General features: G+C 68.8%; 50 protein-coding genes and 1 riboswitch (1 of these 51 cut by a window edge). Of the genes, 27 read left to right on the plus strand and 23 right to left on the minus strand.

The window, feature by feature from the left end:
• Positions 1–55, plus strand: the final stretch of a protein-coding gene (locus AB0L70_RS13040; protein WP_363683290.1) for a right-handed parallel beta-helix repeat-containing protein. 1,481 nt of this gene lie to the left of the window's left edge; the window shows 55 of its 1,536 coding nt (coding positions 1,482–1,536); the start codon falls outside the window, past its left edge; it ends in the stop codon at positions 53–55.
• Here the strand turns inward: AB0L70_RS13040 and AB0L70_RS13045 are convergent.
• A complete protein-coding gene (locus tag AB0L70_RS13045) occupies positions 41–1,330 on the minus strand; it encodes a hypothetical protein (protein WP_363683292.1) in 1,290 nt (429 codons plus the stop codon). The two genes, AB0L70_RS13040 and AB0L70_RS13045, sit on opposite strands and share 15 nt — an antisense overlap.
• 5 nt (positions 1,331–1,335) lie before the next feature.
• Complete coding sequence (locus AB0L70_RS13050) at positions 1,336–2,955, minus strand: Wzz/FepE/Etk N-terminal domain-containing protein (RefSeq protein WP_363683294.1); 1,620 nt, start codon at positions 2,953–2,955, stop codon at positions 1,336–1,338.
• A 135-nt stretch (positions 2,956–3,090) separates the two neighbouring features.
• Between AB0L70_RS13050 and AB0L70_RS13055 the strand changes: the two genes are divergently transcribed.
• The 3 genes from AB0L70_RS13055 (at position 3,091) to AB0L70_RS13065 (ending at position 8,575) form a co-directional block, all read left to right on the plus strand.
• On the plus strand, positions 3,091–5,310 hold the full coding sequence (locus tag AB0L70_RS13055; protein WP_363683296.1) for a LamG-like jellyroll fold domain-containing protein: 2,220 nt from the start codon (positions 3,091–3,093) through the stop codon (positions 5,308–5,310).
• 139 nt (positions 5,311–5,449) lie between these two features.
• Positions 5,450–6,976 carry a fibronectin type III domain-containing protein gene (locus tag AB0L70_RS13060; protein WP_363683298.1) on the plus strand — a complete coding sequence of 509 codons (1,527 nt, stop codon included), beginning with the start codon at positions 5,450–5,452 and terminating at the stop codon, positions 6,974–6,976.
• A gap of 99 nt (positions 6,977–7,075) precedes the next feature.
• Entirely contained in the window at positions 7,076–8,575 is a 1,500-nt protein-coding gene (locus tag AB0L70_RS13065; RefSeq protein ID WP_363683300.1) for a fibronectin type III domain-containing protein, read from the plus strand.
• On the opposite strand, the gene AB0L70_RS13070 is transcribed toward AB0L70_RS13065, so the two are convergent.
• The 5 genes from AB0L70_RS13070 to AB0L70_RS13090 are packed head-to-tail and all read right to left on the minus strand — an operon-like array spanning position 8,562 to position 14,031.
• On the minus strand, positions 8,562–9,836 hold the full coding sequence (locus tag AB0L70_RS13070; protein ID WP_363683302.1) for a hypothetical protein: 1,275 nt from the start codon (positions 9,834–9,836) through the stop codon (positions 8,562–8,564). The genes AB0L70_RS13065 and AB0L70_RS13070 overlap by 14 nt on opposite strands.
• Before the next feature lie 9 nt (positions 9,837–9,845).
• On the minus strand, positions 9,846–10,622 hold the full coding sequence (locus tag AB0L70_RS13075) for a WecB/TagA/CpsF family glycosyltransferase (protein WP_363683304.1): 777 nt from the start codon (positions 10,620–10,622) through the stop codon (positions 9,846–9,848).
• Between the two features lie 3 nt (positions 10,623–10,625).
• Positions 10,626–11,609 carry a GDP-mannose 4,6-dehydratase gene (gmd, locus tag AB0L70_RS13080; RefSeq protein WP_363683306.1) on the minus strand — a complete coding sequence of 328 codons (984 nt, stop codon included), beginning with the start codon at positions 11,607–11,609 and terminating at the stop codon, positions 10,626–10,628.
• Positions 11,606–12,541: a GDP-L-fucose synthase gene (locus AB0L70_RS13085; protein ID WP_363683308.1), complete on the minus strand. Its 936-nt coding sequence runs from the start codon at positions 12,539–12,541 to the stop codon at positions 11,606–11,608. The genes gmd and AB0L70_RS13085 overlap by 4 nt, the downstream gene beginning before the upstream one ends.
• Positions 12,541–14,031 (minus strand): sugar transferase, encoded by a 1,491-nt coding sequence (locus AB0L70_RS13090; protein WP_363683310.1) that lies wholly within the window; start codon positions 14,029–14,031, stop codon positions 12,541–12,543. The genes AB0L70_RS13085 and AB0L70_RS13090 overlap by 1 nt, the downstream gene beginning before the upstream one ends.
• A 377-nt stretch (positions 14,032–14,408) precedes the next feature.
• Here AB0L70_RS13090 and AB0L70_RS13095 point away from each other — a divergent pair, with 377 nt between their 5' ends.
• Positions 14,409–14,960: a phosphatase PAP2 family protein gene (locus tag AB0L70_RS13095; RefSeq protein WP_363683403.1), complete on the plus strand. Its 552-nt coding sequence runs from the start codon at positions 14,409–14,411 to the stop codon at positions 14,958–14,960.
• Here AB0L70_RS13095 and AB0L70_RS13100 read toward each other — a convergent pair.
• The 12 genes from AB0L70_RS13100 to AB0L70_RS13155 form a co-directional block, all read right to left on the minus strand.
• Positions 14,932–16,248, minus strand: a complete 1,317-nt coding sequence (locus AB0L70_RS13100; RefSeq protein WP_363683312.1) for a glutamate-1-semialdehyde 2,1-aminomutase — start codon at positions 16,246–16,248, stop codon at positions 14,932–14,934. The genes AB0L70_RS13095 and AB0L70_RS13100 overlap by 29 nt on opposite strands.
• A complete protein-coding gene (locus AB0L70_RS13105) occupies positions 16,245–16,793 on the minus strand; it encodes a dTDP-4-dehydrorhamnose 3,5-epimerase family protein (protein ID WP_363683314.1) in 549 nt (182 codons plus the stop codon). Before AB0L70_RS13105 ends, AB0L70_RS13100 begins: the two co-directional genes overlap by 4 nt.
• 23 nt (positions 16,794–16,816) lie before the next feature.
• Positions 16,817–18,076, minus strand: a complete 1,260-nt coding sequence (locus AB0L70_RS13110; RefSeq protein WP_363683316.1) for a polysaccharide pyruvyl transferase family protein — start codon at positions 18,074–18,076, stop codon at positions 16,817–16,819.
• Positions 18,073–19,023, minus strand: a complete 951-nt coding sequence (locus tag AB0L70_RS13115; protein WP_363683318.1) for a glycosyltransferase — start codon at positions 19,021–19,023, stop codon at positions 18,073–18,075. The genes AB0L70_RS13110 and AB0L70_RS13115 overlap by 4 nt, the downstream gene beginning before the upstream one ends.
• Positions 19,020–20,297 (minus strand): hypothetical protein, encoded by a 1,278-nt coding sequence (locus AB0L70_RS13120; RefSeq protein WP_363683320.1) that lies wholly within the window; start codon positions 20,295–20,297, stop codon positions 19,020–19,022. Before AB0L70_RS13120 ends, AB0L70_RS13115 begins: the two co-directional genes overlap by 4 nt.
• Positions 20,294–21,463: a class I SAM-dependent methyltransferase gene (locus AB0L70_RS13125; RefSeq protein WP_363683322.1), complete on the minus strand. Its 1,170-nt coding sequence runs from the start codon at positions 21,461–21,463 to the stop codon at positions 20,294–20,296. The genes AB0L70_RS13120 and AB0L70_RS13125 overlap by 4 nt, the downstream gene beginning before the upstream one ends.
• Positions 21,457–22,107 carry a PIG-L family deacetylase gene (locus AB0L70_RS13130; protein ID WP_363683324.1) on the minus strand — a complete coding sequence of 217 codons (651 nt, stop codon included), beginning with the start codon at positions 22,105–22,107 and terminating at the stop codon, positions 21,457–21,459. Before AB0L70_RS13130 ends, AB0L70_RS13125 begins: the two co-directional genes overlap by 7 nt.
• Positions 22,107–22,961 carry a glucose-1-phosphate cytidylyltransferase gene (locus AB0L70_RS13135; protein ID WP_363683326.1) on the minus strand — a complete coding sequence of 285 codons (855 nt, stop codon included), beginning with the start codon at positions 22,959–22,961 and terminating at the stop codon, positions 22,107–22,109. Before AB0L70_RS13135 ends, AB0L70_RS13130 begins: the two co-directional genes overlap by 1 nt.
• A 36-nt stretch (positions 22,962–22,997) precedes the next feature.
• Positions 22,998–24,230 (minus strand): class I SAM-dependent methyltransferase, encoded by a 1,233-nt coding sequence (locus AB0L70_RS13140; protein ID WP_363683328.1) that lies wholly within the window; start codon positions 24,228–24,230, stop codon positions 22,998–23,000.
• The gene (locus AB0L70_RS13145; RefSeq protein WP_363683330.1) at positions 24,230–25,324 is read right to left on the minus strand and encodes an SDR family oxidoreductase; all 1,095 of its coding nucleotides are present in this window, start codon (positions 25,322–25,324) and stop codon (positions 24,230–24,232) included. The genes AB0L70_RS13140 and AB0L70_RS13145 overlap by 1 nt, the downstream gene beginning before the upstream one ends.
• Positions 25,325–25,422: 98 nt before the next feature.
• Positions 25,423–26,082 (minus strand): hypothetical protein, encoded by a 660-nt coding sequence (locus AB0L70_RS13150; protein ID WP_363683332.1) that lies wholly within the window; start codon positions 26,080–26,082, stop codon positions 25,423–25,425.
• Complete coding sequence (locus AB0L70_RS13155; protein WP_363683334.1) at positions 26,079–26,417, minus strand: hypothetical protein; 339 nt, start codon at positions 26,415–26,417, stop codon at positions 26,079–26,081. Before AB0L70_RS13155 ends, AB0L70_RS13150 begins: the two co-directional genes overlap by 4 nt.
• Positions 26,418–26,584: 167 nt before the next feature.
• Between AB0L70_RS13155 and AB0L70_RS13160 the strand changes: the two genes are divergently transcribed.
• The 11 genes from AB0L70_RS13160 to AB0L70_RS13210 all read left to right on the plus strand — a co-directional run bounded on the left by AB0L70_RS13160 (position 26,585) and on the right by AB0L70_RS13210 (position 42,612).
• Positions 26,585–27,925, plus strand: a complete 1,341-nt coding sequence (locus AB0L70_RS13160; RefSeq protein WP_363683336.1) for a nucleotide sugar dehydrogenase — start codon at positions 26,585–26,587, stop codon at positions 27,923–27,925.
• Positions 27,922–29,157 (plus strand): glycosyltransferase family 4 protein, encoded by a 1,236-nt coding sequence (locus AB0L70_RS13165; RefSeq protein WP_363683338.1) that lies wholly within the window; start codon positions 27,922–27,924, stop codon positions 29,155–29,157. Before AB0L70_RS13160 ends, AB0L70_RS13165 begins: the two co-directional genes overlap by 4 nt.
• Position 29,158: 1 nt before the next feature.
• Complete coding sequence (gene asnB, locus AB0L70_RS13170; RefSeq protein WP_363683340.1) at positions 29,159–31,078, plus strand: asparagine synthase (glutamine-hydrolyzing); 1,920 nt, start codon at positions 29,159–29,161, stop codon at positions 31,076–31,078.
• A gap of 9 nt (positions 31,079–31,087) precedes the next feature.
• Positions 31,088–33,238 (plus strand): bi-domain-containing oxidoreductase, encoded by a 2,151-nt coding sequence (locus tag AB0L70_RS13175; protein WP_363683342.1) that lies wholly within the window; start codon positions 31,088–31,090, stop codon positions 33,236–33,238.
• Entirely contained in the window at positions 33,235–35,196 is a 1,962-nt protein-coding gene (locus tag AB0L70_RS13180; protein ID WP_363683344.1) for an alginate lyase family protein, read from the plus strand. The genes AB0L70_RS13175 and AB0L70_RS13180 overlap by 4 nt, the downstream gene beginning before the upstream one ends.
• 90 nt (positions 35,197–35,286) lie before the next feature.
• On the plus strand, positions 35,287–36,501 hold the full coding sequence (locus AB0L70_RS13185) for a hypothetical protein (protein ID WP_363683346.1): 1,215 nt from the start codon (positions 35,287–35,289) through the stop codon (positions 36,499–36,501).
• Positions 36,498–38,129 (plus strand): hypothetical protein, encoded by a 1,632-nt coding sequence (locus AB0L70_RS13190; RefSeq protein ID WP_363683348.1) that lies wholly within the window; start codon positions 36,498–36,500, stop codon positions 38,127–38,129. The genes AB0L70_RS13185 and AB0L70_RS13190 overlap by 4 nt, the downstream gene beginning before the upstream one ends.
• A complete protein-coding gene (locus AB0L70_RS13195) occupies positions 38,126–39,373 on the plus strand; it encodes a hypothetical protein (protein ID WP_363683350.1) in 1,248 nt (415 codons plus the stop codon). The genes AB0L70_RS13190 and AB0L70_RS13195 overlap by 4 nt, the downstream gene beginning before the upstream one ends.
• The gene (locus AB0L70_RS13200) at positions 39,370–40,572 is read left to right on the plus strand and encodes a glycosyltransferase (protein ID WP_363683352.1); all 1,203 of its coding nucleotides are present in this window, start codon (positions 39,370–39,372) and stop codon (positions 40,570–40,572) included. The genes AB0L70_RS13195 and AB0L70_RS13200 overlap by 4 nt, the downstream gene beginning before the upstream one ends.
• A gap of 13 nt (positions 40,573–40,585) precedes the next feature.
• A complete protein-coding gene (locus tag AB0L70_RS13205; protein WP_363683354.1) occupies positions 40,586–42,235 on the plus strand; it encodes a right-handed parallel beta-helix repeat-containing protein in 1,650 nt (549 codons plus the stop codon).
• A gap of 5 nt (positions 42,236–42,240) precedes the next feature.
• Complete coding sequence (locus AB0L70_RS13210) at positions 42,241–42,612, plus strand: hypothetical protein (protein ID WP_363683356.1); 372 nt, start codon at positions 42,241–42,243, stop codon at positions 42,610–42,612.
• Between the two features lie 40 nt (positions 42,613–42,652).
• Here AB0L70_RS13210 and AB0L70_RS13215 read toward each other — a convergent pair whose 3' ends face one another.
• From AB0L70_RS13215 to AB0L70_RS13230, 4 genes are all read right to left on the minus strand, one after another.
• Positions 42,653–43,255 (minus strand): sigma-70 family RNA polymerase sigma factor, encoded by a 603-nt coding sequence (locus AB0L70_RS13215; protein ID WP_363683358.1) that lies wholly within the window; start codon positions 43,253–43,255, stop codon positions 42,653–42,655.
• A gap of 101 nt (positions 43,256–43,356) precedes the next feature.
• Complete coding sequence (locus AB0L70_RS13220; RefSeq protein WP_363683360.1) at positions 43,357–44,883, minus strand: sugar transferase; 1,527 nt, start codon at positions 44,881–44,883, stop codon at positions 43,357–43,359.
• Between the two features lie 260 nt (positions 44,884–45,143).
• Positions 45,144–45,419, minus strand: a complete 276-nt coding sequence (locus tag AB0L70_RS13225; RefSeq protein WP_363683362.1) for a hypothetical protein — start codon at positions 45,417–45,419, stop codon at positions 45,144–45,146.
• Entirely contained in the window at positions 45,416–46,237 is an 822-nt protein-coding gene (locus AB0L70_RS13230) for a PspA/IM30 family protein (RefSeq protein ID WP_363683363.1), read from the minus strand. Before AB0L70_RS13230 ends, AB0L70_RS13225 begins: the two co-directional genes overlap by 4 nt.
• 165 nt (positions 46,238–46,402) lie before the next feature.
• Between AB0L70_RS13230 and AB0L70_RS13235 the strand changes: the two genes are divergently transcribed.
• The 11 genes from AB0L70_RS13235 to AB0L70_RS13285 all read left to right on the plus strand — a co-directional run bounded on the left by AB0L70_RS13235 (position 46,403) and on the right by AB0L70_RS13285 (position 56,612).
• Positions 46,403–46,990, plus strand: a complete 588-nt coding sequence (locus AB0L70_RS13235; RefSeq protein ID WP_363683365.1) for a DUF3043 domain-containing protein — start codon at positions 46,403–46,405, stop codon at positions 46,988–46,990.
• 35 nt (positions 46,991–47,025) lie between these two features.
• Positions 47,026–48,036, plus strand: coding sequence for an aldo/keto reductase family protein (locus tag AB0L70_RS13240; protein WP_363683367.1), 1,011 nt, complete (start codon positions 47,026–47,028; stop codon positions 48,034–48,036).
• Positions 48,033–48,242: a hypothetical protein gene (locus AB0L70_RS13245; RefSeq protein ID WP_363683369.1), complete on the plus strand. Its 210-nt coding sequence runs from the start codon at positions 48,033–48,035 to the stop codon at positions 48,240–48,242. Before AB0L70_RS13240 ends, AB0L70_RS13245 begins: the two co-directional genes overlap by 4 nt.
• A gap of 30 nt (positions 48,243–48,272) precedes the next feature.
• Positions 48,273–48,338: riboswitch (cobalamin riboswitch) on the plus strand.
• 117 nt (positions 48,339–48,455) lie between these two features.
• A complete protein-coding gene (locus AB0L70_RS13250; RefSeq protein ID WP_363683371.1) occupies positions 48,456–49,172 on the plus strand; it encodes an SCO2322 family protein in 717 nt (238 codons plus the stop codon).
• Positions 49,172–50,254, plus strand: coding sequence for a CbiQ family ECF transporter T component (locus tag AB0L70_RS13255; RefSeq protein WP_363683373.1), 1,083 nt, complete (start codon positions 49,172–49,174; stop codon positions 50,252–50,254). The genes AB0L70_RS13250 and AB0L70_RS13255 overlap by 1 nt, the downstream gene beginning before the upstream one ends.
• Entirely contained in the window at positions 50,251–51,861 is a 1,611-nt protein-coding gene (locus AB0L70_RS13260; protein ID WP_363683375.1) for an ATP-binding cassette domain-containing protein, read from the plus strand. The genes AB0L70_RS13255 and AB0L70_RS13260 overlap by 4 nt, the downstream gene beginning before the upstream one ends.
• Positions 51,858–52,667: an ECF transporter S component gene (locus tag AB0L70_RS13265; RefSeq protein ID WP_363683377.1), complete on the plus strand. Its 810-nt coding sequence runs from the start codon at positions 51,858–51,860 to the stop codon at positions 52,665–52,667. The genes AB0L70_RS13260 and AB0L70_RS13265 overlap by 4 nt, the downstream gene beginning before the upstream one ends.
• Positions 52,660–53,187 carry a bifunctional adenosylcobinamide kinase/adenosylcobinamide-phosphate guanylyltransferase gene (locus tag AB0L70_RS13270; RefSeq protein ID WP_363683379.1) on the plus strand — a complete coding sequence of 176 codons (528 nt, stop codon included), beginning with the start codon at positions 52,660–52,662 and terminating at the stop codon, positions 53,185–53,187. Before AB0L70_RS13265 ends, AB0L70_RS13270 begins: the two co-directional genes overlap by 8 nt.
• Positions 53,184–53,948 carry an adenosylcobinamide-GDP ribazoletransferase gene (cobS, locus tag AB0L70_RS13275; protein WP_363683381.1) on the plus strand — a complete coding sequence of 255 codons (765 nt, stop codon included), beginning with the start codon at positions 53,184–53,186 and terminating at the stop codon, positions 53,946–53,948. The genes AB0L70_RS13270 and cobS overlap by 4 nt, the downstream gene beginning before the upstream one ends.
• Positions 53,949–54,098: 150 nt before the next feature.
• The gene (locus tag AB0L70_RS13280) at positions 54,099–55,286 is read left to right on the plus strand and encodes an ROK family transcriptional regulator (RefSeq protein WP_363683383.1); all 1,188 of its coding nucleotides are present in this window, start codon (positions 54,099–54,101) and stop codon (positions 55,284–55,286) included.
• Between the two features lie 249 nt (positions 55,287–55,535).
• Positions 55,536–56,612, plus strand: a complete 1,077-nt coding sequence (locus AB0L70_RS13285) for a substrate-binding domain-containing protein (RefSeq protein ID WP_363683385.1) — start codon at positions 55,536–55,538, stop codon at positions 56,610–56,612.
• The last annotated feature ends 114 nt before the right edge of the window (positions 56,613–56,726 follow it).

Raw genomic sequence — 56,726 nt, forward strand, 5'->3', positions numbered from 1 at the left:
CACCTGGTCGCAGTGGCAACAAGCCGGCTTCGACCAGGACTCAGTGAGCAGCTAGCGAACGGGCTCGTTGTCGTATTCGGTCGGCGTCGCAGATGGCGGCGGCGACCAGTAGGTGCAGCGTCATCGACGAGAGGTCCGAGAGGCCGCTCTCGTTCAGCGAGGCGGTCGTGACGTAGCCGAGCAGCAGCGCGCCACAGGCCCGGATGTACGGCGTGGGCGCCCGAAGCACCGAGATCCACGCCAGGATCAGTGCGATCCCGACGATCGCGACCGCGAGCAGCCCGGTCTCCCAGTAGAGGCCGAGCCAGCTGTTGTCGATCGCCATCACGTCGACGTCGCCCTCGCCACGGGTCAGCAGGACCCGTTTGTTGCCCAGGCCGTGCCCGATGATCGCGGTCTGGACGGAGACCTTCTCGTCCAGCACCGCCTGCCAGCTGGTGGTCCGGCCACTCAGCGAACTGATCTGCTGCGTCCCCTGCCCACGCAACAACCACGTGTGCAGGGAGCCGATGGTCAGGAACGCGAGCCCGACCATCGCCGGAACCACCAGGCTGGCGATCCGCCCGACCCAGGTCTTCCGGGTGATGATCAACGCGACCACCAGCCCGAAGCCGACCGCCGCGGCCGAGGTCCGGGTCCGGCTCGCCGCGACCAGTACGCCGCCGAGCCCGATCAACGCCGCTGCCGGGAAGAACGAGAGCTTGCGGCAGATGAACCCGATCAGCGCGAGCCCGAGCAGGATCGCGCCGACCTCGCCGACGCGCGGCGGCAGCATCGGGATGATCACGCCCTGCAGGCGATACCCCGCACCCAAGGACGACAGCGGCCGCCACGCCTGCGACGGCGCGTACGCGAGGCTCAGGATGACCGTTGCCGCCAGCAACAGATGGGCCCAGAGATGGGCCCGGACCAGCCGCTCCGGGATCTGCACCAGCGGCCGCCAGAGCAGGAAGACCAGGACCAGCCCGACCATGAACCGGGCCAACCGGGTCAACGGCCCCATCGGCTCCGCCAGCAGGAAGGCGGTGGCGCACGCGAACAGCACGTACATCACGTACATCATGCCCGCGAGATTCACCCGGGTCCGGAACCCCGGTTTGGTCGCCGCCACCGCGATCAGGAAGATCGCGCCCAGCAGCAGCCCTTTCATCACGCTGTTGGTGGACCCCGTCGTACCCTGCGGCGCCGCGACCCGCGAGGACCACGGCTGTACGCCGAGCACGAACAGGCACCACAGCGTCAGCCAGAACCAGGCCGGCTTCTGGATCTCCCCTTCGACCGTGCCTGGCACTGGCGGCGCGAGCTGCGTCCCCGCCGAGCCGCGCATCATGACGGTCAGCGGAGCGGAGCCGAGTCGAGCGGCTTGTAGTTCAGCGGGATGCCCAGCGTCTCGTCGTGCGACGAGGCACCGATGAGTACGACGCCCAGCACCGGAGCACCGGCGAACTGCAGCGCACCGGTGAGCCGCGCGAGGTCCATCTCCTTGTCGAGCCCGACCTGCACTACCAGCACGGACGCGTCGACGGCGGCCGCCAGCGGCGTGATGCCGTGCCGCCCGACCGAGGCCGGACCGTGGATCACGACCGAGTACCCCGGCGGCAGGTCCGCCACGATGCCCGGCACCAGCGACGGCCCGACCGCTTCCGCGGTCTCCTCGTGGTTCAGCCCGGGCGGCAGCACGTAGAGGTCGGCGACCGTGCCCGGCCGGAACAGCTTGCGGGCCCGGATCGCCCGGGTCGCGGCCGGCTCCATCACCAGGTCGGTCAGGCCCTCATGGCCGGTCAGGTGTGGCAGGACCGGCGTACCTTCGATGTCGGCCAGGACCAGCAGGGTCTCGCGGCCGTCGCGGGCGTTCGCCTCGGCCATGGCCAGTGCGATACCGGCCGAGTTCGGGGTGGGCGAGGCGGAGACGACCAGCAGGGCGCCCGGGCCGCCACCGGCGAAAGCGCGCGGGTTCAGCTCGCGGCGGGCAAGGGCACCGCTCGCCTCGGCGCCCAGCGCGGTGATCTCGTACTGCGGTAACTCTGGAGCGGCCCGGTGCCAGAACCGGCGACGGTGCCCCTCGGAGGCAGCGATGACCGGCGAGCTGGCCGCCCGCGCCGCCTGGTCCCGCGTCAGGATGTACGGCGTCAAGTGGGACCGGAGCAGCGCGAGTCCGAAGCCCAGCACCAGGCCGAGGATGCCGCCGACCAGGATGTCGCGGGCAACCATCGGCGACGAGCTCGCGGTGTCAGTGGTGGCCGGTGTGGCCAGCTGGCTGCCCGCACCGACAGCCGTCAGCGCCTTGAGCATCGCGGCCGAGTCGTCGGCGGCCTGGCGGGCCTCGGTCGCCAGCGTGACCCGCTGGTCCCGGTAGGCCGAGGCGGTCTGGTTGTCGCCGCGCTGGATCGCTTCGTCGATCTGGCTGACCAGGGTCTTCGACTGCTGGCTCGCGGCCTTGGCCCGGTCCTGCGCCTGGCCGGCGAGGTTCGTCAGCAGGGCCTTGGCCTCGTCGTTGCGCTGCTTCAGGTAGATCGTCGAGATCGCGTTGGCCCGCTCGACCGCTTTCGTCGCGGTCGGGCCGTCGGTGGTGACCAGGTAGGCGTTGTCGGTGACGGCCTTCACCCGGGTCACCGATGCCAGGTCCTGAAGAGTCTGGTCGTCGTCCGGCATGCCCAGCGCCTTCACGACCGCGCGGAGCAGCGTCGGGCTGGCCATCACCCGCGCCTGGGTCTCGGCCGGCAGGTCCATACCGAGCGGACCGGTCTTGTCCGCGCTCGCGACCAGCTTCCCGACCAGGGCCGGCGGCACCGCCGGGCCGATCACGAGCTGGCTCGAGGCGGTCCAGCGCGGAGTCTGGGAGAGCGCGAACACGGAGGCTCCGGCCAGTCCGAGCAGGATGCAGCCGATGATGAGCCATTTCTGCCGTAGCAGTGACTGAGCGGTCTCCCGCCAGACCACGGTGCCCGGTTCCATCCCAACCTCACTCCCTCGTGCCAGCGCCCCAGGATATAGGCACCTGGGCGCGCTATGACCACAGCATCTCGTCCTGTGCCTTACTCTCTGTCTGGGGATTTGGGATTTACATATGTCCAAGGGGGGACATCACAGATGAAAAAGAGATGGTCGTTCGCGCGTCTGGGGATCGTGGGCGCTCTCGTCGCCGGTTCGCTGGTTGTCGTTGCCGCGCCGCCGGCGCAGAGCAACGAGGCCTCGCTCTCGGCAGTCAACAGTTCGAGCTGGCAGACCAACGCCAGCGTTCAAGGCATCGCGGTGGCCGCCGGCAAGGCGTACGCCGGAGGCCGGTTCACCAGCGTCCGTCCGCCGGGCGCCGCGGCGGGGACCGGTGAGGTCGCCCAGGCGTACCTGGCCGCGTTCGACGCCTCGACCGGTGCGCTGGTCAGCTCGTTCAACCCGGTTCTGAACGGTCAGGTCTACGCGGTGGCCGCCACCGCGGACGGCTCGCGGATCTTCATCGGCGGCGACTTCACCACCGTGAACGGCCAGACCCGGAACCGGATCGCGGCCTTCGACACCGCCACCGGCGCACTCGTGGCGAACTGGAAGCCGTCGGTCTCCTACCGGGTCAAGACGATCGCCGTCTCCGGTACGACGGTCTACTTCGGCGGCTCGTTCGGCCTGGTGAACAACATCGAGCGGCTCCGGCTCGCGGCCGTGACCACCGACGCCGGCACGCTGTTGCCGTGGGCACCCGCCGTCAACGGCGACGTGTACGCCGTGGACGTCGCCGACAACGCCTCCAAGGTGTACGCCGGTGGCCAGTTCAGTACCGTCAACGGCACCAACCAGAACACCGTGACCAGCCTCGACCCGGCGTCCGGCGGCGTACTGCCGTTCCCGGGCTCGTCCGCGGTCCCGCCGCCGAACGGCTCCTGCACCACGCGGGTGAAGTCGATCGACGCCAGCGGTGACACCGTGTACTTCGGCAACGGCGGTGACGGTGGCGGCTGCTTCGACGGCACCTGGGCGGTCGACATCGCGACGAACACGCTGAAGTGGAAGAACCAGTGCCTGGGCGCCACCGAGGCGGTCAGGGTCGTCAACGGCTGGCTCTACAAGGGTTCGCACGCGCACGACTGCGCCAACCAGGGTGCCGGCGGCTTCCCGCAGGGCTTCGACTACCGGTTCCTGCTCAGCGAGAAGATCACCGACGGAACGCTGGGACCGTGGTACCCGAACACCGACGCGGACCCGAACAGCGTGACCAACGTCGGTCCGCTGGCCTTCGCAACCGGCGGAAACGACCTCTGGGTCGGCGGCGACTTCCTGCACGTGAACGGCGCGGCCCAGCAGGGCCTGACCCACTTCACCAACGCGACGCCGGGGGCGGCTCCGGCCAAGCCGGCCAAGCTCCTGCCGTACAGCGTCCAGCCCGGGGTGGTGCAGATCCACTTCCCGACCGTGCTCGACAACGACGACAGCACGCTGACCTACCGGCTGCTGAAGGGCTTCAGCAACACCACGATCGCGACCTGGACCGCCAAGTCCGTGCCGTGGGACAAGCCCTGGCTGCACTTCACCGACTCCACCGCGGTGCCGGGTGAGGTGACCAACTACCGCGTCGAGGTCACCGACGGCAGTACGACGGTCCGCGGTAACTACTCCGACCCGATCACGGTCGCCACGACGCCGTCGACGGCGTACGACCAGCTGATCAACTCCGACGGGCCGCAGGCGTACTGGCGGCTGGGTGAGGCGGTCGGTACGACGACCTCGGTCGACGCCTCGGGTCAGAGCAACAACGGCACGTTCACCGGGGTGACGCTGGGCGGCGCCGGCGCGATCTCGGGCAACACGTCGATGACGACCAGCTCGACCTCCGGGCGGATGGTCGGCGAGAAGGCGTACAGCTTCCCGCAGCAGTTCACGGTCGAGGCCTGGGTGAAGCAGAGCGGCGTCAACCGCGGCGGCCGGATCATCGGCTTCGGCAACTCGAAGACCGGGAACAGCGGCGGTGGCGGCGACCGGATGCTCTACATGCGCACCAACGGGTCGATCGTCTTCGGGGTGAACGACGGCACCCAGCGCACGCTCACCAGTGCGACCGGGAAGAACGACGGGCTCTGGCATCACGTCGTCGGCACGTACGACGGCAGCCTGATGAAGCTGTACGTCGATGGAGCTCTAGCCGGCAGTGGCAGCGCCGGAGCGGCCTCGATCTACTACGGCTGGTGGCGGGTCGGGTTCGACAACACGAGCACCTGGCCCGGTGGTGGGGCCACCCAGACCGGTATGGGAATCGACGAGGCGGCGGTCTATCCGTACGCGCTCAGTCCCGTTCAGGTACAGGGCCACTACGCAGCGCGCTGAACAGATTCTGGGAACTGCAGCACAAAGTCATAACGCGAGTGGGGGGCCCGCTTGGCGTGGGCCTCCCACAGGACTAATGTCCGCCTCTGGTGCGTGATGAGGCATGCACTGTTTTACCCCGCCTGTCCGAAGGACATAAATGAAGAAGCTAGTTCTCGCCGTCGTCACTGCCGCGGCCGTACTCGCCGCGGCGTTGATCCCCTCCGGACCGCCGGTGGAGGCGGCGACACCGGGTTTCGGCTCGGCCGTCTCGGCGATCAAACAGACCTCATGGCAGACCAACAGCAGCGTCAACGCGATCGCGATCTCCGGCAACACGGTGTTCGCCGGTGGTCTGTTCACGCGGATCCGCCAGCCAGGTAAGCCGGCCGGCGTAGGTGAGGCTGCCCGCACCTACATCGCCGCGTTCAACCGCACCACCGGCGCTCCGACCTCGTTCGCGCCGGTCCTGAACGGCCCGGTCTACAGCATCGCCACCAGCCCGGACGGCAACTGGGTCGTGATCGGCGGTGACTTCACCACGGTCAACGGGATCAAGCGCAGCAAGATCGCGATGTTCTCGGTCGTCACCGGCAAGATGGTCTCGGCCTGGGACCCGGTCGTCGCGGCCCGCGTCAAGGCGCTGGCGATCTACGGCAACAGCGTGTTCATCGGCGGCGCGTTCACCAAGATCGACGGCGCGGTCCGCAACCGGCTCGGCGCGGTCCGGCTGATCCAGGGCGACCTGCTGCCGTGGAACCCGAACGCCAACAGCGACGTGTACGCGATCGACGTGTCCGACAACGGCACCCGCGTCTTCGTCGGTGGCCCGTTCAGCACGGTCAACGGCAAGGACCACTACTCGCTGGCGATGCTGAACAACACCACCGGTGCCGCCTTCGCGTTCCCGGCCGCGGCGGCGATCCCGAAGCCGACCGCCACCTGCACCACCCGGGTGAAGGACATCGACACCCTCGGCGACAACGTCTACGTCTCCAACGGCGGTGACGGCGGCGGTTGCTACGACGGCGTCCTGGCCGCGCAGGTGTCGACCGGCAAGCTGCTGTGGCAGAACAAGTGCCTGGGCGCGACCGAGGCGATCAAGGCGATCGGCAGCTGGCTCTACAAGGGCTCGCACGCGCACGACTGCTCGTCGTCGCCCAACGGTTTCGGCAACGGCACGGGGACGCACTACCTGCTGGTCGAGAGCACCATCAACGGCAACCTCGGCCCTTGGTATCCGAACACCGACGCCAACCCGAGAAGTACCACCCAGGTCGGTCCGCTGGCGATGGCCGGTACGGCCACGGACCTGTGGGTCGGTGGCGACTTCCTGCACGTCAACGGACAGGTCCAGGCGGGTCTGACCCGGTTCACGAACGCGCCGGGTGGCGCGGCTCCCGCCGTACCGAAGAAGCCGATCGTGACGGCGACGTCGTCCGGCCGGGTGTACGTGAAGTACTCCGACGTGTACGACGTGGACAACATCTCGCTGACGTACAACGTGTTCCGGGGCTCGACCAACGTCGGTTCGAGCAAGTACAGCACGTACTTCTGGCAGCTGCGGAAGTCCTACACCGTGACGGACCGGGGCCTGAAGCGCGGGTCGACGTACACGTACCACATCGAGGTCCACGACGGGCGCAACATCATGAAGAGCCCGTCGGTCAGTGTGAAGATCCCGTAGTACCAAGCAGTCGAAGGGGGTCTGCCTGAAAGGGCAGACCCCCTTGCCATGCGACCTTCCGGGCTGCTGCCGATCGTAGATTGGCAGTAAGGGGGAATCATGGGGAGAAGAATCTCTGCGGCGCTGGGGGCTGCCGGTCTGGTCCTCGGCCTGATGCCGGCACAGCCGGCCGTCAGCACCGGGGCAGGACTGACCGCCGTCGCCGGTTCGAGCTGGCAGACCGATGCGAGCGTGCTCGGCCTGGCCGTTGCCAAGGGCAAGGCCTACGTCGGGGGCCGGTTCCTGAAGGTCCGCCCACCAGGCGCGGCGGCGGGGATCAACCAGACCAGCCGAACCTACCTGGCCGCCTTCAACCAGAACACGGGTGCACTCGACACCACGTTCGACCACGAGCTGAACGGGATCGTCTGGGCGATCGTGGCGTCGGCCGACGGCTCACGGGTGTACGTCGGTGGCGACTTCACCCGCGTGGACGGGCAGGTCCGGAACCGGATCGCCGCGTTCGACACCGCGACCGGAGCGCTGGTCGCGAACATCAAGCCCAGCGTGTCCTACCGGGTGAAGACACTCGCGATCGGCGGGACGAGCCTGTACTTCGGCGGGTCGTTCACGTTGGTCAACAACATCGCCCGGAACCGGGCCGCCGCGATCAGCACGGTCAACGGTTCGCTGCTGCCGTGGAACCCGATGGCCGACAACGATGTGTACGCGATCGACGCGGCCGACGACAACTCGAAGGTCTACCTGGGCGGCACGTTCGCCAAGATCGGTACGACGAGTCGCTGGGCGGTCGCGAGTGTGAACAACTCGACCGGTGCGTTGCTGCCGTTCCCCGCGGCGTCCGCCCTGCCGCTGCCGGCCAGTGGGTGCACGTCCCGGGTGAAGGACATCGAGACCTCCGGGAACCGGGTGTACTTCGCGAACGCCGGTGACGGCCGTGGATGCTTCGACGGGACCTGGGCGGCGAATGTTGCCACCGGCACCTTGGTGTGGAAGAACACGTGCCTCGGCGCGACCGAGGCGCTGACCGTCGTGAACGGGTGGCTGTTCAAGGGCTCGCACGCGCACAGCTGTCCGGGTGGTTTCGCTGACGGAACCGGCACGCACTTCTTGTTGCTGCAGAACCCGGCGACCGGCTCTCTGGGGCCGTGGTTCCCGAACACGGACGCCGGACCACCCACCGAGGTCGGACCGCTCGTGTCGGCGACCGGTGGGAGTGATCTCTGGGTCGGCGGCGACTTCACCAAGGTCAACGGAGTCAAGCAGCAAGGCCTGACCCGATTCACCACCCTCGGGAACAGCGCAGCGCCACTCGGTCCGGTGGTGCCGACGCTGGCCAGTACGACGGCCGGCCAGGTCAAGGCAACCGTCCGGACGTCCTTGGACAACGACGACATGGTCCTGACCTACCGCCTCCTCCGCGGTGCCACCAACAAGGTCGTCGCCACGAGCACGGCCAGCTCCACCTTCTGGAGCCGGCCCAGCGTCACGCTGACCGACCCGGCAGCACCGTCACGTACGTCGCAGATGTACCGCATCGAGGTGTACGACGGCCACACCGCAGTCCGCGGTGGCTACTCCACGATCACTGTGAAGTAGCAGCCGACCTGCGGTGGGCTGCGATGGCTCTGGTGGCTTCGGTCCACCAGAGCAGGAGGGTGGCGCAGGAGGCGCCGGCCAGACCCCAGGCGGCGCCCTTGGGGCCCCACAGGTAGGCGCCGGAGACTCCGCAGGTGATCAGGATGACGGAGGAGATCAGTCGGACCCTCAGGCCTCGCGTGGCGGCCGTGAGGGCTCTGAGGATGGCGAAGGCACCGGCGTTCGAAGCACCTAAGGCTTGCAGGAGGATGACCGGGATCAGGACCTCGTGGGCCTGCGTCCAGACACCGGGGCCGAGAAGCTGACGGCCGACCACTGACGGGAGCAGGAGGAACACCGCACCCCAGGCCAGCGCGCCCGCACCGACACCCAGCGAGATGGCCAGCCCGACCAGCCACAGCCGGCGGTAGGAGTGGCGTAGAGCACGTGCGGCCTCGGGGACGGAGATCATCCGGATGCCCTGGTTGAGGACGTTCACCGGGCCGAGCAGGACCTGGGCACCACGGATACCGGCTGTCGCGGCAAGACCGGCGGCCGCGGTGATACCGAGCATGTAGACCTGGATCGTGCCGGAGACCGCGAGCATCTCCCCCACGTACTTCGGGCTGAGGTCCCAGTTCCGGCGTACCCACTCGCGGATCAGCTGCCGTCGCGGCGCTATCCCGGCCTGGAACCGGCCGGCCACCGCCGCGATCACGGCCCCCAATCCCCACGCGAACGTCAGCGTGAACGCCGACGCGGTGTCAGTGAGGTAGAGGCCGCCGAAGATCACCAGCATCGCGAGCAGCCAGATCAGGTCGTTCACGAACGCCCGGCGTCCCTCGCCGATCACGAAGAACGCCCACCGCCACGCGTCCTGCAGCAGTAACCCGGGCATCGTCACCGCGAACGCGATCAGCACTCCCCTGGACGGAACACCCGGGAACGCCGCGATCGCCAGGCCCACCAGCATCGCCAGAAACCCTGCCAGCAAAGCAGTCGCCGTACTGGCTCGAACCGCACGCTCCCACGCAGGTGACCGCGGACCGGAGTGCCGGACAGCCAACGGCTCGGTGGCAACCGCACGAGATACGTTGAGCGCGATCGTGTATCCACCGAAGGCCAGCGCGTACACACCGAAGTCGGCGACCGTGCTGGACCGCGCGACCACCACGCCGACCGCGAGGTTGCTCAGGCTCGACAGTGCCTGGTCGGCCAAACCCCAACTGGCACGACCAGCCGGTCCGGCCAGCCGACGTAGTTTCGGCCGCCGGAACTTCACTCCAGCACGCTACAGCGAGCGCGGGGGGTGGCGGAGGATGCCTAGGACGAAACGCGGGATGCCCAGCACATACCGGCGCCAGAGGCGCTTCGGCTCTTTGTAGAGCCGGTAGCTCCACTCGAGTCCGGCCCGCTGCATCCACAGCGGCGCACGGTCCAGCCGGCCGGTGTGGAAGTCGAACGCGGCACCGACACCGATCAGGATCGGTGCGTTCAGCCGGTCCCGGTGGTCGTCCATCCAGCGCTCCTGCTTCGGTGCGCCGAGCCCGACCCAGATGATGTCCGGCCGCGCCTCGTTCATCCGCGCGACCACGTCCGCGTCCTCGGCCTCGGTCAGCTGCCGGTACGGCGGGCATTCGGTGCCAACCACCTTCAACGCCGGGTGGCGCTCCTGGAAGACGTCGCGCAGCTCCTCGGCCACACCCTCGGCACCGCCGTAGAAGTACTGCGTCCAGCCGCGCGCAGCAGCCTCGGCCATCACCCGCTCGAGCAGGTCCGGCCCGGCGACCCGGTCCATCCGCTCGAAGCCGGCCTTCTTGCCGGCCCAGACCAGCGGCATGCCGTCCGGGACCGTCAGGCCGGCGGTGTTGTACACCTCGGTCAGCCGCTCGTCGGCGCGCGCGTGCAGCAGCGCGTTCATGTCCGTGACGCACACCAGCTCGCGGGCGTCGTGGTCGATCCAGCGGCCGAACGTGCCGACCGTGTGATCCAGATTGGTGATGCTGATGTGGATGCCCAGGACATCGACTCGGTCGGCTGTCGTCGCCGCAGTCTGCATATCGGTCATCAGTCAGTCCTCCGGGGTCAGCGCGGCGAGATCCGCGTCGACCATGATCTGAACCAGCTCGGGCACGTGCACCTGGGCCTTCCAGCCCAGCTCGGTCATGGCTTTGGACGCGTCCCCGATCAGCGAGTCCACTTCGGTCGGGCGGACGTACCGGGCGTCGTAGTCGACGTACTGCTCCCAGTCCAGCCCGACATGATTGAAGGCCAGCGACACGAAGTCGCGGACCGAGTACGACGTCCCCGTCGCGATCACGTAGTCCGCCGGGGTGTCGTGCTGCAGCATCCGCCACATGCCCTCGACATACTCCGGCGCGTAGCCCCAGTCGCGGCAGGCGTCCAGGTTGCCCAGGTACAGGCGGTCCTGGCGGCCGAGCTTGATCGCGGCGACGGCCCGGGTGATCTTCCGGGTCACGAACGTCTCACCGCGGCGCGGGCTCTCGTGGTTGAACAGGATCCCGTTCACCGCGAACATGTCGTACGCCTCGCGGTAGTTCCGGGCCATCCAGTACCCGTAGACCTTGGCCGCGCCGTACGGCGAGCGTGGGTAGAACGGGGTGTCCTCGTTCTGCGGCGGGGCGGACGCGCCGTACATCTCCGACGAGCTCGCCTGGTAGAAGCGGCAGTCCAGGCTGATCATCCGGATCGCCTCGAGCAACCGCGTCGTACCCATCCCGGTGGTGTCACCGGTGTACTCCGGCTCGTCGAACGAGACCCGGACATGGCTCTGGGCGGCCAGGTGGTAGACCTCGTTCGGCTGGATCGAGGCCAGTAGCGTCACCAGCCGCGAGCCGTCGGTCAGGTCGCCGTAGTGCAGGAACAGCCGCTTGTCCTTCGCCTGCGGCCCCTCGTACAGATGGTCGATCCGCTTGGTGTTGAACGTCGAGGCCCGGCGGATCAGGCCGTGCACCTCGTAGCCCTTGGCCAGCAGGAGCTCGGCCAGGTACGACCCGTCCTGCCCGGTGATCCCGGTGATGAACGCTTTCTTCACGAGGCATGCTCCAGATACCAGGCGTAGGTAGCGGCCACACCGTCTTCGAGATCGATGGACGGCTTCCAGCCCAGCGCCAGCAGCCGGCTCACATCGAGCAGCTTGCGCGGGGTGCCGTCCGGCTTGGACAAATCGTTGCTGATCGCACCTGTATACCCGACCACGCGCGCGACCAGCTCCGCCAACTCGCGGATTGTCACGTCCGAACCGACACCGACGTTGATCGGCTCCGGAGCGTCGTAGTTCTGCAACAGATGCAGGCACGCATCGGCCAGGTCGTCCACGTGCAGGAACTCGCGCCGCGGCGTACCGCTCCCCCACAACACGACCTCGGCGGCATCCGTACGCCGGGCCTCGTCGAAGCGGCGGATCAACGCCGGCAACACGTGCGAGCTGGTCGGATCGAAGTTGTCGTTCGGGCCGTACAGGTTCGTCGGCATCGCGGAGATCCAGGGCAGCCCGTGCTGACGCCGTACTGCCTGGACCTGCATGATCCCGGCGATCTTCGCGATCGCGTAGGCGTCGTTGGTCGGCTCGAGCTCACCGGTGAGCAGGCTCGACTCGCGGATCGGCTGCTCGGCGTACTTCGGGTAGATGCAGGACGAGCCCAGGAACAGCAGTCGGGGCGTCCGGACGGCCAGCGCCGCGTCCATCAGGTTGACCTGGATGCGCAGGTTGTCGCTGAGGAACTCGGTCGGGTGGTCCCGGTTCGCCAGGATGCCGCCGACCCGCGCGGCCGCGTCGACCACGATCGCCGGCCGGTGCTCGGCCAGGAACGCGAAGGTCGCCTCCCGGTCCCGCAGATCCAGCTCCGCCGACGAGGCGCCGACCAGGTCGGTGAACCCGGCCGCTTCCAGCCGGCGCCAGATGGCCGAGCCGACCAGTCCGCGGTGGCCCGCGACGTAGACGCGCGAGGTGGGGTCAAGTGACATCAGTAGGCTCCCGCGCCGTAGATCACCGCGCGCACGGTCTTCCAGAGGATCAGCAGATCCAGGGTCATCGACCAGTTGTCGACGTACCGCAGGTCGAGCCGGACCGACTCGTCCCAGGACAGGTCGCTGCGGCCGCTGACCTGCCACAGGCCGGTGATCCCGGGCTTGACCAGCATCCGGCGGGAGTCGTCCGCGGCGTACAGGGCGACCTCCTCCGACAGCGGCGGGCGCGGGCCGACCAGGGACATGTCGCCCAGCAGCACGTTGAACAGCTGCGGCAACTCGTCGAGCGAGAAGCGCCGGATCCAGCGGCCGAACGGCGTCATCCGCGGGTCGTCGCGCATCTTGAAGATCACGCCGTTCCCGTCGCTCAACGCGAACAGGTCACCGAGTCGCTGCTCGGCATCGGAGTACATGCTCCGGAACTTCAGCATGGTGAACTCGACGCCCGCACGGCCGACCCGCTGCTGCCGGAACAGCACCGGACCAGGGCTGGTCACCTTGACCGCGAGGGCCAGGCCGATCAGCAACGGCGCGAGCACGACGATGAAGCCGAGGGCGACGATCCGGTCGAAGACCGCCTTCATCAGGTGCGGGCCGCCACTGACCGACGGCCGCTCCAGGTGCAGCAGGGACAGGCCGGCGACCGGGCGGACCGAGATCCGCGGGCCGGCCACCTCGATGATGCCCGGTGACACGATCAGTTCGATCCCGCGCTGCTCGAGCGCCCAGGACAACCGGCGCAGCGACTGGCCCACCAACTCGGGATCGGTGGAGATGGCGACGACGTCGACCGCGTGCCGGTCGGCGGCGGCCAGGATGTCCGGCTCGTCCAGCTCCTCCAGCTGCAGCGGTCCGTTCTGGTGCCCGTCCCCGCGCGGTCGGCAGGTCGCGACCACCCGGAATCCGTCGGTGGGACGGCTCTCCAGGTGCTCACACAGCGTCGCGGCCGGACCGTTACGCCCGACCACGAGAACCCTGTGCATGCAGCGACCTCGGACCCGGTGCCGGTGCAGGTCCTTCCGCAGCGCGTACCGCAGGAACAAGGCGGAACCCACCATCACCGGAATCGCCAGTACGACGAAGCCGCGCGCGATCTCGGTCTTCGTCACGTACGACGTCATCGCGACGGCCGCGGTCAGGCCGACCCCGGACCGCAGCAGCGACCGGAACTCGTCCGGACCGGCACCGAAGTACCGCGGGTCGTAGCCCTTCGACAGCGCGACCGAACCGACCCAGGCCAGCGGGAGCAGACTGCTCATGATCAGGTAGCCACCACCGACGTGGTAGCCGAACCGGGTCAGCAGAGCAATCGAGACACCGAGCATCGCGGAGAGCAGGTCACCACCGACGGCAGCCCAGCGGTAGACACCGACCCAGCGCGGCTCGGTCGACCGCAACGGAAGCGGAACGATCGCCGGCACCTCGTGCGGCACCACCCAGAGTGGGCGACGGCCGTCAACGGCATCCGGCGCCTCGGCTCCGCTCACTCCAGACCCTCGTTTCCTGCTGCGACCGGCCGGACACGGTCCGTGCCCACCGCAGCTTGCACTCGGCTTGCCACACTGTCAATCGGAGATAGTCACACACGGTGACGGCAAAACGTCCTTGCCCCACATCCCCAGGAATTCACCCGCCCGTCGGCGGTGCGACATGGCAGAGTACTACGTCGGCGGTTCGGCAGCGACGGTGCCACGGGATCCCTTGGATAGAATTTGCGTGGGGGTGGGGGATGACGTCGGATAGTGCCGCACGGGCAGGGGATGTTGCCCGCCCGCCCGTGACTCCAGCGTTATCTGCGGCCGTTCGCCGGCCTGCTCTCGGCCTGGCCATCGCGGGCCTTCCGCTACTGATCGTGCCCGCCGTGATGTTTGCCGGAGGCACCGGCCCGAGCCGCCTCGACCGGCGGGTCCAGCAGGTCGTCGAGGACTCGCCGGCCGAAGCCTGGCACCTGATCCGCCTGCTGGACTGGCTCGGCGAACCGCTCGGGCGGACCGTGCTCGTGCTCACGGTCGCCGCGCTCTGCCTGATCGCCGGACGCCGGCGGCTGGCCGCCACCGCCGTCCTCGGCATCGCCGCCCTCAGCGTCATCACGACCGGCCTCAAGTACGTCGTGGACCGGCGGATCCACGACGACTTCCTCACCTACCCGAGCGGCCACACCGCCGCGGGCACCGCGGCGGCCATGGTCCTCGGCCTGTTACTGGCCGATCTGCTCAGGGCCGGCCGGATCGCGAGTACGGCGATCGTGCTGGCGCTCGCCGTCCTCGGTGGCGGTCTGATGGCCTGGGCCCAGATCCACCTGACCGCCCACTACCCCACCGACACGCTGGGCGGCTTCGGCTGCGCGCTGTTCGTGATCCCGGCGACCGCAGCGGTGATCGACAGATTCAGACGTGACGGCGGAACACCGGCTTGACCGGTCGTCCACCCACCCACGCCGTCGGGTCACCGGCGTCGAGCGCCTTGCGATAGACGACACAGGCCTGGGCGACCGCTTCGACGGTGTGCGCGATGTCCTCGTCGGTCAGTGCACTGCTCACCACGAAGGACGGGCCGATGACACCGCCGAGGATCAGTTCCCGGAGGAACAGCGTGCGGTACGGCTGTGACGGCGCGAGGTTCTCGTCGAGCGTGCCGAAGACGAGGTTGCTGGGCCGGCCGCGGACGACGACATAGTCGCCGACTCCGGCCGCGTCCGCGACCTCCCGGACACCCGCCGCGAGCTTGTTGCCCAGTTCGTGCAGCCGGGCCGAGATGCCTTCCTCGGCGTAGACATCCATCACCGCGATCGCGGCCGCGAGTGAGTGCGTCTCGGCGCCGTGCGTGGTGGACAGCAGGAACACGCGCTCGTTGCTGTCGCGCAGTCCGCCGCGTTCCATCAGCTCACGGCGTCCCGCGAGCGCTGACACGGCGAACCCGTTGCCGAGGGCCTTGCCGAAGGTGGAGAGGTCAGGCGTCACGCCGTACAGGCCCTGGGCCCCGGCCGCCGAGAAGCGGAAGCCGGTGATCATCTCGTCGAAGATCAGCAGGGCGCCGTACCGGTGGGCCAGATCGCGCAGGCCTTCGAGGTAACCGGCCGGCGGGTCCTGCTGGGTCGCGGCCTCCAGGATCAGGCAGGCGATCTCGCCCTCGTGCCGGATCAGCAGCTCCTCGGTCGCAGCCAGGTCGCCGTACGGGAAGCCGACGGTCAGGCCGCCGATCTCCTCCGGGATGCCCGCGGACATCGGCGTACGGGCGATGAACCAGTCGTCGATCGAGAAGAACGCATGGTCGGCACAGAGCGCGATGAGCGGACGGCCGGTGACCGCGCGGGCCAGCTTGACCGCGGCGGTGGTGGCGTCGGAGCCGTTCTTCGCGAACTTCACCATGTCGGCGGTCGGCACCGAGGCGAGGAAGCGCTCGGCCGCCTCGAGCTCGACGATGCTCGGGCGGACGAAGTTGCTGCCGCGGTCGAGCTCGCGCCGGACCGCCTCCAGTACCTTCGGGTGCGCGTGACCGAGGCTGACCGCGCGCAGGCCGGAGCCGTACTCGATGTACTCGTTGCCGTCGAGGTCCCACACGTGGGAACCGCGGCCGTGCGAGATCACCGGCGCCATCTCGAGCGGGTACTGGTCCTCGCCCTTGGCGTAGGTGTGGGCACCACCCGGGATGAGATCGTGCAGCCGGGCGTTGGCCTCGACGGACTTGCTGAACGACTTGGTCATGTCAACCTCGCGGTGGCCAGGGCGAGCGTCGGTGCGGCCAGGTCCCGGTCCGACATCAGCGTGACCGGCAGCGGCCACGGGATGTCCAGGTCGGGATCGTCGAACCTGATCGAGACGTCCTCGGACGGGTCGTGCGCCCGGTCGATCCGGTAGGACACGTCGGCCGGTTCGGTCAGGGCCTGGAAGCCGTGCGCGCAACCGGCCGGCACGTAGACCGTCACCTGGTTGTCGCCGGTCAGATCGAAGACCTCACGATTGCGGTACGTCGGTGAGTCCGGGCGCAGGTCCACGACCACGTCGAAGACCGCGCCGTACGAGCAACGCACCAGCTTGGCCTCGCCGGCGCCGGACCGGATGTGCATGCCACGGACGACACCACGCCGAGACCGGGACAGGCTGTCCTGGAGGAACGCGTCCGGGTCCAGCCCGGCCGCTCTCACCACGTCACGGTCGAAGGTGCGGGAGAAGAAGCCCCGCTCGTCGACATGAGGCGTCGGCCGGAACAGCAGCGCCCCCGCGATCCCCGGTACCTGAATGACGTCCATCGGTCCCCCTTTTGTCCTACTACTTACTGGTCGCCGCGCGCGTCGACCGATGACCCGGCCCCGAACAGGGTCGCGGACAGTACGGCGAACTGCTGGTCGAGCTGGCTGCGGTACTCGGCGGTCTGCTCGCGCATCGCGGTTTCGATCCGGCCCGACCGGGCCTCGAGCGCGCGCAACTGATCGACCAGCCGCGGTACGTCGAGGGTCCGGATCGACTGCCGGAACTCGGCCAGGTGCATCTTCTCCATCAGCACGTCGCTCTTGATCCCGTAGCTGATCGAGATGGTCGGCTTCGCCAGCGCCAGCGCCGACTGCACGTTGTGGTAGCGCGAGGCAACGACCACATCAGCCTGGTCCAGTTGCATCATCAGCTCACCGAGCGACTCGGCCGGCTCCCGCACCAGCCGTTTCGCGGCCGGACCCGGCCGGGTCTTGCGCAGGTCGTCGATCACGGCAGTGACCACGACCTCGTCGGACGGATCGCCGGTGACGAGCCGGATCCGGTAGCCGTCGTCGATCAGGTGGCCGGCGAACTCGACGATCTTCGCGGTGTACTCCGCGGAGATCTCCTCGGCCTGCGCCCGATCGGCGCTCGCGCCGTGGTAATCCATCACGCCCAGCGCGATGGTGCGCTCGTCGGACGGATGCGGCTCCGCGCGCGGCTCCGGAGCAGGCAACGCGAAGGCGAGGTCCGGGTAGACCTTGTCCCGGCTCACGTCGAGCCCCATCGTCCGCATCGAGTCACGGGAGTAGTCGTCCCGGAACGAGCGGTACGTCGCCAGCCGCGTCGCCCGGACGAACAGCCACTTGATCGTCCGCTCCCGGGCCACGTTCGCCCCGACACTGACGAAGGCGACCTTGGCACCGGCCATCCGGGCCGAGACGCACATCAGCAGCATCGCGTACGGGAAACCCCAGGCGTTCAGCTCCAGCGTCGTCTCGAGGACGCCCATCCCCGGGATGATGACGATGTCGAAGTTGCGGAACAGCAGCGGCATCCGGACCAGGTCGGCCACCTTCCCGAACATCTTGCGCAGGATCGTGGTCGCGCGGGACCGGCCCGGGCCGTGGGCCTGGTACCAGGTGATCCCGGTCGACGGGATGCCGTACTGGCGTTCCAGCTCCTCGGGACCCGAGCAGATACAGGTGATCTGGGCCTCCGGGTGGTCCCGGCGGAGGAACTGCAGCATCGCGTCGAACGACCCGTGGTTACCCAGGTTGCCCGATCCCAGCAGGCCGAAGATCGCGATCCGCGGCGGCCTGCTCGCTTCCGCGGCGCTCATCCCTGTGCAGCCCCTCGCTGACCGACGACTGCCGAGCTGTCCGGGATCGCGGTCGGCGGCGTGGCCGGCGCGCTGTCCTCGATCCGGCCGGTCGACCGGCGGACGGCCCGGCTGGCCAGCCAGCGACCAAGGTGGCCGTAGCACTCGCGCCGGTCCGACGACGACAGCGGTGCCCGCCGGATCCCGCCGACGAAGCCACCGACGTACTCGCCGATCAGCCGGACGGTGGGATTGCGCAGCCGGTTCGCGCGGCTCGGCTCCATGTTCGCCGACCGGGAGCGGATGGTCGGCTTGGCCCGCTCGGCCCGGTCCGGGTGGTCGCGGCGGAAGAAGAGCAGCTCCGGGACCTGGTAGAACCGGCCCCACAGTGCCAGCTCGGCCACGATGGTGCGGTCGGAGTGGTGGTAGCTGCCGTTCAGCGGCGTCCGGCGCAGGATGTCCGAGCGCATCACGGCGTAGAAGTCGTCGCCGCCGACGTCGAACAGCATGCTCCGGAACCGGTCCGGCGCGTGCGGGTTGGCGGTGTCCAGCGGGTAGTCGACCTTCAGGACGATGTCGCCGTTGCCGTCGATGATCGCCTGGTGGGCGTGCGCCAGCACCGCGTGCGGGTTGTCGTCCAGCCCCTCGATGCAGCGGGCGAGCAGGTCCCGGCCGTAGAGATCGTCGTACGACGCCCACTTGAACAACTCGGTGTCCGACTGCTCGAACGTCCAGTTGTGGTTCGGGGTCGCGCCGATGTTGACCGGCTGCCGGAAGTAGCTGAGCCGCGAGTCCTTCGCCACGTACTGGCGGCAGATCTCCTCGGTGCCATCGGTCGAGGCGTTGTCCGAGATGATCATCTTGTAGTCGCCGTAGCTCTGCCCGAGCAGGGCATCCAGCGACTCGGCGAGGTACTTCTCGCCGTTGTAGACCGGAAGGCCGATGGTCAGCCGCGGTTCCGCGTTCATGTGCTCCTCATTTCAAGCGCAGAATCAACATCAGGATCAGGTGCGGCGTCGAGTTCGGCCCAGCGTTCGCGGATGCCGACCCCGAAGGTGAACCACCAGACGATCGCGCCGACGAAGGTCGCGCCGGCCGCGCCCCACGACGACCCGAGGGCGCCGCCGATCGCACCGCCGCCGACCCCACCGACCAGGTACGCCGCCGACGCGTACAGCTGGGCCTTCAGGCTCCGCCGGGCCACGCCGAGCGCCCGCAGGCCGGCCGACGCGCCGGTGTAGAAGCTCGCGAACATCACCGACAAGGTTGCTGGCAGCAACAATGCAGACGCGGTCAGCCAGACCTCGCCGAGCAGCGCGTGGCCCCACTTGTCCGGCAGGAAGAGAATCAGCGCCAGGCCCCAGCACAGCGCGGCGGTGGCTTGGGCCCCGCCGAGCAGCAGGCAGAACAGCGGCAGCTTGCGGGGCCGACGGCGCAACACCCGCGCGGCTTCCGGTACCGCGACCAGGCCGATACCGGACAGCACGATGAAGAACGGGCCGAGCATCATCTCGCCACCGCGGACGGTGCCGACCGCGGCCACCCCGGCGAACGCGCCGAGACCGTACATCTTGAACTGGTACGCCCCGCTGATGGTCAGGTTCTCCATCAGGTAGCGCAGGCTCAGGTCCCGATGGTTCCGCAGCCAGTCGCGCGCCCGGAACAACCGGGGTACGACGCCGGCCTGCAGGCCACTCACCAGCGCGGCGAACGCCGCCGCGGCACCCCAGGCCAGCACGAACCGCGTGACACTGGCGTCCCGCGACGCCAGGTACAGCAGCGGGACGAGGGCGAGCGCCCAGGTGATGTCGGCGATGAACGCCTTGCCACCCTGGCCGGACGCGAAGAACGCGAACCGCCAACTGTCCTGCAGCATCAGCCCGGGCAGCACGATGCCCAAGGCAACGAATGCGGCTCCGGTCCGGCCGCCGATCGCCGAACCCACGACGACACAGATCAGACCGAGCACCAGGCCGACCGCGATCGCCATCCCGGACGAGCTGGCCACGGCGGTCTTCCACTGCGACCGCCGTACGCCGCTGAACCGCACCGCCAGCGGGTCGGTGGCCAGCCCGCGGGAGATGTTGACCACCACGCCGTAGGTGACCCAGGCGAGGCTGAAAGCACCGAACTCAACGGCGCCGAGCGAGCGCGCCACCACGATTCCGACCACGAAGCTGACCATGCTGGTCACGGCTTGGTCGGCGAGTCCCCAGGTGAGACGGCGCAGCAGCCCCTTCATCGCGAGCCCACGACCTCGTGCGGCTCGGGCAGCGGGACCAGGTAGGTGGCTCCCCAGCCGCCATCGGCCTCGAGTTGCGCGATCACCTCGTCGGCGATGTCCCAGGTCAGCACCAGGACGACGTCCGGGCGCGCGGCCCGCAGTTCGTCGATCGGCCGGATCGGGACCATGCATCCGCCGGGGATCCGGCGTCCGTGCTTGCCCGGGGCCATGTCGACCGTGAACGGAAGCAGGTCGGTGGTGACCTTGCTCAGATCGAGGAGTACGGGCGCCTTCGAAGGAGCGCCGTACCCGAGCACTGTCCGGCCCGCGGCCTTGTGACGGGTGAGCTCGTCGTGCAGCGCACCGGCCGCGTGCCAGGCCGCCTCTTGCAGGCTGGCCAGCTGGACCTCGTCCGCGATGCCGGCGGCATCCTCGTCCTCGAGCAGTACGTCGACGGTGGCGTCCGGCTTGGCGTCACCGGTGTGCCGGAGCATCACCATCAGGCTGCCGCCGAACATGTCGACCTGCTTCACGGATTCGACCGCGAGACCGTGCAGAGCAGCGACGTTCTGGAGTGCCCGCAGCGAGACGTACGCCCAGTGGCCGTGCCGGATGGTGTCGAACTGGTTGCCGACGAACAGCGGCAGCAGGTGGTGGAACTCCATCACCAGCAGGCCGCCCGGCGCGAGCCGCTCGGCCCGCAGCTGCAGCATCTCGCCGTACTGCGGCTCGTGCACGATGCCGTGCACGTCGATCACCAGATCGGCCTTCTCGCCGTCACCGGCCAGCCGGGATCCGGCGGCGTACAGGTGCTCGAGCCAGGAGCCACCGTGGTGGCTGGCGAACTCGAACACGACACCACCGGCCAGCGCCGGGTAGTCCCGCAGGATCTCCTTCACCGAGGACTCGGCGTGCGCGATACTCGTCGCCGACTCGACCGCGAGCGCCTCCTCGGGCAACTGCGGTTCGACCGGGCCGAGCTGGACCAGCGTGCAGTCGCGGCACAGCCACAACTCCAGCGGCCAACGCGGATCCGGGCCGGGGGTGTCCGCGGGCGGGAAGTAGTCCGCGGACGGCTGAGCGCCCACGTCCACCACGGGTACGACGTTCTCCCCCGTGCATCCACGACACTTCACTGTGCTTGTCTCAAAAGCGGGCACTGATTCCCCCTCCGGGCTCACCATGTCAATGTGGCTTTGGCCGTGGTGAAGGCTTCGGCGTACGTCGCCCGGCACTCCATCCCGCGCAGGCGGGCCAGTCCGGCGAACACCTCTTCGTCGAACCAGTCGTGCGGGACCTGGGACGGGTAGGCCTTGTGCAGCCGGGACACCTTCTCCCGGAGCTGCTCCTCGGTCAGTTCGACGTACAGCCACGGCCGGCTGAGGTCGCCGTCCCACTTGGGGATCTCGTAGTGCAGGACCAGGTGGTTGCGCCACACCGTCGGCGCCAGTTCGGCGATCAGGCGGTGGTCCTGGTGCGCGTCGTGCTTGCTCGGGGCAAGCACCAGGTCGGGCCTGCGGCTCCCCCTGGCGGTTGCCTCGAGCAACTCCTTGGTCTCGTTCCAGTACGACGGCAACCGGCCGTCGGGCAGCTCGGCCGAGGTCACCGTCACCTCGCACTCGGGCAGGAACAGCTCCGCCGCGCGGCGGGCCTCCTCCAGCCGGAGCGAGGAACCGGTCGCGATCACGAACTCGGCGGTCAGCTCCGGGACCGACTCGGCCAGCTTCAGCAGCGTGCCGCCGCAGCCGATCTCGATGTCGTCCGGATGGGCGCCGAGGGCAACCAGATGGACCGGCCCGTCGATCAGGCCGAGCTGGAACGGGAGCATCAGATCGCCACCACGATCGGCGCGTCGTTCAGCCCGCCGGCCGGCCGGTCGCGGACCAGGTGGTTCTGCTGCCGGGCCTCGTGGCTCCACAGCGCCCACGGCTTCTTGCCGGACCGGTACAGCTCCTCCAGCTGGCTGCGCTCCTTGAGCGTGTCCATCGGCGCCCAGAACCCGTGGTGCGGGATCGCCTCCAGCTTGCGCATCGCGGACAGCCGCGGGAACGCGTCGCCGACCAGGTCCTCGCCCTCGCCGAGGACGTCGAAGATCTCCTTCTTCAGCACGAAGTACCCGCCGTTGATCCAGACGTTCAGGTCGGCGGCCGAACGCAGCCCGGTGATCCGGGAGTCGGTGCCGAACTCGACGACGTGGAACGAGGCCTGCGGCGGTACCGCGAGCAGGCTGGCGGTGATGTCGCTGGTCATCACGTGGTCGACGATCTTGTCCATCGGCGCGTCGGTGAGCACGTCACCGTAGTTCGCCAGGAACGCGTCGTCGTCCTCCAGGTACGGACGGACCCGGCGCAGCCGCTCGCCGATACTGGTGTCGATCCCGGTGTCGACGAAGGTGATCTTCCATTCGCTGATGTCGGAGTCGAGCAGCTGGATCTGCTGCCCGCCCTTGGTCATCACGAAGTCGTTGGAGACCGTCTCCTCGTAGCGCAGGAAGTACTCCTTCACTGCGGACCCACCGAACCCCAGCGGCAGGATGAACTCGGTGTGGCCGAAGTGTGCGTAGTACCGCATCACGTGCCACAGGACCGGCCGGTCGCCGATCGTCATCATCGGCTTCGGTGCGGAGTCCACGCCGCTGCGCATCCGCAACCCGTGCCCGCCACAGAAGATCACGACCTTCATCGCGTTGTTCCTTCCCCCACTGAAGGTGCTGTTGTTTCAGATGACTTCGAGCCGCGGGATGGGTACGACGAACTTCGCGCCCCACTCCCGTGCATAGCCGAGCTGGTGGACGATCTCCTCGCGCAGGTTCCACGGGAGGATCACGATGTAGTCGGGGCGCGTCTCGGCGAGGCGCTCCGGGGCGTGGATCGGGATGTGCGTGCCCGGCAAGAACATGCCGTGCTTGTGCGGGCTCCGGTCGACCGTGTACGGCAGCAGGTCCTCGCGGATACCGCAGTGGTTCAGCAACGTGTTGCCCTTGCCGGGGGCGCCGTACCCGGCGACCGTCTTGCCGTCCCGGGCGGCCTGGACCAGGAACGTGACCAGGTCGGCCTTGATCGCGAACACGTCCTGGGCGAAGCCGGCGTGCCCCTCGACCGTGTGCAGACCCGCGTCGGCCTCGTCCTGCAGGACCTTGAGCACGAGCTCGGTCGGCTCACCCGCGGTCTCGATCGGCGTCGAGAACACCCGCAGCGACCCGCCGTGGCTGGCCAGCTCCTGTACGTCGACGACCTTCAGGCCGGCCTTCTCGAGCGCGAGCGCGGCGGTCTTCAGGGTCAGGTACTGGTAGTGCTCGTGGTAGATCGTGTCGTACTGGCGCCGCTCGATCAGCCGGAGCAGGTGCGGGAACTCCAGCGACACCAGGCCGTCGTCCTTCACCAGCGCGCGCAGGCCCTTGGCGAAGTCGACGATGTCCGGCACGTGCGCGAACACGTTGTTGCCGACGACAAGGTCCGCCTGCCCGTGCCGGGCGGCCGCGTCCTTGCCGGTCTCCTCGCCGAGGAAGTAGCTCTCGGTCCGGATGCCCTTCTCGTTCGCGATCTCGGCGATGTTGGCGGCCGGCTCGATGCCGAGCACCGGGATGCCGAGTGCCGTCGCGTGCTGCAGCAGGTAGCCGTCGTTGCTGGCAGCCTCCACGATCAGGCTCTCCGCGCCGAGGTCCAGCCGCTCCTGCATGTCGACCACGAACCGCCGGGCGTGCTCCACCCAGCTGGTCGAGTACGACGAGAAGTACAGGTAGTCGCTGAACACGTCGTCGGCCGTGACGTAGGCCGGCAACTGGACCAGCAGGCAGTTGTCACAGATCCGGACGTGCAGCGGGTAGAACGTCTCACCGCTGTCGAGCTGGTCGGCGCGCAGGTAGCTCTCGCACGGCGGCGACATGCCCAGGTCGACGAACGTCCGCGTCAAAGTCTCGCCACACAGGCGGCAGGCGACTGATTCCCCCATCAGTGCTTCTCCTCGGCTGAGTCGTTGGCAAAGAAGAGCGCGTCCCCGGGACCCGGGAACTGCTTGTCGGTCGTCCGGCGCAGCTGGTCGTCGACCAGGCCCGCGCCGAGCAGCTGCTGGATCCGGCGGAGCCGGACGAACTGCGCCGAGTTGAAGTCGTCGAGCGTGAGACCGTGCCGCTGGTAGGCGGCGTACATCTCGTCGACGCCCTTGCTGACCGTCCACGCGAGCTTGAGCTCCGGGAAGGTGTCGTTGAGCTTGCTGAAGTCGACCTTGTAGTTGCGCAGGTCCGGGCCGGCGCCGTCGGCGATCGACAGGGTCGAGCCGGGGACGGCCGCGCGGACCATCTCGGCGATGTCGCGGACCTGGACCACATCCTCGGACCGGCCGACGTTGAACGCCTCGTCGTGGATCACCTCGCGGGGCGACTCCAGCACGGTCAGGAACGCGCGGCTGATGTCCTCGATGTGGACCAGCGGGCGCCACGGCGTGCCGTCGCTCTCCAGCCGGACCTGGCCGCTCGTCATCGCGATCGCGGTCAGGTTGTTCACCACGATGTCCAGCCGCAGCCGGGTGGAAGCGCCGTACGCGGTGGCGTTGCGCAGGTACGTCGGGCTGAAGGTGTCGTCGGCCAGCTTCGACAGCTCCTGCTCGGCCAGCGCCTTGGTCTCGCCGTACGGCGTGACCGGGAACATCTCGGCGTCCTCCGCGACCGCCTCGGACCCGGCGGCGCCGTACAGGCTGCAGGAGGAGGCGAAGAGGAAGCGCTCCACCCCTGCGTCCTTGGCCGCCTGCGCGACCCGCAGCGTGCCGTCCAGGTTGACCGAATACGTGGAGTCACGGTTCAGGTGCCCGAGCGGATCGTTCGACAGGGCGGCCAGACAGACCACCGCGTCGTACCCCTCGAGCTCCCGCGCGGTCACGTCCCGCATGTCCCGCGGCGTGCGGTCCCCGATCGGTTCGGGACCCCCCAGCAGGTCGCACCCCTCGTACAGCCCGGTGTCCAACCCGTCCACCTGATGCCCGGCATCCCGCAGGAACGGCACCATCACGGCCCCGATGTACCCCCGGTCCCCGGTGACCAGAACCCTCATCCGCCCCACTCCCCAACCTAGGTTCCCTGTTCGCTACAACAGATCACCGAGCGAGCGCCCTGATACATCCGATTCAGATTCAGGTCCAGGAACCGAAGTCACCGCTCCTGAGACTGCTCCTTCCCAGCCCCCTCCGGCCGGTTGACTTTCGCCTGCGGCGCACTCTGCGGCGCCGGCCTGGTCCCCGCCGGCGGAGAGTCCCGCAGAATCTGGTGCAGCACGTCCTGCGGCACCGGTAGCCGGTGCGGTGTGGTCTGCGCTCCCGGCCGTTGCGGACCGACGTCCGGACGGCCACCACCGGCGATACCGTGCAGGCTCGACTCCTGCCTGCCACGTTCCCGCCCCAACCGCTGGCCCGCGATCGCGGCCGGCTCATCGGCGCGATGGTTGAACGCCACGATCTGCCGGATCGGCCGCGCGTTCGGGTCCTTCACGACGCGGCCGTTCTCGACCTTCTGCGGCGGCTCGAACTCGCGGTAGACCAGCCGGTGCGACGGCCTGGGCCGGTCTCTCGTGCCGCCTTCGTCGAAGACGTCGACCTTGAGCTCCGCGGCATCCCGCAGGTCGTGCGACGACGGCCCGTAGCCCAGCCGCTTGCCGATGTACTCGTCCTCGCGCCCGTCACGGAGAGCCGTCATCGCCTCTCGGAACGCAAGAAACTCCCGGCCGGCGGCGCTGCGGGGGTCCTGCTTCCACGCCTCGTACATCCGGTTGACTTCCTGCCGGAGCTCGGGATGGACGACCAGGTCGTATTTCACCGTTTGTCGCTACCGGCGTCCGGCTCGTCCAGGCCCCACTCGCGCAGCATGTCCTCGTAGGGCACATAGTCCTCGGGCCGGGCGGAGTTCAGCCGCTCGCGGACCATTTGTTCGCGTTTGCGGTCGTCTTCGGCGTCTTCGCGCAGGGTTTCGTATTCGGCCCACTGCTCGAAGGAGATGACGACGCCCTCGGGGCGGGGGCTGTCGCCGAAGAAGACCGGCTCGGTCTCGCCGGAGCGGAAGAGCTGCAGGATGCGGCCGAGAGCCTGACCGACGGTGCTGGTGTCGATGACGCGGACCCGGTCGCCGTTCGGCAGGTCGTACGAGGCTTCCATGATCACTCCGATGTCAGGGCGTCCGTCTGGGGCGTCGGACACGTTCCGTGACACAGGATACTTTCGGCGAATTTCTGCCGCACGTGTATCAGCGGGGTGCCGTGGCTGCTCTCCTCTGCGCTGCAGCACGTGGGGGATGCCTGCGTCATGAGCCTGTGGGGGGCGTTATGAAGGTAGCCGTATTCGGCTTGGGCTATGTGGGTTCGGTGACGGCCGCGTGCCTGGCCGCCAACGGCCACGACGTCTGGGGAGTCGATGTCGACACTGCCAAGGTCGGTCCGATCACCGAGGGGCACAGCCCCGTGGTCGAGCCCGGCCTGGACGAACTGGTGGCGGAGGGGGTCGCCGCGGGCAGACTGCACGCGACCACCGATCCGCGCCTGGCGCTGGAGCGCGCCGATGTGTCCCTGATCTGTGTCGGGACACCGTCGACGCCGGCCGGCAGTACTGATCTGACCTACATCCGGCGCGCGGTCCGCGACATCGCGGAGGCCGCGCACGTCGTGAACCCGCCGGTGTCGGGGTTCCACAGCATCGTGGTCCGCAGCACGGTCCCGCCGGGCACCGTCGACGAGGTGGTCGAGCAGGTGCTCGCCGACGTACCGCCGCCGGAGGGGCTCACCTACGGTACGGCGATGACCCCGGAGTTCCTCCGGGAAGGATCGGGACTGGCGGACTTCTACGACCCGCCGTTCGTCGTCGTCGGCACCGCAAGCCCGAGGGTCGGTACCGCTCTGACCGACCTGTTCGGCTTCATCTTCGAACGGCGCGGCCTGGACGTCGACGTCCAGGTGGTCGACGTTCGTACGGCGGAAGCCCTCAAGTACGCGTGCAACGCGTTCCACGCGACCAAGGTCTCGTTCGCGAACGAGATGGGCCGGATCTTCCGGCACTACGGCGTGGACTCGCGTGAGGTGATGCGGCTGTTCGTCCAGGACACGAGCCTGAACATCTCGCCGTACTACCTGAAGCCCGGTTTCGCGTTCGGCGGCTCCTGCCTGCCGAAGGACCTGCGCTCGGTGCTGCACCTGGCCCGCCTGAACAACACCGACCTTCCGCTGCTGGCCGGCACGCTGGCCACCAACGAGCGGACCGTCAGTGACGTGGTGGACCGGGTGATCGCCGGACCGGGCCGCGAGATCGCACTGCTCGGCCTGAGCTTCAAGCACGCGACCGACGACCTGCGCGAGAGCCCGAACGTCGAGCTGGCCGAACGCCTGATCGGCAAGGGCTACAACCTGCGGATCTACGACGCGATCGTGAACCCGGGCCGGTTGGTCGGCGCGAACCTTCGGCACGTCACGTCCAAGCTGCCGCACCTGCAGCGGGTCCTCACCGACGACCCGGTCGCGGCGCTCCAGGGTGCCGATCTGGCCCTGGTCTCGGCGACCGACACCGCCGCGATCGACGCCCTGCTCAGCACACCGCCGGCTCGCACGATCGACCTGAGCGGCCGGCTCGGCGCGGCCGTCGAGGCGCTGCCCGGATACGAAGGAGTGGGCTGGTGAGCGGTCCGCGCGTCCTGATCATCATCCAGAACCTGTGGGTGCCGTTCGACCGGCGGGTGTGGCTGGAGTGCAAGGCCCTGATGGCCTCCGGGTACGACGTGACCGTCGTGTGCCCGAAGGGTCCGGGTGACCCGTCGTACCAGGTCATCGACGGCGTGACCGTCCATCAGTACAAGGCGTACGCGCCGGGTGGCAGCAAGCTCGGGTTCGTCACCGAGTACGCGTACTCGTTCCTGATGACGCTGCGGCTGGTGCTGCGGGCCCGCAAGGCCGGCAAGTTCCAGGTCCTGCAGGCCTGCAACCCGCCGGACATCTTCTGGCCGATCGCGAAGTTGCTGCGCCGGCTGGACGGCACGAAGTTCGTCTTCGACCACCACGACCTCTGCCCGGAGCTGTTCCAGTCCCGCTTCGGCGGTACGTCGAGCCCGGCGTACAAGGGGCTGCGGTTCCTCGAGCGGACGACGCACCGGACCGCCGACCACATCACCTCGACGAACGACTCGTACCGGCGGATCGCGATCACCCGCAGCGGCAAGGCGAACCATGACGTGACCGTCGTCCGCACCGGGCCCGACCCGGACAAGCTGCAGCGTGACCCGGCCGCCGTGGACGAGGCGCTCCGCCGCGACCACCGCTACCTGGTCACCTACATCGGCGTGATGGGACCGCAGGACGGCGTCGACATCGTGGTCCGCGCGGCGGATCACATCGTCAACAAGCTCGGCCGCACGGACATCGCGTTCACGCTGATGGGTGGCGGCGACTCGTTCGACGAGGTCGTCGCGCTCCGGGACGAGCTCGGCCTCGGCGACCACATCGAGTTCACCGGCCGGGTGCCGGACGAGACCGTCCGCGCGGTGATGTCGACCGCGGACCTCGGCCTGTCGCCGGACCCGAAGAATCCGCTCAACGACGTGTCGACGATGAACAAGACGATGGAGTACATGGCCTTCGAGCTGCCGGTCGTCGCGTTCGACCTGATCGAGACCAAGGTCTCGGCCGAGGACGCCGCCGTGTACGTCGAGCCGAACGACGTCGAGCTGTACGGCGAGGCGATCGTCGAACTCCTCGACGACGAGGTGGCGCGCCGCCGGATGGCGAAGTTCGGTCGCGAGCGGGTCGAGCAGGTGCTCGCCTGGCGGCACCAGCAGAAGGCCTACCTGAACGTGTACGACCAGCTCACCGGACACGTCAGCCACGTCGCCGACGTCGCCCGGGCCACGGGGGCCTGAGGTGTGCGGGATCGCCGGCTGCTACCAGCAGCACGACGGGTATGCGCTCGCCGAGGCGATGAGCGACCGGATCGCACACCGCGGTCCGGACGCCGACCGGGTGTACGCGTTCGACGAGGGTGATGTCCGGGCCTTCCTGGCGCACCGCCGGTTGTCGATCATCGATCTGTCGTCGGAGGCGGACCAGCCGTTCACCAAGCGCGGCCTGACGATCTGCTACAACGGCGAGCTCTACAACTACAAGGAGATCCGCGCCGAGCTGTCCAGGTCCGGCGTCGCGTTCCGCACCAATGGCGACACCGAGGTCGTGCTGGAGGCCTGGCGACGCTGGGGCCCGGACGCCCTGAAGCGGTTCCGCGGCATGTTCGCGTTCGCGATGCTGGACGAGGACAGCGGCAGCATGTACCTGGCCCGCGACCCGCTCGGCATCAAGCCGCTGTACTTCCTGCGCCGGCAAGGCGGCGTGATCTTCGCGTCCGAACTCAAGGCATTGGTCGCCGCGGTCGGGTCCGAGCTCCGCACCGAACCCGGCGCGCTGATCGCGTCGATGCTGTACTACTGGCTGCCCGAGCAGCGCTGCGCGATCGACGGGGTCGAGAAACTGCCACCGGGTTCATGGGCGGAGTTCCGGCCCGACGGCAGCAGCCGGCACGAGACGTACTGGCGGGTGAGCGACGTCGCGACCGAGGCGGCCGCCGGTCCGCCCGCCGATCTGCGCACGGTGATCGAGGAGTCGGTCGCCGCTCACATGGTTGCCGACGTACCCGTGTCGACCTTCCTCAGCGGTGGTCTCGACTCCAGCCTGGTGACAGTGCTGGCGAAGCAGATGGACCCGAGCGTCGACTCGTACACGATCACGTTCCGCGCGCAGGACCAGAAACTCGAGGCGATGCCCGACGACGCGGTCTACGCGCGCAAGGTGGCGCAGCAGTTCGGCATCGACCTGCACGAGATCGAGATCGCGCCGGATGTGGTCGACCTGCTCCCCCGGATCGTCGACATGCTGGACGAGCCGATCGGCGACCCGGCCGCGATCAACACGCTGTTGATGTGCGACACCGCCCGCGACGCCGGGGTGAAGGTCCTGCTGTCCGGGATGGGCGCCGACGAGCTGTTCGGCGGCTACCGCAAACACCTCGCGTGTGTGATGGGAGCGCAGTACCAGCGGCTTCCCGGCGTACTGCGGAACGGGCTGATCGGTCCCGCGGTCCGGCGCCTGCCGGTCACGGTCAACGGTCGCGGCCTGCGGTACGCGCGCTGGGCGAAGCGGTTCGAGACCTTCTCGAACCTGCCCGAGGAAGAGGCGTTCCGGCGCAGCTACACCATGTACGACGAGGACCAACTGGCCGGCCTGTTGAGCCCGGACCTGGAGCCGTACGTCGGGAAGCTGCTCGCGGAGCACAGCGACATCTACCACGACACCACGCTCGACGATCACGTGAACCGGATGTGCCTGGCCGACTCGCGGATGTTCCTGCCCGGGCTGAACCTGGCCTACACCGACCGGTCCAGCATGGCCGCGTCGACGGAGGTACGGACGCCGTTCGTGGACCCGATCGTGGCGCGGGCCGCGTTCTCGATCCCGGGCAGCGACAAGATCCACCGGCGGGTCAGCAAGCTCGCGCTCAAGAAGGCGGCCGAGGCCTGGCTGCCGAAGGAGATCATCTACCGTCCGAAGGCGTCGTTCTCGGCGCCGCTGCGGGCCTGGATCCGCAACGACCTGCGCGAGCTGGTCGACGACACCCTGCTCCGCGGCGAGCTGGTCGGCAGCGGGTTCCTGCAGCAGGCCGCCGTCCAGCGGCTGGTCGATGACGAGCGGGCCGGACGCGAGGACTACTCGAAGCAGATCTGGCAGTTGCTGACCCTGGAGACCTGGACCCGCCACATGCGGTCCCTCGGCGTGACCATTACCTCTCTCTGAAGGACAGACATGAAGCAGGTTGCACAGAACTACAAGTCCGGTGAGCTGGCGGTTCTCGACGTACCGCCGCCGGGGTGTGCGCCCGGTGGTGTGCTGGTGCGCTCGCTGTACTCGCTGATCTCGACCGGGACCGAGCTGATGAAGGTCGGCGAGGCGAAGCTTTCGCTGGTCGGCAAGGCGAAGGCGCGGCCGGACCAGGTCCGCAAGGTGCTGGACTCCGTTGCGCAGCAGGGCGCGCTCAACACCTACAAGAAGGTGATGAACAAGCTCGACTCGTACACGCCACTGGGCTACTCGCTGTGTGGCGTGGTGGTCGAGGTCGGCGCCGGGGCGGAGGAGTTCAGCGTCGGGCAGCTGGTCGCTGCCGCGGGCAACGAGTTCGCACTGCACGCCGAGTACAACTGGGTGCCGGTCAATCTGTGTGTACCGGTGCCTGATGGCGTGCCGGCCGAGCAGGCCGCGTTCTCCACGGTCGGTGCGATCGCGATGCAGGGCGTCCGGCAGGCGGAGGTGCAGCTCGGCGACACCGCGGTGGTGATCGGGCTCGGGCTCGTCGGTCAGCTCGTGGTGCGGTTGCTGGTCGCGGCCGGCGTACGGGTGTTCGGGATCGACACGGTCGAGGACCGGTGCCGGATGGCGGAGAAGGCCGGTGCGCTGCACTGCTCCTCGCCGGACGAGGCCGGGGTCGCGTCACTGGAGCGTTCGTTGCTGGAGGTCTCCAATGGGCTCGGAGCGGATCACATCCTGCTGTCCGCGGGTGGGCACTCCAACGGCCCGGTCGAGACCGCGGCCCGGCTCGCGCGTGACCGCGCCCGCGTGGTCGACATCGGCAAGACGAAGCTCGACCTGCCGTGGAACGCCTACTACGAGAAGGAACTCGACGTCCGGTTCTCGCGGTCCTACGGCCCCGGCCGGTACGACGACCGCTACGAACTGCAGGGCATCGACTACCCGGCCGGCTACGTCCGCTGGACCGAACGCCGCAACCTCGAATGCTTCATCGACCTGATCGCTCGCGAGCAGATCGACGTAGGCTCCCTGATCGCCGGCCAGTTCCCGATCGCGGACGCCACCAGCGTCTACCAGCAACTGAGCTCCGGCGCCCTGCCCGGCGTGGGTTTCCTGTTCGAGTACCCGGACGTACCCCACCAGGAGAGCGCACCACAGACGACAACGGTTGCCCGGCCGGCAAGCCCGACTCCTGGGTCCGTACGCCTCGGCTTCATCGGAGCTGGGAACTACGCGTCGTCCATGCTCCTGCCGCATGTGCAGAAGGACGCGGGGGCCGTGCTGGCTCACGTCGCGACCAACAAGTCGTTGTCGGCTGCCAATGCGCAGCGGCGGTTCGGGTTCGAGCAGATCTCGACCGACGCCAACGCCGTACTGACCGACGAGAGCCTGGACGCGATCTTCGTCGTCACGCGGCACAGCTCGCACGCCGCGCTGGCCTGCCAGGCGCTCGAGGCGGGCAAGGCCGTGTTCGTGGAGAAGCCGCTGGCCCTGACCACCGAGGACGTCGACCGGATCGTCGCCACGGTAGATGCCACCGGCAACGACCGCCTGATGGTCGGGTTCAACCGCCGGTTCGCACCGCTGCTGACGGACCTGAAGAGCCGCTTCGGCGACCCGGGCGGCAACTACTCGCTGCGCTACCTGGTGAACGCCGGCAAGCTCGACTCCACCAGCTGGTACCTGGACGCGGACAAGGAAGGCAGCCGGTTCGCCGGTGAGGGTGGCCACTTCATCGACACGTTGAGCTGGTGGCTCGACAGCCTTCCCACCGAGGTGTACGCCGTACCCGGTCCCGACACCGGCGACGTCATCGTCACGCTGCGGTTCGCGAACGGCTCGGTCGGCACGATCAACTACGTCGCCGGCGGCAACGCGCGCTTCCCGAAGGAGACGCTCGACATCACCGGCGGCGGCCGCAACGCGCGCCTGGACAACTTCCAGAGCGCGTCGGTCTGGACCGGCCGGAAGCCGTCGACCCGCAAGGCTCGCAGCACCGACAAGGGCCAGCAGACCGAGCTCGCGCGCTTCGTCGCCGCGGTGAAGTCCGGCAGCCCGATGCCGATCTCGTTCGACGCGCTGATCGCCACCACCCGAGCCACGATCGCCGTTGACCGCAGCCTGGCCAGCGGCAAGCCGGAAGCCGTGTGAGCCGGCAGCCCCTGGGCTGGTACGTCCGGCGGCTGCGCCGGATGTCCCCCACCGAGTTGATCTGGCGCACCCGCGACCACGGACGCCGTACTGCCTGGGCCTATCAACAGGTCCGGCCCGGGCAGGACGGCGACGTCCAGGTGCCGCTGAACAAGGAGCTGACGTTCGGTACGACGCTGCCCCCACATACGGCAGGCGCCGTACCGGAGGAAGCGCGGAAGGCCGTGATCGCGACCGCCGACGCGATCATGGCCGGCAAGCTCGAGGTGCTCGGCGTCGACCGGTCGGATCTGGAGGCGCCGGACTGGTTCCGCGACCCGATCACCGGCCGGCGTTCCGACCCGGCGCAGTACGTTTTCAAGCTGAACCATCGCAACGAGAACGTGGTCGGGAACATCAAGCAGGTCTGGGAGTTGTCCCGCCACCACCACCTCACCCAACTGGCCGCGGCCTGGTACCTGACCCACGACGACACGTACGCCGAACGCATCGCCGACCACCTGAACGACTGGTGGCGGTCGAACCCGTTCCTGTCCGGCGTGCACTGGGCCAGCGGCATCGAGATCGGCCTCCGGCTGATCAGCTGGACGTGGATCCGCCGCCTGCTGAACGACTGGCCGGAGATCACCGAACTGTTCGAGCACAACGAGTTCGCGCTCCGGCAGATCTACTGGCACCAGCGCTACCTCGCCTCGTTCCAGAGCCGTGGCTCGTCGGCGAACAACCACGTGATCGCCGAGGCCGCCGGGCAGCTCGTCGGCACCTGTGCGTTCCCCTGGTTCACCAAGAGCGCCCGCTGGCGCGACGAAGCGGCGGCCCTGCTGGAACAGGAACTCGACGCCAACACCTTCACCTCCGGCGTGAACCGTGAACTCGCGACCGACTACCACCGCTTCGTCTCCGAGCTCGGCCTCTACGCCGCGCTCGAGGCGGACAAGTCCGGTCGTCCGCTCGGCCCGCGCACCTGGGGTCTGCTCACGCGGACCGTCGACGTCGCCGCGGCGATTGTCGACAACACGCTGCGACCGCCGCGCCAGGGCGACGACGACGAGGGCATGGTGCTGGTGCTCGACCCGCCGAACGTCCACAGCTGGGCCGGATTCCTGTCCCTCGGTGCCGCCGTCGTCGGTCGTGCATCCTGGTGGCCGGAGATTCCGGTCACGGCGACCGGCGTACTGGTCGGCGCGTTGATCGATCGTCGGCAATCCGATCGTTCGGCCAAGCGCCCGGACCACTTCGACGATGCCGGTCTGACGATTCTGCGGAGTCGAGACGGCGGCCCGGAGATCTGGTGCCGCGCCGACGCCGGCCCGCACGGCTTCCTGTCGATCGCCGCGCACGCGCACTGCGACGCGCTGTCCCTCGAGGTCCGGGTCGACGGCGTCGACATCCTGGCCGATCCGGGCACGTACTGCTACCACGGTGAGGAAGAGTGGCGGAACTACTTCCGCTCGACCATCGGCCACAACACCGTCGAGGTCGGCGGCGCCGAGCAGTCCACCTGGGGCGGCCCGTTCCTCTGGCTGCGTGGAGCAAAGGGCCGCGTACGCCGGTACGCCGTCGAGGGTGACGTGGTCAGCTGGGAAGCCGACCACGACGGCTACCTGGTCGGCGAGACACCGGTCACCCACCGGCGCCACGCTGTACTCGATCAGGGCGTGCTGCGGGTCGAGGATCACTTGGACGCGACCGTCGACGTACGGATGGCATGGCATCTCGGACCGGAGGTGACCGTCGCCCTGGACGGATCGCGTGGCCTGCTGGAGTGGCCGACGGGTACGGCGGCGGTCGAACTGCCGGCCGGACTGACCTGGACCACGCATCGCGGTGGCGACGATCCGTTGCTGGGCTGGTACTCACCGCGATTCGGGCACAAGGTCCCGATCACGACACTGGTCGGCTCGGGAGTGGTCGGCCCGGACAGCCCCGTGACCAGCACTTTCCGCTTCCGGTCCTGACCAGAATTCCGCACCCTCTCGCTGTATCAGGCACGACACACCGCCCCTCTATTACTCCGAAGTCATAGTGGCGTTCGACTGGAGGGGACTGTGAGCGCACAGCAGCTCGACGTCAAGAAGTCCTGGCGGGCTATCCGGCGGCATCGATTGATCGTGGCGGCCGTGGCGGCGGTCGGTCTACTCGGCGGGGTCGCGTACGGGGTGATGGTGCCGGCCTTGCACTCGGCGACCTCGCTCGTCGTGCTGCCGCCGCCGCCGACGTCGGATTCGGAGAAGACGACCGGCGTGCAGAGCATCGACACGCAGGTGTTCATCGCCGAGAGCGAGCCTGTGCTGAAGAGCGCCGGCCAGAACCTCAGCCCCGCGCTGCCGACGCAGACGGTCCGGGATCGGGTCAAGGTCACGGCAGTGACCGAGGACGTGATCCAGATCGACGCGAAGGGTACGACCGCGGCGCAGTCGATCCGGCTGGCCAATGCCGTCGCCGATGTCTATCTGGTCTTCGTCACGACCGACCAGAACCTGCCCGGCGACCTGGGGAAAAAAACGGGGGCACGTGTGCTGGAGAGGCCGACAACCGCCCGGGGCGGCAATGTCGCGATACATCTGGGCATCTTCGGTCTGCTCGGCGCGCTGATCGGCGCGGTGGCAGGCTCGATCGGGGTGCTGGCGAAGGTCCGGGGTGACCGGCGGCTGCGGCTGCGGGACGAGATCGCCGACGCGGTCGCGCTGCCCGTGCTCGCGTCCGTCACGTCCTACCGGGCCACCGACGTCTCGGACTGGGCCTATCTGCTCGAACACTATTCACCGACGGCGGTCGAGGCCTGGAGTCTGCGCAAGACCCTGCACCACCTGGGTCTCGACGTGAAGGGCGGCGGGCCGGTCTCGCTGACCGTCCTCTCGTTCGCGGGCGACGACAAGGCCCTCCCGCTCGGCCCGCAACTGGCGGCGCTGGCGACCTCGATCGGCATCTCGACCTCGATCGTGGTCGACTCGCACCAGGAGCCACCCGGCGACTCGGCCCTGAGCATCCACCTGGTCGTCGTCGACCGGGAGGCGCCGCACCTGGTCGGTGCCGAGCACACCACCAACACGATCATCGCGCTGTCCTCCGGCACGGTCACGGCCGAGGAGCTGGCCCGGCTGGCCGTCGCGGCGGCGACCGACGACCGCAACATCGACGGTCTGGTCGTCACCGACCCCGACCCGACAGACCGCACCATCGGCCGCGTCTCGCAGTCCACGCGCCGGTCGGCGTCGCGCCTGCCCACCCTCCTCACCGGCACCGCGAGGAGGACCAAGTGAGCAACCAGCCGTACACCGAACCTGTGACCACCGAACCCGGTTGGGTCGACGACGACGGCCTGTTCACCGACGAACCGTCGACCGCGTACCCGCCGGATGCCCTGGTCACCTTTCGTTTCCTCCGCGACGCGATCCGCAGGCATCTGCGGATCTGGCTCGTCGCCGCCCTGATCGGCCTGGCCGGCGGTCTGGCGTCGACCGTCGTACTGCCGGCGCCGCACGTGTCGTCGACCCGGCTGCTGCTGACCCACCGCGACGGCGAGGATCCGGCCAAGGCGATGGGCACCGATGTCACGCTGGCGACCACGCACACGGTCGCGCAGCGGGTGATCGAGCTGCTCAAGCTGCCGGTCACGCAGGACGACCTGCTCAAGGAGTACAGCGCGAGCGCCAACACCGATCGGGTGCTCGAGATCAAGGCCGGCGCCAAGACCAGCGACGAGGCGACCAAGCTCGCGACCGCGGTGGCCCAGGTCTTCCTGATCTACCGCCGCGAACAGATCGCGCTGCAGGACGCCCCGCTGCGCAAGGACCAGAACGCGGCCCAGAACGACTTCGACGTCGCCAAGCAGGCGGTCAGCGCCGCGGGCGACGACCCGAACGAGCCCAAGCGGCCGAACAGCCCGGAAGCGATCCGGCTGGGAGCTGCCCGCGACCGGCTCACCTACGTCACGCAGCAGCTCCTGGACCAGCAGGTCCAGGCCGCCCGGATGAACAGCAGCCGGATGCTCGACGTGGCCTCGCCGGTGGTGACGTCGGCCAAGCGGACCATCGCGATCAACGCCGCCACCGGACTGCTGGCCGGCCTGTTCCTCGGTCTCGGCTTCGTCATCGTACGAGCGCTGATCTCGGACCGGCTGTGGAAGCGGGAGGACATCGCCCGCGCGCTGGGCACCCGGGTCCGGCTGAGCAGCCCGCGGCCGTCCCGCTGGCAGATGCGTCCGTACCCCCGCTATCTGCGCCAGTCACAGCGCATGCAGCCGGAGGTCCGGCTGATGGTGCAGCACCTCGACCAGCGCATCTTCTGGGGTGAGCACCCCACGCCGTCCCTGGCCGTGGTCAGTGTCGACGACCTCGCGACGTGTTCGCTGGTGGTGGCGTCGCTGGCGGTGTCGCTCGCCGAAGAGGGCAAGCACGTACTGGTGGCCGACCTCACCGGGACCGGAAGGCTCGCGGAGATGCTCGGCGTCAAGATCCCCGGTACGCGGGAGTCACGCTTCAGCGAACCGGGCCGTCGCATCGACGTACACCTGCCCGTCCCGACCGACGGCCCCGCTGAGGGCTGCTACCTGCGCCTCGGCGACACCAGCCGGCCGGGGAGCACGGGTGAGGTCTCGCTCGACTCCGCGTGGGAGGTGGCCGATCTGGTTCTCAGCCTGGCCGTCCTGACGCCGTCCATCGGTGCCGATCACCTCGGCACATGGGCTTCGCACGCGGCTGTCGTCGTCTCGGCGGGTCAGTCGACCACCACGAAGATCCAGGCCACTGGCGAGATGCTGCGGCTGGCCGGGCTCGAACTGCAGACCGCCGTCGTACTGCGTCCGGACCGTACCGATGAAGGCGTCGGCATCACCGAGGCCGAAGCCGGTCCGGACCGGACGGTGGATGTCGAGATGTTCGGCCGATGACCACGATCACCACCCGGCTGAACAGTCAACTGGCGACCCGCCGAGGTCACCGTCCGACCAGGCGGGTCGTCGCGCCCGAGGTCCGTCGGCGTCGCCGGGTCCAGGCGGTCTGGGCGCTGCTGATCCTCAACGTGATGACGTTCTTCCCGGGCGCGCCACACCTGATCCCGATCCCGGGAATGGTCGGCAAGCTGATCGCCCAGGCCTCGCTGGTCGGCGCACTGATGCTGGCCCTGACCGTCAACCGCCCGGTCCGGATCCGGCCGAGTGTCTACATGTTCCTGATCATGATGCTCGCCGCCGAAGCGCTGCTGGCCAGTGTCCGGGCCGAGTTCCTGTTCGGCGCGCTCTACCGGGCCAGCCGGCTGTTCGCGTTCGCGCTCACGCTGTGGCTGCTGACGCCCTGGTGGACCCGCCGCGACCTGCTGCTGGTGCGCACCCATCTGATCATGCTGTGGTCGATCCTCGGATCGGTGGTCATCGGCCTGCTCATCGCTCCCGGCCTGGCCCTGACCGAAGACCGGCTCGGGGGCATCCTCTGGCCGATCCCGCCGACCCAGGTCGGGCACTACGCCGCGGTGGCTGCCGGTCTGACGATCGTGCTGTGGTTGTCCGGATTGCTCCGGCGCGGGGTCGCGCTGACGAGTGTGCTGGTCGCCGTACCGGTGCTGCTGCTGACGCACACCCGGACCGCGTTGGTTGCCCTGCTGGCCGGCGTACTGATCGCCGGGATGAGCCTGTTCACCGCGCGATCGCGGGTGCGCAAGTCGTTCGCGATCGGCTTGACCGTGTTCTCGATCGGGGCGGTCACGCTCGGCTCGGTGGTGACGACCTGGCTGGCCCGTGGGCAGGACGCCGAAGAGGTGACCGCGCTGACCGGTCGCCGCGCGGTCTGGGACTCGATCCTGGCCGAGCCGCGGACGACGTTCGAGACGCTCTTCGGGTTCGGCCTGTCCAACAAGTCCTTCAACGGCCTGCCGATCGACAGCAACTGGCTCGGCACCTACTACGACGTCGGGCTGGTCGGGATCGCGATCACCGTGATGCTCGTGCTGTTCGTGCTGACCGCCGCCTGGTTCCGGCCGCAGGGTCCGCAGCGCGCGATCGCGCTCTTCCTGGTCGCCTACTGCGTGGTCGCCTCGTTCACCGAGAGCGGTCTGAGCGAGGCGTCGCCGTACCTGCTCGAGCTCACGCTGGCCGCCTCGATGGTGTTCTCCACCTCCGCCCGTGAAGGAGTGCGATGAAGATCCTGCTGGTACACAACCGGTACCGCTCCACCGCACCGAGCGGGGAGAACCGGGTGGTCGACCAGGAGAGCGAAGCCCTGGCCGCGGCCGGCCACGAGGTCACGCATTTCGAGCGGCACAGCGACGACATCGAGAGCTGGCCGGCCTGGCAGAAGGCGACGTTGCCGGCCCGCGTGGTGTGGAACCCGACGAGCCGTCGTGACCTGGCCGCGGTGCTGAAGGACGAGCGGCCGGATGTGGTGCACGTCCACAACACGTTCCCGCTGCTGAGCCCGTCGGTGCTCTACGCCTGCCGTGACGCCGGTGTGCCGGTGGTGATCACGCTGCACAACTACAAGCTGCTCTGCGCCAGTGGTGACTTCTTCCGCGACGGCGAGGTCTGCCACGACTGCGCCGGCGGGAACCCAACACCGGCCGTGGTCCATCGCTGCTACCGCGGATCCGCGCTGGCGACCTCGACCACCGTGCTCAACGCACGCAGTCACCGCCGCAGCTGGCGCGACCTGGTCTCGGCGTACATCTTCATCTCCGAGTCCCAGCGCCAGCTCATGACGGGCATGAACTTCGACCCGGACCGCTCCTTCGTCAAGCACAACATGGTTCCGTACGACGGCCCGGTCGGCGGATCGCCCGAACGCCAGGTGGCCTATGTCGGCCGGCTGGATGCGGCCAAGGGCGCACCGCTGTTGATGAAGGGCTGGGACGCGTACCGCGCGATCGCCGGCGACGACGCGCTGCGGCTCGTGATCGCCGGTGGTGGCCCGATGCTCGACGAGGTGACCGCATGGGCGGCGACCCGGCCGTCCGTGCAGTTGCGCGGGCTGATGAGCAAGCCGGAAGTGTTCGAGCTGATCGGCCAATCCCGCGCGGTCGTCCTTCCGTCGGAGTGGGAAGAGACGTTCGGACTGGTGGTGGTCGAGGCGATGGCGGTCGGCGTACCGCTGCTGGCTTCCGGCCACGGTTCGTTCCCCGACCTGATCACCGACGGCGTCGACAGCGCCCTCTTCGAGCCGGGCCGGCCGGACGCGCTCGCCAAGCTCCTGCTCGACGTCGACACCGCACCGGATCGCTACCTCGACCTCGGCCGCCAGGCCCGCCTGACCTACGAGACCAAACATCAGCCGCACCAGAACCTGGAGCAGCTGCTCGACATCTACCGATTCGCCGTCGGTCACCCGGTTCCCGCCCACCGCTGAGCTCGAGGACACCATGCCCCCCGAAGAGAACATCGAACACGGCTCTCCGCCACGGCCGCCGAACGGCGGGACGACCGCCTGGTACCGCCGCCCGCGGTTCCTCGCGCCGGCCGCGCTGGTCGTCGTCGCTGCCTTGGTAGCCGGCGGAGTCGCTGTCTTCCGTGACGACGCAGCACCGCAGAACGCACAGACCCTCCCTGCCCAGACACCGGACGCCACCACGGCCAAGGTCACCGCACCGACCGCTCCCCCGGTGAAGGTTTGCGGGAACGCCAAGGCGCTCGCCGGTCCCGCCCAGGCCCCGCCCGGAGCGGTCAACGTCAGCACGACCCAGAACCTGAACCAGCTGACCGAGGCGAACCCGCCCGGTACGACGTTCTGGCTCGAACCGGGCACGCACAAGCTGGGCAGCGGACCGTTCGCGCAGGTCAAGCCGAAGGACGGGAACATCTACCTCGGTGGGCCCGGCGCGATCCTCGACGGCGGCCGGCTGAACCGGTACGCCTTCACCGGCTACGCCACCGGCGTGACGGTGAAGAACCTGACCATCCAGAACTTCGGCCCGCTGCGGACCAACAACGACGAGGGCGCGGTCAACCACGACTCCGCCGCCCGCTGGACGATCGAGGCCAACACGATCCGGCACAACGCCGGAGCCGGGGTCATGGTCGGCGACCACAACGTTGTCCGCGGCAACTGTCTGCAGGAGAACGGCCAGTACGGCTTCAGCGCGTACAACCCGGGCAAGGTCGCCGGGATCACCATCGAGCGCAACGAGATCGCCGGTAACAACACCGACGACTGGGAGAAGCTCAAGGGTGGCTGCGGCTGCACCGGCGGCGGGAAGTTCTGGGAGGTCACCGGAGCGATCGTGCGGGGCAACTGGATCCACAACAACCTCAGCGCCGGGCTGTGGGCCGACACCAACAACACCGGTTTCGTTATCGAGGGCAACTACATCTCCGACAACCTCGCCGAGGGTGTCGTCTACGAGACCAGCTACAACGCCGGCATCCGCGGCAACACCTTCGCCCGCAACGGTCTGGGCAAAGGCCCGATGAACAAGGGCTTCCCGACAGCGGCGCTGTACATCTCGGAGTCCGGCAGCGATCCGCGGGCCACCGGCGTGTTCAACAAGACCTTCGAGATCAGCGCGAACGTGTTCACCGACAACTGGGCCGGCGTCATCCTGTGGGAGAACGCGGACCGGTTCGCCGGATCCGCGGCCAACACCAGCACCGGTTCGGGCACCCTGGTCAACCCGTCGGTCGTCAACGCCAAGACCTGCAACGCGACCACGATCGACAAGCAGCCCTATCTGAGTGACTGCCGCTGGAAGACGCAGAACGTGCGCGTGCACGACAACGTCTTCAGCATCGACCCCGTGAAGATCGGCAAGACCTGCGCGGTCGGCAGCGGCTGTGGCTTCAACGGCCTGTTCTCCAACTGGGGTACGTTCCCGACCTGGTCGCCGTACCAGAAGGCGACCGTGCAGGACGCGATCACCTTCCACCAGGGCAACCGTTTCTTCAACAACACCTATGAGGGTCCGTGGAACTTCATCGTGCACGAGCAGGGCAACCGGGTGAACTGGGCCGCCTGGCAGGGCGCACCGTACGGTCAGGACCAGGACAGTGTGATCAAGGTGCAGGCGGAGCGCTGAGGACGATGATCGGTCCTCCTGAACGCGCCGCCGGCGAGCAGATCGCACTGCTCCGGTCGGTCGGCTATGCCGCTTTCGGCCGGCACGAGCGGGATCTCGACGTGCTGGATCTGATCTTCGACAGCCTCGTGGATGCCCCGGGCTCCACCGACGTACGCCGGCTGCGGTTCGGCGGCCACGGGATCACGCTGGACGTCGACGTCCACGGCCAGGCGGACCTGACCATCGAGCTGCGGGTCTCCCCGTCGGGTCCGGTCATGGTCGAGTCCCGTGGCGGCGACGCCGAGGGCCCGACCGAGGCCCGGCTGGTCAGCTTCCTGCTCCGGTGGCCGGGCAGCACGCAACGGCCGGTCCGCACTGCTTGGATCATCCTCTGACCCAGGCAGTCCGAACCGGCCGCCCGTACAGATTGCTGCTTCAGGAGGCGAGCAGCAGTCTGAGCTTCTCCAGGCACCGGCCGCGCATCGGCCCGATGCTCCCGATCGGGATCCCGATCTTCTCGGAGATCTCGGCGTACGGCGCGGGCGGGTCGGCCATCAGCATGCCGAGCAGCCGCTGCCAGCGATCCGGCAGGGTTTCGAGTGCCCGGCGTACGTCGTCGGCGCGTTCACCGGCGAGCAGGTCGTAGTCCAGTTCGACCTGGTCCCCCGCGACCCCTTCGAACGCGGACGACTCGTAGGTGAGCAGGACGCGCTTGCGGAAGGCCAGCACCCGCAGGCATTCCCGGCGGGTCGTGACGACCAGCCAGGCGCCGACCCGTTCGGGGTCGACCCGGTTGATGTGCTCGAGCAACCGCAGCCAGACCATCTGGGACACGTCAGCGGCGTCGCTGTCGGTCAGGCGGAAGCTGCGGGTAACGGCCCAGACGAGCCGCGCATAGTGGTCGACCAACCGGCTCCAGGCCCCCTGATCCCCGGACGCGGCCTGGATCACCAGGGTCGCGGCCTCGGACCTGACTGCAGTCGTGGTTCCGGTCGATTTCTGATCAGTACCGGATTCGGCACTGAGGTGCTGCATCATGAATTCCCCCCTCGGGAATGCACCGCGTGTTCTGACGTCCCCCGACGTTGTGCGGTCATCCGGCCGGCAGATGGCCGGATGCCGCCTGAATTGGTGCGTTCTCAGTAAGCGCCGTCGCTGCCGAGGACCGCGCGAGCGGTCTTCCACAGGATCAGCAGGTCCAGTGCGATCGACCAGTTGTCCGCGTAGCGGAGGTCGAGCCGCATGGACTCCTCCCAGGTCAGGTCGCTGCGTCCGCTGACCTGCCACAGGCCGGTCAGGCCCGGCTTCACGAGCATCCGCCGCGCGTCGTCGATCGCGTACTGCGCGACCTCGGCAGGCAGCGGCGGCCGTGGGCCGACCAGTGACATCTCCCCGCGGAGCACGTTCACCAGCTGCGGCAACTCGTCGATCGAGAACCGCCGCAGGTACTTGCCGACCTTCGTGATCCGCGGGTCGTCGCGCATCTTGAACAGGATCCCGTTGCCCTCGTTCAGCGCGTGCAGATCGGCCTTGCGGGCCTCAGCATCCACGACCATCGTGCGGAACTTGAGCATCGAGAACTGCTCGCCGCCACGGCCCACCCGGACCTGCCGGAACAGCACCGGCCCCTTGGTGGTCAGCTTGATCAGCGCGGCGGTGACGAGCAGCAGCGGCGCGATCCCCAGCAGCATCAGGAATCCGACCGACCGGTCGAAGATGCCCTTCACCAGGTGCGGACCACCGCTGACCGACGGCCGCTCCAGGTGCAGCAGCGACAGACCGGCAACCGGACGGATCGAGATCCGCGGACCGGCGACCTCGACGATGCCCGGCGACACGATCAGTTCGACCCCGCGCTGCTCGAGCGCCCAGGACAGCTTGCGCAGCGTGTAGCCGGCCAGCTCCGGGTCGGCAGCCACCGCGACGACATCCACGGCGTACTGGTCGACCGCGGCCAGGATGTCCATCTCGGTCCGGCCGAGCCGCTCCGGTCCGGGCTCGTCGAACGCGTCGCCGCGCGGCAGGCAGGTGGCCACGACGACGTAGCCGTCGGCCGGCCGCTCCTCCATGTGCTGGAACAGCGTCGTGGCCTGATCGTTGCGTCCGACAACGAGTACCCGGCGCATACAGCGACCGGCGTACCGGCGCCAGGAGATGCTGCGGTGCAGCATCCACCGGGCCACCATCGAGGCCAGACAGGTCATCGGCACCGCGAGGATGACGAAACCACGGGCGACCTCGCTCTTGGTCGCGTACGACGTGATCGCGACCAGCGCGGTCAGGGCCACGGCGGCCCGGATGATCGAGCGGAACTCCTCCGGCCCGGTGCCGAAGTACCGGGTCTCATAACCGCGCTGCAGCGCCACACAGGCCAGCCAGGCGATCGGCAGCAAGGCGCCCAGCACGAAGTAGCCGAGGTTGATCGAGGCTCCGAAGCGAGCAACCAGCGCCAGCGATCCCCCGATCAACGCCGCGGCCAGGTCGCCACCGAGTGAGTACCAGCGGTACTTCGCCACCCAGCGTGCCTCGGTGAACCGGGCCGATCTCGGCACGATCGCCGGGATCTCGTCCGGAACCACCCAGACCGGCCGACGTCGTTCCCCCGACGGCACCGGCCCAAGGTCAGCCGGATCGGCCAACCCCTCAGACATGACAAATTCAGTCACGCACAGTCACCCCCCACAGGTGAAAAGCGAACCCCGCGACCAACCCACTCCCCGTCACGGACTTCGGTGAACGCCGCCCCCACAACGGCGTGAACCAGAGAGTACTACGTGGATGCGGCCGGGAACAGCACTGACGGGGAGTGTTTACCAGCGCGTCATACAAAGACCCCCGGAGCCCTTTTGGGGCCCCGGGGGTCTCGGATGACTACCAGAGGTGACCAGCCGCCGGGTCGGGGACGGGTGATCGGGTCCGGCGCCGGTCAGCCGGCGATCAGACCGTCGCCGCTGATCAGCTCACGCATCTCGGCCAGCGAGCTGTCGCCCGGCGGCAGGATCGCGTCGGAGTCGTGCAGCTCGTCGTCCGGCACCTTCTCGCCGGACCGGACGAACTCCAGCAGGGCCGCGAACGCGGTCTGGAAGGCCGCGTCGTCGCCGCTGGAGACGGCCTTCTCCAGGTCGCCGTCGACCGCGTTGAGGGCGTCCAGCTTCTCGTCGGCCAGACGGTACTGACCCTCACCCATGATGCGAACGATCATCGAACGTCTCCGTCCTGAGGTCTCACCGGCTCGGCGGCCGGCTGCTGCACTGGCTGCTGGGCAGACTGCGGCGCCGCGGCGCCTGGTGCCTCACCGGCGATCTCCTTGGGAGCCTCGCCGCCGGAGATCTGGGCCTTCATCGCGGCCAGCTCGCTCTCCACGTCGGAACCCGACGACATCCGCTCGAGCTCGAGCGTGATGTTGTCCTTGACCGTGCCACTGGCGTCGTCGAGCGCGCCGGAGGCGAGCAGCTCGTCGATCGCACCGGCCCGGGCCTGCATCTGCTGGGTCTTGTCCTCGGCCCGCTGGACCGCGAGGCCGACGTCGCTCATCTCCTCGGAGATGCCGGAGAAGGCCTCGTTGATCCGGGTCTGCGCCTCGGCCGCGGTGTAGGTGGCCTTGATGGTCTCCTTGCGGGTCCGGAAGGACTCGACCTTGGCCTGCAGGCGCTGGGAGGCGAGCGTGAGCTTCTCCTCCTCACCCTGCAACTGGGCGTGCTGGGTCTGCAGGTCGTCGATCTGCCCCTGCAGCCCCGACTTGCGAGTCAGGGCTTCCCGGGCCAGGTCCTCACGGCCCATCGAGAGCGCCTTCTGCGCCTGCTCCTGCAGCTTGGACGACTGGGACTGCAGCTGGGAGGCCTGCAGCTCCACCCGCTTACGGCTGGTGGCCACGTCGGCCACGCCCCGCCGCACCTTCTGCAGCAGCTCGAGCTGCTTCTGATACGAGTAGTCAAGGGTTTCGCGAGGATCCTCGGCCTTGTCCAGGGCGGTGTTCGCCTTGGCCTTGAAGATCGTCGACATCCGCTTGAAGATGCTCATCGATATCCGTACCCCTTCTGTGCCGGCGTGACGACCCGGCGTGCGTCAACCACCCTATGTCCACACGGGTCACCACACCATCAGGACCGGCCCGGATAAAGTGGCCCTTAGGTCCGGGGACCACCCCGAGTCGCGACCTGCCCTGCCGAATGAGGTTCAGACCCCGTGTTCCGTCGTACCAAGTCTGAGACAGCTACCACCGTACCTGCCGAGCCCCAGGCCAAGCCGGGCGGCAAGGGGCGGCCCACGCCGACCCGCAAGGAGGCGGAGGCCGCACGCAAGGCCGCGCTGAAGAAGCCGCGCAACCGCAAGGAGGCCTCGGCGTACCGGCGGGAGAAGGTCCGCACCGAGCGGGCCAAGATGCAGGACGCGATGCGTACGGGCGACGACCGGTACCTGCCGGCCGCCGACAAGGGCCCGGTCCGGCGGTTCGCCCGGGACTATGTGGACGCCCGTTACTCGGTGATGGAGTTCGCGCTGCCGATCCTGCTGGTGGTGTCGCTGATCGGCGTGGTGTTCTCGCCGCAGTTCCCGTTCCTGGCCGGCCTGGTCAACCTGCTGTTCCTGGCGATGATCCTGCTGATCGGCGCGGACTGGTTCCTGCTCACCGCCGGGATCCGCAAGGCGGTCGCGGTGAAGTTCCCGAAGGAGTCGACCAAGGGGCTGGGCTTCTACGCGGTCCGGCGGACCATGCAGATGCGCCGGTGGCGGCTGCCCAAGCCGATGGTCAAGCGCGGCGAGAAGCCGTCCTGAGCTGACATCGATCCCAGGCCGGTAGGGTCGGGGGTATGGACTTCCGCTATCTCGGCAACAGTGGTTTGAAGGTCAGCGAGATCTCGTACGGGAACTGGCTCACGCACGGTTCCCAGGTGGAGAACGACCAGGCCAAGGCCTGTGTGCGGGCGGCCCTGGAGGCCGGCATCACCACGTTCGACACCGCTGACACCTACGCCAACACCAAGGCCGAATCGGTCCTCGGTGAGGCGCTGGAGGGTGAGCGGCGCGAGTCGCTGGAGATCTTCACGAAGGTCTACTGGCCGACCGGCCCGGCCGGACCGAACGACACGGGCCTGTCCCGCAAGCACATCCACGAGTCGATCAACGCCTCGCTGAAGCGGCTCAAGACCGAGTACGTCGACCTCTACCAGGCCCACCGGTACGACACCGAGACGCCGCTGGAGGAGACGATGGAGGCCTTCGCCGACGTCGTCCGGTCCGGCAAGGCGCTGTACATCGGTGTCTCGGAGTGGACCGCGGAGCAGCTGCAGGAGGGCCACCGGCTGGCCCGCGAGCTGCGGATCCCGTTCGTCTCGAACCAGCCGCAGTACAGCATGCTCTGGCGGGTGATCGAGGCCGAGGTGGTGCCGGCGTCGGAGGAGCTCGGCATCGGCCAGGTCGTGTTCTCGCCGATCGCCCAGGGCGTGCTCACCGGTAAGTACGTGCCGGGTCAGCAGCCGCCGGAGGGCTCGCGCGCGACCGACGCCAACGGCGCCAACATGATCAAGCGGTTCCTCAACGACGACGTGCTCACCCGGGTGCAGGAGCTGAAGCCGGTCGCCGAGGAGGCCGGCCTGTCGCTGTCGCAGCTGGCGATCGCGTGGGTGCTGCAGAACCCGAACGTCTCGTCGGCGATCATCGGCGCCTCCCGGCCCGAGCAGGTCAGCGAGAACGTCAAGGCCTCCGGCGTGAAGCTGGAGGAGAGCGTGCTGAAGCGGATCGACGAGGTGCTCGGCAGCATCGTCGAGCGCGACCCGGCCAAGACCGCGCAGAACTCCCCGCAGAAGCGGCCGGGCGCATGAGCTGGAGCTGGCGGTTCGAGACCGCCTCCGGTGCGCTCGTCGACCCGGGAGAGGTCGGCGGGGCCGAGTTCTCCGCCCAGGGCGACGCGGAGAGCTGGCTGGGAGAGATCTGGCGGGACCTCGCCGACCGTGGGGTCGGGCAGGTCTACCTGCTGGAGGACGGCCGTGAGGTCTACGGCCCGATGAGTCTCTCGTCCGCAGAGTAGGATCCCGTTCGAACCACGCCTGCGTCACAGGGAAGCCGGTCCGAGTCCGGCGCTGACCCGCAACCGTAGGCCACCTCAGGTGGCGAGCCGGAACACTGTGACGCAGGCAGACAGGCTCACCTACCCGCCGTGGTCCGCGGGTGGAGCCCCTACCCTGCCGGTGCAGGCGGGATCTCCGCCTCGATCGGGTCACGGCCCGACCGAGGACATGAGATGACTGCAACCCGGACCGTACGACTGGTCCTCGCTCTGCTGGCGGGTTTCCTGCTGGCGGGGACCGTCGCCACCACTGCCCAGGCCGAGGACGGCTACCGCTTCTGGGGCTACTACCAGTGGAGCTCAGGCCAGTGGGCCTTCGCGCAGAAGGGCGCCGACCAGGTCGTACCGGCCGACGGTGCGGTCGAGGGCTGGCGGTACGCCGTCGGCGGCGTCAAGCCCCGGGTCCCGCGGGCCGCGGGCGACTTCGACGCGATCTGCGGCAAGACGGCCGCGGAGACCGGCAAGAAGCGGGTGGCCCTGGTGGTCGACCCCGGTACGCCGGAGGACGCGACCAGCGGTGAGACGCCGGGCCAGGCCACCGGCACCTGTGTGGTCACGGACACCAAGGCGACCGGCGCGAAGATCCTCGCCGCGGTCGGACCGGTCCGGATCGAGAAGGGCCTGACCTGCGGGATCGCGGGCTACCCGGCCAAGGGCTGTGGCGACCCGGTGAAGAGCATCAAGGTCCCGGCCACCGACGCCCCGGTGACGCTGCAGATCGGGGACGCCGTCGGCGCCACCCCGACTGCGGCGCCGTCGCCGGCCGCCTCGTCCTCGTCGGACGACGACGGTGGTGCGCCGTGGGGCGGGATCATCATCGCCGCGGTGGTGGTCGTCGTACTGGCCGGCGGCGGTTTCGTCCTCAGCCGTCGGCGCTCAGCCGCCAGTTGATGCGTGCTGTCGACCACCTGACGCTCCCCCGGGCACTCCACCCGGGGGCCTGGTGGTTGTGGGCGCTCGGGATGGCCGTCGCCGCCAGCAGAACCCGGAATCCGGTGCTGCTGGTGCTGATCCTCGCGGTGACCGGATTCGTGGTGTCAGCCCGGCGGAGTGATGCTCCCTGGGCACACAGCTACGCCGCGTTTCTCAAGCTCGGCCTGGTGGTCATCGGTCTCCGGGTGGTGCTGCAGGCCCTGCTGTCCACCCGGTCGCAGGGCAACACGTTGCTGTTCACGCTGCCGCAGATCCCCTTGCCTGACTGGGCGAACGGGGTCAAGCTCGGCGGTGAGGTCACGCTCGAGGCTCTCCTGACCGCGCTGTACGACGGTGGCCAGCTGGCCGTCATGCTCTGCTGTGTCGGTGCGGCCAACGCCCTGGCCAGTCCCCGGCGGTTGCTCAAGTCACTGCCCGGGGCCCTCTACGAGATGGGGGTGGCCTGTGTGGTCGCACTGACCTTCGCACCGCAGCTGGTCACGGACGCCCGCCGGATCCGCGCCGCCCGGCGGCTGCGCGGCCGCACCCGCGGCTCCTTCCGTACGACGGCCATGCCGGTGCTGGAAGGTGCTCTGGACCGGTCGGTCGAGCTGGCCGCCGCGATGGACTCCCGCGGCTACGGACGTACGGCGCAAGTCCCACGGGCGCAGCGTCGTCTGACCGCGGTGTGCGTGCTGCTGGGGTTGCTGGGCATCCTGCTCGGTGTCTACGCCTTGCTCACGGACTCCATGGCGTTCCCGTTCGCCGCAGCCGCACTGGTCGTGGGACTCGTACTTTCCGTTGGGGCCATGGCGGTTGGGCGCCAGCGGGTCACGCGGACGCGCTACAGGCCGGACCCGTGGGCGTTGCCCGAGTGGCTGGTGGTGGCGGCGGGCGCGGGCGCAGCTGGGTTGATGGTTACCGCGGCTGTGCGCGGTGTGAACGGACTGTTGCTGGCGGGTCCGTTGGTGGTCCCACCGGTTCCCGTGCTGCCGGTTGTCGGCGTACTGATCGGGTTGGTGCCTGCACTGGCAGCGCCTCCCTTGGCGAGGCGGGCATGATCGAGTTCGACCGGGTGACAGTGACGTACGACGGTGCCGTGGAGCCGGCCTTGCGGGACGTGAGCTTCACCGTGCCCGAGGGTGAGCTGGCCCTGGTGATCGGGCGGACCGGGTCCGGCAAGTCCACGTTGCTGCGGGCAATCAACGGACTGGTCCCGCACTTCACCGGTGGCACGCTGGCCGGCCGGGTGCTCGTGAACGGGCGGGACACCCGCGAGTACCGGCCGCGTGATCTGGCCGATGTGGTCGGTCTGGTCGGACAGGACCCGATGGCGGGGTTCGTCACCGACACGGTCGAGGACGAGCTCGCGTACAGCATGGAGTCGCTCGGAGTCGCTCCGGACGTGATGCGGCGACGGGTTGAGGAGACGCTGGACCTGTTGGGGCTGGCCGACGTACGAGACCGTGCGTTGACGTCGCTCTCCGGCGGTCAGCGGCAGCGGACCGCTATCGGGGCGGCGCTGACCTCTCACCCCGCTGTGCTGGTGCTGGACGAGCCGACCTCCGCACTAGACCCGCAGGCGGCCGAGGAGGTGCTGGCGGCTTTGCAGCGCCTCGTGCACGACCTGGGCGTCACTGTGGTGATGGCCGAGCATCGGCTCGAGCGAGTGATCCAGTACGCCGACCGGGTGATCGAAGTACCGGGTGGCGCGGCTGCTGTGTCCACAGGGCTTCCGGCCGAGCGCATGATCACCGCACCGGTCGCTCCGCCCGTAGTAGAGCTGGGCCGCCTTGCCGGCTGGTCGCCTCTCCCCTTGTCCGTCCGGGACGCACGCCGGGCTGCTGTGGCGTTGCGGAGTCGGCTGGACGCTACGGCGCCGGTCCGACCGATCGCGACGCTTGGCGACGAGCTGGCGCGGTGCAGCGACCTGGTCGTTGGCTACGGCAATGTCATGGCGCTGCGTGGGGTCTCGCTGAGCATCAAGGCCGGTGAGGTCGTCGCCCTGATGGGCCGCAATGGCGCCGGCAAGTCGACGCTGCTGAACGCACTCGTGGGCATCGTGCCCGTCCGATCCGGTACGGCGACCGCCGCCGGGACCGATCCGCATCGGACCAAGCCGGGACGGTTGGTGAAGGCGGTCGGGCTGGTGCCGCAGGAGCCGGCCGACCTGTTGTACGCGGCAACCGTCGCGGACGAGTGTGCGGGTGCGGACTCCGACTTCAAGGTGTCACTGGGTAGTTGCCGTGCGCTACTGGATCGGCTGGCCCCGGACATTGACGTGACGTTGCATCCGCGGGACCTCTCCGAGGGACAACGGCTCTGTCTGGCGTTGGCCGTCGTACTGTGTGGGGCTCCTCCGCTGGTGCTGCTGGACGAGCCGACGCGTGGGCTGGATTACGGCGCCAAGCGTCGGCTGGTGGCCATCCTGCGTGAACTGGCCGCGGCCGGGCATGCGGTCGTGTTGTCGACACATGACGTGGAGATGGTGGCGGAGGTGGCCACCCGGGTGCTGGTGCTCGCGGACGGTGAGTTGGTGAGTGACGGCGAGACCGCGACCGTGATCGCTGGGTCGCCGGCGTTCGCACCACAGGTGGCGAAGATCCTTGCCCCATTGCCGTTCCTGACCGTCGGCGAGGTCGCGACCGCGCTGGAACGTGCCTCGTGAACCTCGTCCGGTTCCGCCCGCGCAGTACGGCGACGCTGGTGGTTGCCTCGCTCGTCGGCCTGCTCGCATTCGGCTGGCCGTTATTCCTCCAGAGCGACCAGGTTGGTGAGTCCGCGATCGGACACACCACGGACGCGCCCTGGCTGTTCGTGCTGCTGTTGCCCCTGCTCGTGGCCGTCGTACTTGCGGAGCTGTCCGAGTCGGGCATCGACGCGAAGGTGATCTCGCTGCTGGGCATGCTGGCGGCAGTGGGGGCGGCGCTGCGGGCACTCGGCCCGGGTACGGCGGGGTTGGAGCCCGGGTTCTTTCTGCTCGTGCTGGCAGGACGGGCGTTCGGGGCCGGGTTCGGGTTCGTGCTGGGCGCGGTGTCGTTGCTGGGTGGGGCGTTGATCAGCGGCGGGGTCGGGCCGTGGATGCCGTTCCAGATGTTCGCGTGTGCGTGGGTGGGGTGTCTGGCCGGCCTGCTGCCACGGGTGGGTGGGCGGTTGGAGTTGCTGCTCCTGGCGGCGTACTCGCTGGTGTCCGGTGTGTTGTACGGCGTGGTCATGAACCTGTGGTTCTGGCCCTACGCGACCTTCGGCAGCGACTTCTCGTTCATCCCCGGTGACTCGCTGGTCGACAATCTGCATCGGTACTTCCTCTTCGTGGTGGCGACGTCGCTGGGCTGGGACATCCCGCGCGGTGTGCTGTGCGCCGTACTGGTGCTGGTCCTCGGGCGGCCGGTCCTCACCGCGTTCCGCCGTACGGCCCGCAAGGCGGCCTTCGACGCACCGGTCACCTTCTCGCCCAGGAGCACAGATGGCTGAACGCGTTCTCATCCTCGGTGGCGCTCGGTCGGGCAAGTCGATCGCCGCCGAACGCCGGCTCTCGGCCATGCCCGAGGTCGTGTACGTCGCAACCGGCGGAGACGACTCTGGCGACGCCGAATGGGCTGAGCGGGTCGCCAAACACCAGGCGCGCAGGCCCGCGAACTGGGGCCTGGTCGAGACGATCGACCTGGTCCCACTCCTCCGGGCCGACGGGCCGCCGCTGCTGATCGACTGCCTGACGTTGTGGCTGTCCCGCACCATGGATGCCCTGGACATCTGGTCGGATCTCAGCCGGGCCAACCTCGTCGAGCAACGGATCGCGGAGCTCGCCGACGCCTGGTCCGCCACCACGCGAGATGTGGTTGCCGTCAGCAATGACATCGGCTCCGGAGTGGTCCCCGCCGACGCCGGGACCCGCCTGTTCCGCGACCTGATGGGCCGGCTCAACACGACGATCTCGCTCGCCTCCGACCAGGTGCTGTGGACGATCGCCGGCCGGACCCTCCCACTGACATGACCGCATGGGGTGATGGGCTGCGGCTGGCCTTCGGCACGCTGAGCGTGTTGCCGGCCGGGATGCCCTCGCGCGTCGACCGAGAGGTTGGCGGGCGGGCGATGATCCTTGCGCCGGTTGTCGGGATGGTGCTCGGTGGGGTCGCGGCCGGGGTGGTCGCGGTGGTTCAGCTCGTGCAGCCGGATGCGGACCTGCTGGCTGCGGTGCTCGCCGTACTCGTGGTCGCGGGACTGTCCGGCGCGCTGCACCTGGACGGTTTGGCGGACTTCGCGGACGCGCTCGGCAGCCGGCGGGATCGCGAGACCATGCTGCGGATCATGAAGCAGAGCGACATCGGCCCGTTCGGTGTGGTCGCGATCGTCGGCGTACTGCTCGTGGATGTTGCCGCGCTCACCAGTTGCATCCAGTCCGGCCTCGGCTGGCAGGCCGCGCTGATCGCCACTACCGCGAGCCGGCTGACACTCCCCTGGTCCTGTCGTACGACGATCCCCGCAGCCCGGCCGGACGGCTTGGGCGTGATGGTGGCCGGCACTGTCCGCCCGATCACAGCTGCGATCTGCACAGTCGTCGTACTCGCTGCTGCTCAGGCGCTTGTCTGGCCCGAGTACGGCGCTGCCGTCGCCGTACTGCTGGCAGTTGTCACCAGCCTCGTCGTCACCCGCCGCGCCCACACGACCCTCGGCGGGACCACCGGCGACGTCCTCGGCGCCGCGGTCGAACTGGCCGCTCCGGTCGCCCTGGTGGCACTCGCCCTCACCGCCTGAAGCGAGCCCTCCGCGACTGGTGGGCCGGGGTGCATTACTGTCACCGATGAACGGTGAAGTGGGGTAGTGACGGCGAGGGCGAATGGTGATGTTGGTGATTCACGGCCGGTGTGCGGGGCCATACACCCCGCGATCCGTTATCTTTATGTAATGAACGCAACCCGCCCGGCGCCGGGCTCGCAGGCTTCGCTGCGCGAAGCCAACCGTGCGCGCGTTCTCGGAGTCGTCCGTCAGCACGGCCCGCTGACCCAGGTCGAGATCGCCGCCACGTCCGGCCTGTCCGCCGCGACCGTGTCGAACATGGTCCGCGAGCTGGACCAGGCCGGCATGGTCGGCCTGTCCCGCAGCATCCGCAACGGCCGCCGCGCCGTCCTCGTCTCGCTGTCCTCCGGCGGCGGCCTGCTGGCCGGTATCGCCTTCGGCGAGCGTGACATCCGGGTCGCGATCGCGAACGAGTCCCGCGAGATCCTCGCCCAGCAACTCATGCCACTGCAGGCCGATCACGTCGCCGACGACGGGATGGAGCGGGCCGCCCGGCTGCTCGCCGACCTCGCCGAGACGGTCAGTTCGGGCGTCGAAGACATCGCCGCGATCGGCTTCGGCCTGCCGGCCCCGGTCGACTCGGTCAGCGGTGAGGCCGGCTCCGACGCGGTGCTGCCCGGCTGGCGTGGCGTCAACGTCACCGAGGCGATGGCCGGCTACCTGAACGCACCCGTCGCGCTCGACAACACCGCCAACCTGGCCGCCCTCGGCGAGCTACGCAACGGCGCCCTCCGCGAGGTGCGGAACGGCTGCTACCTGAAGTTCTCGTACGGCGTCGGTGCCGGGATCGTCCTGAACGGCGAGGTCTTCCGCGGCTCGGCCGGTACGGCGGGCGAGATCGGCCACGTCACGATCGACGAGAACGGGCCGATCTGCCGGTGTGGCAACCGCGGCTGCCTGGACACGTTCGTGGGCTCGCGTGCGCTGATCCACAGCCTGGCCGCATCCCACGGACCGCTCCGCCTGAAGGACATCATCAGCCGGGCCCTCGCGGGCGATCTGGGCTGCCGCCGTGTGATCGAGGACGCCGGCCGCCGGGTCGGCGTCGCTGTGGCGGGACTGGTGAACCTGCTGAACCCTGAGGCGATCGTGGTCGGCGGCCTGATGGCCGAGGCCGGTGACCTGATCCTGGTCCCGCTCCGCGAGGCCCTGGACCGGTGCGCGATCCCGAGCGCGGCCGCGACAGTCGAGCTGCGCCGGGCCGAACTAGGCGAGGACGCCGATATCATCGGCGCCATCCACCAGGCCTCCGTCCTGAGCCACGCCCAAGCCGCCAAGGCCCTCACCACCCTCTGAGCCTCGCCCCCGGCATCCCCTGGCATCGGCCCTCCGCTTCTCGCCCCCGCCTCCCTGGCATCCGCTCCCGCACGTCGCCTTCCATCCCGCCCACGGCTCGCTCCAGCCTCCCCAGGCATCAGCCAGACAACGATTAGAGCTTTGTAACGCCAATATGTCTATTTCTTGAATTCAAGTCTTGACGTCAAGGCTCACTGGGGCTTGACTTCGGTCAGGCCTACCCGGGCCCTCACGTCAAGGAGCCGCCACATGTCCGTCTCTCCATCCCGTCTCGTCGGCCTCGGCCTCGCCGTCGCTGCGCTCGCCGTCTCTCTGGTGGCCTGCGGCTCGGACGATGATTCCGCCGGTGGGTCCGGCGACGCGAAGAAGATCGCCCTGCTGCTGCCGGAGTCGAAGACGACCCGCTACGAGGCGCTCGACCGGCCGCTGTTCACCGAGGCGCTCAAGGCGGCCTGTGACAAGTGCGAGCTGATCTACAGCAACGCCGACCAGGACGCGGCCAAGCAGCAACAGCAGGCCGAAGCAGCCCTGACCCAGGGCGCGAACGTGCTCGTGCTCGACCCGGTCGACGGCAAGGCCGCCGCCGCGGTCGTTGCCTCCGCCAAGGGCCAGAACGTCCCGGTGGTCGCGTACGACCGGTTCATCGAAGGCGCCAACTACTACGTCTCGTTCGAGAACGAGGCGGTCGGCAAGCTGCAGGCCCAGACCCTGGTCGACGCGCTGAAGGCAGCCGGCAAGACCTCCGGCAACGTTGCCATGATCAACGGTTCGCCGACCGACCCGAACGCGGCCGACTTCAAGAAGGGTGCGCACAGCGTGCTCGACTCCAGCGGCTTCAAGGTCGCGGCGGAGTTCGACACCCCGGACTGGAGCCCGGACAAGGCCCAGGCCTGGATGGAAGGCCAGCTGAGCGCGATCAAGAACGGTCTGGTCGGGGTCTACGCGGCCAACGACGGTACGGCGGGTGGCGCGATCGCAGCCCTCAAGGGTGGTGGCGTGACGCCGCTGCCGCCGGTCACCGGTCAGGACTCGGAGCTGGCCGCGATCCAGCGGATCGTCGCCGGCGACCAGGCGATGACCATCTACAAGGCCGTGAAGCCGCAGGCCGAGGCCGCCGCCAAGGGTGCGGTCGCGCTGGCCAACGGCGACAAGCCGGAGTCGACCACGGACAAGAGTGGCGTACCGTCGACGATTCTGGACCCGGTCGCGGTGACCAAGGCCAACATCAAGGACACCGTGATCAAGGACAACATCTACAAGGTGGCCGACATCTGCACCGCGTCGTTCGCCGCCGCCTGCACCGCTGCCGGCCTGAGCAGCAACTGACCCGCCCCCTGGCGTTGCCCCCCGCAGTGAGGTGCGGGGGCGACCGGCTCACCGTCGGCGTCGTACCCGCCTTGTCCTGACGACGTCCCTGCTGGCCCTGACAGCCCTGGTCAC

The organism is Kribbella sp. NPDC051952 (assembly GCF_040680855.1).
In the GTDB taxonomy this organism is placed as follows: Bacteria; Actinomycetota; Actinomycetes; order Propionibacteriales; family Kribbellaceae; genus Kribbella.

What these genes read in the sequence shown, in the direction of transcription:
- AB0L70_RS13045 (WP_363683292.1), bottom strand. Translation starts at nt 1,330, where the DNA reads ATGATGCGCGGCTCGGCGGGGACGCAGCTCGCGCCGCCAGTGCCAGGC.
- AB0L70_RS13050 (WP_363683294.1), bottom strand. Translation starts at nt 2,955, where the DNA reads ATGGAACCGGGCACCGTGGTCTGGCGGGAGACCGCTCAGTCACTGCTA.
- AB0L70_RS13055 (WP_363683296.1), top strand. Translation starts at nt 3,091, where the DNA reads ATGAAAAAGAGATGGTCGTTCGCGCGTCTGGGGATCGTGGGCGCTCTC.
- AB0L70_RS13060 (WP_363683298.1), top strand. Translation starts at nt 5,450, where the DNA reads ATGAAGAAGCTAGTTCTCGCCGTCGTCACTGCCGCGGCCGTACTCGCC.
- AB0L70_RS13065 (WP_363683300.1), top strand. Translation starts at nt 7,076, where the DNA reads ATGGGGAGAAGAATCTCTGCGGCGCTGGGGGCTGCCGGTCTGGTCCTC.
- AB0L70_RS13075 (WP_363683304.1), bottom strand. Translation starts at nt 10,622, where the DNA reads ATGACCGATATGCAGACTGCGGCGACGACAGCCGACCGAGTCGATGTC.
- AB0L70_RS13085 (WP_363683308.1), bottom strand. Translation starts at nt 12,541, where the DNA reads ATGTCACTTGACCCCACCTCGCGCGTCTACGTCGCGGGCCACCGCGGA.
- AB0L70_RS13095 (WP_363683403.1), top strand. Translation starts at nt 14,409, where the DNA reads ATGTTTGCCGGAGGCACCGGCCCGAGCCGCCTCGACCGGCGGGTCCAG.
- AB0L70_RS13100 (WP_363683312.1), bottom strand. Translation starts at nt 16,248, where the DNA reads ATGACCAAGTCGTTCAGCAAGTCCGTCGAGGCCAACGCCCGGCTGCAC.
- AB0L70_RS13105 (WP_363683314.1), bottom strand. Translation starts at nt 16,793, where the DNA reads ATGGACGTCATTCAGGTACCGGGGATCGCGGGGGCGCTGCTGTTCCGG.
- AB0L70_RS13110 (WP_363683316.1), bottom strand. Translation starts at nt 18,076, where the DNA reads ATGAGCGCCGCGGAAGCGAGCAGGCCGCCGCGGATCGCGATCTTCGGC.
- AB0L70_RS13115 (WP_363683318.1), bottom strand. Translation starts at nt 19,023, where the DNA reads ATGAACGCGGAACCGCGGCTGACCATCGGCCTTCCGGTCTACAACGGC.
- AB0L70_RS13120 (WP_363683320.1), bottom strand. Translation starts at nt 20,297, where the DNA reads ATGAAGGGGCTGCTGCGCCGTCTCACCTGGGGACTCGCCGACCAAGCC.
- AB0L70_RS13125 (WP_363683322.1), bottom strand. Translation starts at nt 21,463, where the DNA reads ATGGTGAGCCCGGAGGGGGAATCAGTGCCCGCTTTTGAGACAAGCACA.
- AB0L70_RS13130 (WP_363683324.1), bottom strand. Translation starts at nt 22,107, where the DNA reads ATGCTCCCGTTCCAGCTCGGCCTGATCGACGGGCCGGTCCATCTGGTT.
- AB0L70_RS13135 (WP_363683326.1), bottom strand. Translation starts at nt 22,961, where the DNA reads ATGAAGGTCGTGATCTTCTGTGGCGGGCACGGGTTGCGGATGCGCAGC.
- AB0L70_RS13140 (WP_363683328.1), bottom strand. Translation starts at nt 24,230, where the DNA reads ATGGGGGAATCAGTCGCCTGCCGCCTGTGTGGCGAGACTTTGACGCGG.
- AB0L70_RS13145 (WP_363683330.1), bottom strand. Translation starts at nt 25,324, where the DNA reads ATGAGGGTTCTGGTCACCGGGGACCGGGGGTACATCGGGGCCGTGATG.
- AB0L70_RS13155 (WP_363683334.1), bottom strand. Translation starts at nt 26,417, where the DNA reads ATGGAAGCCTCGTACGACCTGCCGAACGGCGACCGGGTCCGCGTCATC.
- AB0L70_RS13160 (WP_363683336.1), top strand. Translation starts at nt 26,585, where the DNA reads ATGAAGGTAGCCGTATTCGGCTTGGGCTATGTGGGTTCGGTGACGGCC.
- AB0L70_RS13175 (WP_363683342.1), top strand. Translation starts at nt 31,088, where the DNA reads ATGAAGCAGGTTGCACAGAACTACAAGTCCGGTGAGCTGGCGGTTCTC.
- AB0L70_RS13195 (WP_363683350.1), top strand. Translation starts at nt 38,126, where the DNA reads ATGACCACGATCACCACCCGGCTGAACAGTCAACTGGCGACCCGCCGA.
- AB0L70_RS13200 (WP_363683352.1), top strand. Translation starts at nt 39,370, where the DNA reads ATGAAGATCCTGCTGGTACACAACCGGTACCGCTCCACCGCACCGAGC.
- AB0L70_RS13205 (WP_363683354.1), top strand. Translation starts at nt 40,586, where the DNA reads ATGCCCCCCGAAGAGAACATCGAACACGGCTCTCCGCCACGGCCGCCG.
- AB0L70_RS13210 (WP_363683356.1), top strand. Translation starts at nt 42,241, where the DNA reads ATGATCGGTCCTCCTGAACGCGCCGCCGGCGAGCAGATCGCACTGCTC.
- AB0L70_RS13215 (WP_363683358.1), bottom strand. Translation starts at nt 43,255, where the DNA reads ATGATGCAGCACCTCAGTGCCGAATCCGGTACTGATCAGAAATCGACC.
- AB0L70_RS13225 (WP_363683362.1), bottom strand. Translation starts at nt 45,419, where the DNA reads ATGATCGTTCGCATCATGGGTGAGGGTCAGTACCGTCTGGCCGACGAG.
- AB0L70_RS13230 (WP_363683363.1), bottom strand. Translation starts at nt 46,237, where the DNA reads ATGAGCATCTTCAAGCGGATGTCGACGATCTTCAAGGCCAAGGCGAAC.
- AB0L70_RS13240 (WP_363683367.1), top strand. Translation starts at nt 47,026, where the DNA reads ATGGACTTCCGCTATCTCGGCAACAGTGGTTTGAAGGTCAGCGAGATC.
- AB0L70_RS13245 (WP_363683369.1), top strand. Translation starts at nt 48,033, where the DNA reads ATGAGCTGGAGCTGGCGGTTCGAGACCGCCTCCGGTGCGCTCGTCGAC.
- AB0L70_RS13250 (WP_363683371.1), top strand. Translation starts at nt 48,456, where the DNA reads ATGACTGCAACCCGGACCGTACGACTGGTCCTCGCTCTGCTGGCGGGT.
- AB0L70_RS13255 (WP_363683373.1), top strand. Translation starts at nt 49,172, where the DNA reads ATGCGTGCTGTCGACCACCTGACGCTCCCCCGGGCACTCCACCCGGGG.
- AB0L70_RS13260 (WP_363683375.1), top strand. Translation starts at nt 50,251, where the DNA reads ATGATCGAGTTCGACCGGGTGACAGTGACGTACGACGGTGCCGTGGAG.
- AB0L70_RS13270 (WP_363683379.1), top strand. Translation starts at nt 52,660, where the DNA reads ATGGCTGAACGCGTTCTCATCCTCGGTGGCGCTCGGTCGGGCAAGTCG.
- cobS (WP_363683381.1), top strand. Translation starts at nt 53,184, where the DNA reads ATGACCGCATGGGGTGATGGGCTGCGGCTGGCCTTCGGCACGCTGAGC.
- AB0L70_RS13280 (WP_363683383.1), top strand. Translation starts at nt 54,099, where the DNA reads ATGAACGCAACCCGCCCGGCGCCGGGCTCGCAGGCTTCGCTGCGCGAA.
- AB0L70_RS13285 (WP_363683385.1), top strand. Translation starts at nt 55,536, where the DNA reads ATGTCCGTCTCTCCATCCCGTCTCGTCGGCCTCGGCCTCGCCGTCGCT.